Here is a 56,115-nt window from a genome sequence, read left to right as displayed (position 1 = left end):
CTGGGCGTCGCACTGGGAGCGCTGCTGGGTGAAGGCGAGATCAACCGCTTCACCATCGACGGGCGCAGCTACAAGGTGATCGCCCAGGTCGAGCGCGCCTACCGCGACAACCCGGGCTGGCTGAACAATTACTACGTGAAGAGCCAGAGTGGCCAGCTGGTCTCGCTGTCCACCCTGGTGACCTTCCACGAGCGCGCGCGCCCGCGCCAGCTCAACCAGTTCCAGCAGCTCAACTCGGCGATCATCTCCGGCGTGCCGATGGTCAGCATGGGCGAGGCCATCGACACGGTGCGCGGCATCGCCGAGCAGGAATCGCCGCGCGGCTTCTCCTTCGACTACGCCGGCGCCTCGCGGCAGTTCGTTCAGGAAGGCAGTGCGCTGATGATCACCTTCGCCCTGGCGCTGGCGGTGATCTTCCTGGTGCTGGCGGCGCAGTTCGAGAGCTTCCGCGATCCGCTGGTGATCATGGTCACCGTGCCGCTGTCGATCTGCGGCGCGCTGATCCCGCTGTTCCTCGGCCTGTCGAGCCTGAACATCTACACCCAGGTGGGCCTGGTGACGCTGATCGGGCTGATCAGCAAGCACGGCATCCTCATCGTCGAGTTCGCCAACCAGTTGCGCCATGAGCGCGGGCTGTCGGTACGCGAGGCGGTGGAGGAAGCCGCGGCGATCCGCCTGCGCCCCGTGCTGATGACCACCGCCGCGATGGTGCTCGGAGTGATCCCGCTACTGCTCGCCACCGGTGCCGGCGCGGTGAGCCGCTTCGACATCGGTGTGGTGATCGCCACCGGCATGAGTGTCGGCACGTTGTTCACCCTGTTCGTGCTGCCCTGCGTCTATACGCTGCTGGCCAATCCGGACAAGAAGCCCGGCGAAGCCACCGTGCCGGCTCCGGCGCACTGAAGAAAAAGCCCCGCACCTGCGGGGCTTTTTCTTTGAGCAGCTCCGCCACCGGTACATCCGGAGCTGCCTTGCAGGATGGGTGGAGCGCAGCGAGATCGATGGGTATCGCTTCGCTCCACGCCATCCTACGACGTAGTCAGCCGGCTGGATCGGGGCGCGGGCTCGTCAGCGGCGCAGGCATCTGACAGACCACTCATGCGCGCAATTCGACCGCCCACCCCTTTATCTCAGCCTTGATACACAGCCTCTAAATTCCCCATACACGCATCGCGTATCCCTGCGCGGCATTCGCCGGGAATCTCCGGCTCAACGTCGGAACCCGCCATGCCGGCCAATGCCCCAAGCCCAGGCTTCACCCTGGTCGAACTGATGGTCACGCTGGCCGTCCTGGCCATCCTCTCGACCCTGGCCGCGCCGATGTTCGGCGACCTGATCCAGCGCAACAAGGTCGAAGCCGCCAGTGGCGAACTGGCCCACCTGCTGCAATACGCCCGCAGCGAGGCCATCACCCGCGCCAGCACGGTGACGGTCACTGCCGGAAGCGGCAACTGGGTTGGCGCACTGAGTGTCGCCACCAGCAGCGAAACCCTGCGCCAGTACGGCAGCGAGGGCATCAACGGCGGCAGCGCGGTCACTGCGACCGGCAGCGCCAGCAGCCTTACCTTTCGCGCCGCCGGCACGCTCAGTGGCGCCGCGCAGAGCATCCGACTGTGCCCCGGCAACGGCAGCAGCAGCGGCCGTCTGCTGAGCATTTCCAGCAGCGGACAGATCACCAGCAGCACCACGGAGTGCTCTTCATGAGACGCGCCGACCGAGGTTTCAGCCTGCTGGAAGTGCTGATCAGTCTGCTGCTGGTCAGCGTCGGCGCCCTGGGCATGGCGGCACTGCAGGGCAAGAGCCTGCATTACACGCAGGATGCGGTGCAGCGCAACGAGGCGATCATGCTCGCCCAGCAGTTGCTGGAGCAGATGCGCAGCAACCCCAAGGACGCCCTCAGCGCCACCCACCAGTTCAGCAGCAGCTCGGCCTACTACAAGGTCGCCGGCAGCGCCTTCAGCACCACCACTCGCAGCGATTGCGCCACCCGCGAGCGCGGCAACGGCGGCTCCGACGTGGCCAAGGCCGACCTCGCCTGCTGGCTGCAGGCGGTGCAGGCGACGTTGCCGGTGACCAGCGCGATCCTCAGCGCCGACTTCACCATCTGCCCCAGTCAGTCCGATGGCGCGTGCAGCAACGACGCCAGCTCCGCCGTGCTGATCCAGCTGGCCTGGCAGGACCCCAGCGGCCAGTGCGACAACAACCTGTGCACCTACCGCCTGCGCGGCGAACTCTGAGGTCCGGCATGTCTGCAAGAACCTTCCCCACATTGGCACGCCAGGCGGGCCTGTCCCTGGTCGAGCTGATGGTTGCCCTGGCCATCGGCAGCCTGCTGATCCTTGGCGCCACCGAGCTGTACATCAACAACAGGGCGCACTTCCAGTTCCAGCAGGGGCAACTGGGCAACCAGGAAAACGCCCGCTACACGCTCCTGCTGCTCGACCAGCAGCTGGCCCGCACCGGCTACCGCTACCTGCCCCAGGACAGCCTGGAAGTGGCCTTCCCGGCGCTGGCCAGCAGCAGCGGCTGCCCGTCGTTCAAGGCCGGCCAGACCTTCCAGGCCAGCAGCGACGGCAAGGGCCTCTGCCTGCGCTACCAGGGCGCCAGCGACAGCACCACGGAAGTCGCCGGCTCCGGTGGCAACCAGTACGACTGCCTCGGCGCATTCGTCCCGCGCGGTACGCGCGTCCTCACGCGCATCAGCTATGTCGCCGGCAGCACGCCGGGCGACGGCACCCTGACCTGTACGGCCCAGGGCGCCAGCGAGCAGGCGCTGATCAAGGGTGTGGCGGGCTTTGTCCTGTTCACCCTGCCGGGCAGCAGCGATGACAGCCAGGCCGTCAGCTACGCCGCTCTGCTCGCCAGCGGCGCGTCGACCCGCGGCGGCATGAGCAGCGATATCGCCAGCCGCTGGAAAACCCTCAGCGGCGCGACCCTCAGCGAGAACACCGCCTACCTCTACCAGATCGCCCAAGGCAGCGTGATGCTGCGGAACCTGATGCCATGAGCCTGAGACACAACCGGCGTACACAACACGGCGCCACGCTGGTGATCGCCCTGGTGATGCTGCTGCTCGGCACCCTGATCGCCATGAGCAGCATGCGCGGCACCACCACCGAGACCCGCATCATCGGCAACCTCAGCGAGCAGCAGCATTCGCGCGCTGCCGCCGAGTCGGCGCTGCGCGAGGGCGAGCGCCGGCTGGCGGCGCAGACCAGCCTGGATCAGGGTTCGGCCAACTGCACCTCCAGCGTCGCGCAGCACGCCAACCTGTGCATCCTGGTCAGCGACAAGTACTCCTCCAACGCCAAGGCCAGCGCCGACTGGTGGAGCAGCGACGCCACCTCCATCGCCTACCTGGGCATGGACGGCAGCTCCACCTTCGACCCGGTGCCGCGCTGGAACGCCGCCTACATCGCCTTCGACCCGGCCGACTCCAACGGCAACGTGCAGATCACCGACCCCGACGAGCGCTCCCAGGGGCGCGGGCCGCATTACTACCGGGTGAGCGCTGCCGCCCGCGCCGACGGCCAGCGCCTGATGAGCGTGCTGCAGACCGTCACCATCCGCCGTTACTACTGAGGAGCCCGACGTGAGCCGACGTCCCGCCCAGCCAATCCTGCTGTTCCTGTTCGGCGGCCTGCTGCTGGTCACCGCGCTGCCCACCGATGCCGCGACGCTGACCCTGAGCCAGCAGCCGCTGTTCCTCACCGAGGGCGTGGCGCCGAACATCATGGTGACCATCGACAACTCCAACAGCATGCGCTGGAGCTTCGCCCCCGATGGCATGAACCCCACCACCAACAGCACGTACAACGGCTATAGCGCCGACCAGGTGCGTACCAGCCGGCGCGCCAAGTCGTCGACCTTCAACCCGCTGTACTACAACCCCAATGTCACCTACCAGGCGCCCTACAGCGTCAGCTACAGCAACGCCAGCACCACCTACACGCCGCTGACCACCAGCTTCACCGCGGCCTACGTGAACGGCTTCAAGACCGCCAAGGGCAGCTTCGACCTGAGCTCGGCGTACAAGGTCTCGTGGGAATACGACACCGCCCGCGCGACCACCGACAGCACCTATTGGACCTACACCGGCTACACCTCCTACAACAGCCCGGACAAGGTCTACTACCTGGCGGCGAACCCCTCTTCGGACTTCAGTTCGAGCAGCACCACTTCCAGCACCACCAGCAGCGCCAGCGTCAGCGGCTCGACCACCTCCACCGGCAAGTCCGCCTCGCTGACCGGCGGCGGCACCTACACGGTCACCGCCAAGAGCAACAGCTGCACCGCGACCATCACCAACCCGAAGTCCAGCACCGGCTCGACCACCACCAACAGTGACGGCAGCACCTCCAGCACCACCACCGCCGTCAGCTATTCGACCGCCAGTTGCTCCTACGTAACCAGCGGCAAGACCACCACCTATACGGTGACCTCGACCGCCACTACCACCCTGACCACTACCACCACCTACCCGGACCGCACCAAGGCGGCGGTGCCGGCGTACTACTACGTCTACAACACCGCGCTCAGCGGCTGCAGCAGCAACGTCAACGACGACAACTGCTACAAGCTGGTGACCGTTTCCTCCACCTCCGGCACCAACAGCAGTGACGAGCGGCAGAACTTCGCCAACTGGTACAGCTTCTACCGCAACCGCGAGCTGGCGACCCAGTCCGGCGCCAACCTGGCCTTCGTCTCGCTGCCGGAGAACACCCGCCTCAGCTGGCAGGCCCTGGGCACCAGCGATACCTGCATCACCAGCAGCTCCTACCTGTCGAGCTACAACTGCCGCGGCCTGAGCAACACCAGCACCAGCTACTACGACAACCGCCTCGGCACCTTCTCCGGCGCCCACCGCGCCAAGTTCTTCGAGTGGCTCGGCGACATCTACTTCAACCAGGGCACCCCGCTGCTGGACGCCGTCGACCGCGTCGGCTCGCTGCTCAGCGTCACCGGCAAGTACAGTCCCTACGCCTACTCCATCGGCAGCAGCGAAACCCCGCTGTACAGCTGCCGGGCGAGCTACAGCATCACCCTCACCGACGGCATCTGGAACACCGCCGGCAGCCACGGCGACTGGGACAGCACCGGCCGCACCCTGCCCGATGGCCAGACCTACAGCGCACGCGCTCCGTACAAGGACAGCGCCTCCAACACCCTGGCCGACCTGGCGTTCAAGTACTGGGCCACCGACGCCCAGCCGAACATCGCCAACAACGTCAGCACCTACATCGCCGAGAGCAACAGCAACGCCACCACCCAGTACTGGAACCCGAAGAACGATCCGGCGACCTGGCAGCACATGGTCAGCTACTTCGTCGGCCTGGGCCTGACCACCAGCCTGACCAGCCCGGCCTGGGGCGGCGACACCTACTCCGGCGACTACAGCAAGCTGGCCGCCGGCACCCTGAGCTGGCCTGCGGCCTCGTCAGGCAGCGCCAACAACGTCTACGACCTGTGGCACGCGGCCATCGACTCCCGTGGCGAGTTCTTCAGCGTCGACTCGCCCGACGACCTGGTCTCGGCCCTGCAGAACGTGGTCAACCGCATCTCCCAACGCGAGGACTCCGGCGCCGCGCCGGCCCTGGTCAGCTCACCGCTGCTCAACGCCGACAGCAGCACCGCCGACAGTGAGCTGTACAGCTACACCCCGAAGTTCGCCAGCACCGACTGGAGCGGTGACCTGATCAAGTACCTGCAGAACACCAGCAACGGCAGCCAGACCTCGGTCTGGAGCGCCCAGGACCTGATGGACATCACCTACGGCAGCGGCAACAGCGCGTACTCCACGCGCACGGTGAAGATGGCCGGCAGCACCGCCGGCACGCTCAAGGACTTCACCTGGAGCAACCTCAGCAGCGCCCAGCAGACCACCCTCAACAAGACCCTCGCCAGCGTCACCGACAGCAACGGCGAGAAGCGCGTGGCGTACCTGCGCGGCGACCGCAGCAACGAAGGCACACTGTTCCGCAGCCGCAGCACCGTGCTGGGCGACATCATCGACTCCTCGCCGGTGCTGGTCGGTCCGCCCAATCGCCTGGCCTCGCTGATGAACGCCACCATCAGCAGCACCGACACCTCCTACACCACCTTCAAGAGCACCTGGAGCGCGCGCCCCACGCGCCTCTACGTCGGCGCCAACGACGGCATGCTGCATGCGTTCGACGCCGACGGTAAGGAAGTCTTCGCCTACGTGCCCAGCGCGGTGATCAGCAACCTCTACAAGCTGAGCGACAGCGACTACACCAGCGCCACCCACCAGTACTACGTGGACGGCTCGCCGGTCACCGCCGACGTCTACTACGGCAACGCCTGGCACACCGTACTGGTCGGCACCCTGCGCGGCGGCGGCCGCGCGCTGTTCGCCCTGGACATCACCGACCCGACCGACATCAAGCTGCTCTGGGAGAAGAGCTACAGCGACAGCGACTACAGCGAACTGGGCTTCACCTACTCGCGGCCGACCATCAGCCTGCTGCACAACGGCACCTGGGCGGTGATCCTGGGCAACGGCTACAACGGCACCAGCGACAAGGCCGTGCTCTACCTGATGGACGTGAAGGACGGCAGCCTGATCAAGGCCCTCACCGTCAGCGACGGCAAGACCACCGCCAACGGCCTGGCCACCCCGCGCGCCGCCGATATCAACGGCGACCTGATCACCGACTACGTCTACGCCGGCGACCTGCACGGCAACCTCTGGCGCTTCGACCTGACCAGCTCCGGCAGCCTCACTTCCAGCACCACCGCCAGCAGCTTCCGCGTTGGCTTCGGCGGCTCGCCGCTGTACAGCGCGACCACCACTGCCGGGCAGGTGCAGCCCATCACCAGCGCGCCTTACCTGGTCAAGCACAGCTCCGGCACGGGCTATCTGGTGATCTTCGGCACCGGCAAGTACATCGAGTCCGACGACGCCGATCCGAATACCACCCAGGTGATGGGCCTCTACGGTATCTGGGACCGGCAGACCGCGGGCGAGGCCGCCAGCACCACGCCGACGCTCAGCCGCAGCAAGCTGCAGCAGCAGACCATCACCCAGAGCGAAGTGACCACCTCCTTCGACAACAACGGCACCGCGGTGACCCAGACCATCCGCACCGTCAGCGACAACGCCGTCACCTGGTACGACAGCAGCGGCAACGTCTCGCAGTACGGCTGGTACCTGGACCTCCCCGCCACCGGCGAAATGGTGGTCAACAACCCCTATGCCACGTCCGGCGTACTGCTCGCCAGCACCCTGACACCCAACGAAGACCCCTGCGCCGACGGCGTCACCACCTGGCTGATGTCGCTCGACCCGTACACCGGCGGCGCCACCGACTTCGCCACCCTGGACCTGAACAACGACGGCGTGGTGGACGACAACGATCTCTACAACGGCAGCGTCGTCTCCGCCCTGCAGATGTCCGGTCTGAAAGGCGGCTTCACCGTCGGCAGCACCAGCGCCAGCAGCAGCAACGTCAACGCCTGCGGCAGCGACGGCTGCGTCAGCGTGGCAACCAGTGGCGCCAGCTCCGGACGGCAGAACTGGCTGAACATCAAGGAACAGGAATGAACAGGCACTACCGGCAAGACGGCTTCACCCTGATGGAGCTCATGGTGGTGGTGGCGATCGTGGCGATCCTCGCCGCCGTCGCCTACCCCAGCTACCAGGAATACGTGCTGCGCGGCAAACGCGCGGAAGGTCAGGCCCTGCTCAACCAGGCCGCCTCGCAGGAAGAGCGCTGGTATGCGCTCAACTCCGTGTCCGGCTATGTCACCGACCAATCTTCGGTGGCCAACCTGAAACTGGCCGGCACCAGTGGCAGCACCGTCTCCTCCTCCACCGGCCTGTATACCCTGACGGTCGGCGGCGGCAGCAGCGACGGCGGCTACACGCTGACGGCCAACCCGACCTTCACCGACAGCAAGTGCACGCACCTGACCCTGACAGCCCAGGGCCAGAAGGGCAGCAGCGGCACCGGCAGCGTGAGCGATTGCTGGCGTTGAGGCACAACGAGCCTCCTGATAGACCGGAGCGGTGCTGAGTCAATCACGGACAGCTCAGGCTCCTACAGGTAGCCGTCACAGTCCGGGAATGGAAAACGCCACCAGCCGATAGCCCTCGGCGGTGCGGATGAAATCGAAGCTGGCGTGTTTGTCCGGCTCGAACGATCCCAGTTGCCAGTGCTCCATCGCCGATATCCTGTGCGTCTTCCACTGTGCGAACTCACCGCAACCATCAAAGTACTGCGGGTCGCGCTCGGGGTCGAAGGGCCAGCCCATGTCGTCCTGGCGAACGCCGTAGCCCGCGGAGCTTCGCAGGGCCTCCAGCCGCTTGCGCAGCTGCGTGCCGTGCTTTTGCAGCACCTCATCCGGCGTGGTGGCCTGCCAGTCATTGAGCGGCTCACTGCCCTGCCCGCTCCAGACTTGTGGATAACTGTGGGCCTTCAACGAAGCATCATCCAGGTGCGCGAGGAACTCGTCGCGGAACCAGATGGCGAAGTCCTTCTCGATGTCGACGAAGCTGAGATAGCGACCGTCGACGCCCTTGAAGGAAACGCGGCGTGGATCGTCGGAAGGCTGATCGCTCTGCTGTTTCGAGAACCAGTCCAGCGCACCGGCACGGGTAGTGTCGAAGTGCTCCACCAAGGTCTTGCCGTGGCGGTCGAGCAGTAATTCAGTGCCACCGCGCCACCCCTTGTGCTCGCACTGATCCAGGCTCACGCCCGGATCGGCGCAACTGCGCGTGGCCCCCTTCAGCACCACGACCATGCCGTTGCGCATGGCCGTCGCGTCGCTCAGTTCGGCCGGGATCAGCACCCGGCCACTGCCGTCGAGAAGGCCGACCCTGTCGCGCTTGCGGTCACGGAAGCGGATGCTGTTTTCGCTCTCGCAGACCGGCGCGTTATCGAAGAAGTACAGCGAATCCGGCGCCACCTGGCGGCCATCGCGCAGCAGGTAGTAGGTGCGGTAACCGTCGGCGGTTTCCTCGCCGGTAGCGATGATGTGCTCGAAGCGCTGGGCGGGAGTGAACATGAGGCTGAGCTTCGGATCGATACGCACAACACCCTGAGCATCCTTGAAGCCGATGCGGTCGTTCTGCGCGAACACCTCCCAGGGCTCGCCTGCCGCCCAACCCGAGGCTGCCGCAGCCATCGCTGCCAGGGCAAGCCAAAGCCATCCCATTGCGCTGCGCTTCATGCTGAAAATCCCTTTGACCGAAAGTCTGCCTGTGTGCAGCAAGCGCCTCAGTCGGCCGGAAGAGCATGCCCCTCAACAACCAACCCAGTTCTCCACACGGGAAACGAAGCCATCCTTGAACTCGAACAGCAAGCCGGCTTCACGGGCGCCAACGCCTTCGTAGCTGAAGAAAGCACTGCCGTCTTCATCGAGCATCAGATTGTCCTTGAAGCGTTGCTTGAAAGACACCTCCGACGTCTTGCCATTGATCGGCAGGCCGGCGATGACCACGGCATTGCCGGGGTCGGTGAACTCGAGGGAGTCCAGCGCCGCTTCTTGCTGGTTGGCCTCGAAGGTGGCGCCGGGATAGACATAGAGCTTGTCAGCGTCGTCCAGCACACCGCCGCACTCCGCATCGTTGTCCTGCACCTGCGCCGGCTTGCCCAGCGCGGCCACCAGTTCCTGCGGGCTGAGCCCAGCCTGGATCGGTTTGCCCTGCACGACGAAATGCTCGAACAGGCCTTCGTTGGAGATACTCGTTTCCGCCTGGGCGGCGAAAACCAAACCCAGCCCCAGGCTCAGGGCGAATATTGCGCCCAGTTGGCGCTTGTCTTGCGTAAGCATGATTGCCACTACCACCTGATTGATTGCCTCGTTCGCGCTATCACGAGTGTCCTCAAGGAGCAGGCACGCTCCTGACAGCTTCTCGAAATCGCTGCCGATGCACTCCAGGCCGGAAACTCGGCGCCGCTTCGCTTGCGCGGAAGGAATTGCATGGCCACGACAAGGTACAGGCCTCAACCAATGGCGCGAGATGGATGAACAGGATCGGGAAATCTCTTACTGCCTGTTGAGAATTGACCGCAGCGCAAGTAGGCAATGCCAACCACAAAGGTCGGTCCTACGGCGCCACGGGAACTCTCTGACTTAAGCAAGCAGGTGGCAAAACGTACCACTCAGCAGCGGCCTTGCTCGCCCACACAGTCTCAGGCCGGCTGGCGTTGCATCGCGCCGCTGTCGCTCTCGCCTTTCAGGCTCCAGCTCTTCAGGTGCTCGAGGCTCGCGCGGTACGGCTTCAGACCATTGGCAAGCAGCAATGCACCCGCGACCAGGGCCACGACGCTGACAATCAGCAGCGAGTAGCGCAGCGCCATGTCGTCGCCGAACCCGTAGTCGGTCACCAGGGCGATGGCGGTCGGGCCGATGCCCAGGCCGAGCAAGGTCACGACGAACAGGTAGATGGCCGAGGCCTGGCCGCGCATGGAGTTGGGCATGATTTCCTGGATCGCCGCCGGGGCGACGCCGAAGGGCATGCTGAGGAAGAACACGATGGGCGCCATCAGCGCCGCCGCGGCGTTGCCGCTGTCCAGCAGCGGATAGACCAGGCTCAGCGGGATAGCCAGACAGGCGGCCAGCAGGCCCACGCGCATGTTCGCATCGGTGCGCCCGCGCTTGGCCCAGAAGTCCGCCAGGCGGCCACCGCAGACGATGCCCAGGCAACCGAACACAGCGACGATGCTGCCGTAGACCACGCCTACGTGGCCGGCGTCCCAGCCGTAGGTGCGGACGAAGAAGGTCGGCACCCAGGCACCGCTGCCGTAGCTGGCGAAGGAGATGCAGGCGAAGCCGAAGTTGTGACACAGCACGGTCTTGCGGTTGGCGCGCAGGTAGGCGCCCACTTCGCTCATCGGCACCACCACGCCAGCGCCGACGCCACGACGGGTCGGTTCCTTCACCGCGAGCATCAGCAGGGTGAAGAGTACGCCGGCGGCGCCGAGGATCAGGAAGATCAGCTGCCAGGGACGCACTTCGCCGAGGATCGGCAGGTGCACGTCGCCCTGGGCGGAGGCGAACTTGATCACCAGCCCGCCAAGCAGGAAGGCCAGCCCCGAGCCGAGGTAGATGCCCATGGAATAGACGCTGATGGCAGTGGCGCGGCGCTGGGCCGGGAAGCTGTCGGCGATCAGCGAGTAGGCGGCCGGCGACAGGGCTGCCTCGCCCACGCCGACACCGACGCGGAACAGCAGGAAGTGCCAGTACTGGCGGGCCAGCCCGCAGGCGGCGGTCATGGCGCTCCAGATCAGCACGCCGACGGTGATCAGCCCGCGACGGCTGCGACTGTCGGCCATGCGCCCGAGGGGGATGCCGCACAGCGTGTAGAACAGCGCGAAGGACAGGCCCATCAGCAGGCTCATCTGCGTGTCGCTGATTTCCAGATCGCGACGGATGGGGCCGACCAGCAGGTTGAGAATCTGTCGGTCGATGAAGGAAAGCACGTAGGCGACCATGAGGATCGCAACCGTGGACCAGGCCACGGCACTGGAGGGGTAGCCGTTATTGTTGTTGTTCATGCCGGGCTCCTGAAACGCCGCCAATCGCGGCGAAGGCGAAGGGGAGAACCCGCAGAGTAGGCATTGCGAACGCGTCGCGCGCGCACTATCAAATCTCTGAATGCGCGCGTCGGCCGTTGGCTGATGGATGGGTGGTCAGGGATTGGACGCAGGGTTTCGCTGTCGCCCTCTGTAGGAGCGAGCTGGCTCGCGAACAAGCTCACCGGCGACTCCGGCGCTGGACGGGTTCGCGAGCAAGCTCGCTCCTACGAAGAGCTGGTCTCACCTGTAGGGCGCATAAAGCGGAACGCTTTATCCGCCATGGCAGGGTTCAGATCGAGGCGGGGGTCCGCTCGCAAAGCTGCGCCAGCGCACGCGCCCACAGCTCCTGGTCATTCAGGCAAGGCACCAGCACCAGCTCCTCGCCACCCGCCGCACGGAACTGCTCCTGGCCGCGCTGGCCGATTTCTTCCAGGGTCTCGATGCAGTCGGCGACGAAGGCCGGGCACATCACCAGCAGGCGCTTCACGCCCTGCTTGCCGAGCTTGTCCAGTTGCGCCTCGGTATAGGGCTCGATCCACTTGTTGCGGCCCAGGCGCGACTGGAAGGACACCGACCAGCGCCCGTCCTGCAAGCCAGCGCCAGCGGCGAAGTCTTCCGCCGTGCGCAGGCACTGGCTGCGGTAACAGACGGCCATGACGTCCTCGTGCACGCCACGGCTGGAACTGGCGGTGAGGTCGTGGCTCTTGTCCTTCACCAACTTGCGGATGTGCGATTCGGGCAGGCCGTGGAAGCTCAGCAGCAGGTGATCATAGGGTTGCTCCAGGTACGGTCTCACGCTGTCCACCAGCGCCTGGCGGTACTCGGGCTCGGCGTAGAACGGCGGCAGCACCTTCAGCTCCAGCTTGAGGTTGTGCTCGCGCATGACACGACGAGCTTCCTCGATGGCGGTGGTGGTGGTGCTGTCGGCGAACTGCGGGTATAGCGGCGCGAAAGTCACCTGGGTGATGCCCTGCTGGCTCAGGCGCAGCAGCGCCTTCTCGATGGACGGCTCGCCATAGCGCATGCCCAGCTCCACCGGGCCGTGTGGCCAGAACGGCTTCACGGCCTCCTGCAGGCGGCGGCTCAGCACCACCAGCGGCGAGCCCTCGTCCCACCAGATCGAGGCGTAGGCGTGGGCGGATTCCTGCGGGCGCTTGCGCAGCACCAGCGAAACCAGCAACCGGCGGATCGGCCAGGGCAGGTCGATCACGTAGGGGTCCATGAGGAACTGATCGAGGTAGCGGCGCACGTCCTCGACCTGGGTGGAGGCCGGGGATCCCAGGTTGACCAGCAGGAGGGCGTTTTGGGTCATGCAGTGTCCTTAAACCGGTACGGTTGGGTGCGTCGTGCGGGCTGCGCAGTTTACACGCAGCCCGCGCTATCCAGATGTTCCAGGGCTGTTGCCGATGTCGCAGGGGCTCAGCGTTTTTCCTGCAACACGTCGGCCAGCGCTTCCTTGAACTCCGCGAAGCGGAACTCGAAGCCGGCGTCCAGCAGGCGGCGCGGCACGATGCGCTGGCCGCCCAGCAGCAGGGTCGACATCTCGCCCAGCAACAGGCGCAGAGCAAAGCCCGGCACCGGCATCAGCGTCGGCCGGTGCAGCGCCTGGCCCAGTTCCTGGGTGAAGTCGCGGTTGCGCACTGGCAGCGGTGCGCACGCATTATAAGGACCGGTCGCGTCCGCCTTGCGCAAAAGAAAATCGATCAGGGCGATCTGATCTTCGATATGCACCCAGGACATCCACTGCCGACCATCCCCCAGGCGCCCACCGGCGCCCAGGCGGAACGGCGGCAGCAGGCGCTTGAGGAAACCGCCTTCGGGCGCCAGCACCAGCCCGGTGCGCACCAGCACCACGCGAATGCCCAGGGCCTCGGCCTCGCGGGCGATCTGCTCCCAGGCCAGGCACAGCTCGCTGGCGAAGTCCTCGCCGGCCGCCGCGCTGTTCTCTTCCAGCGGGCGCTCGCCGGCGTCGCCGTACCAGCCCACCGCCGAGCCGTTGATCAGTACCGCCGGGCGCTGGCTGCGCCCCTCCAGCCAGCTCACCAGACGCTCGGTCAGACGCACCCGGCTGTCCCAAAGCAGGACCTTGCGCCGGGCGCTCCAGGGCTTGTCGGCGATGGGCTCGCCGGCCAGATTGACCACCGCATCCAGCGGCCCGTCTCCATAGGCCTCGAAGTCGGCGATGCCGCGCACCGTCCCGCCGCACAGCGCGGGGACGTGCTGCGGCTGGCGACTCAGCACGGTGAGCTGGTGCCCTTCGGCACTCCACTGGCGGCAGAGGCGGCGGCCGATCAGGCCGGTGCCGCCGGTCAAGAGAATATGCATGGCGAACTCCTTGTTGGGCTGTTCCACCTTCCATCAGTCTGGACGAGAGGGAGGCGATTGCATTGACACTCCCTCTACGGCGAGGTCTACGCTGTAAGTGCCGGAACCAAAGCCGGGCTCATTCCTGAATGAACCGATGCGGCAGCGAAGGTTCCGATGATCGGACTCCTGTCGTTGACGAGCGCGGACAGCTGAAACGCAATTGTACAGATAGTTTCGTTTGTACAAGAGCATCCCGCTCGTTACGCTGAAAGACACAGACTACGAGGCATGTCATGAGCGCCCCCATTGCCATCATCGGCACCGGTATCGCCGGACTCTCGGCCGCCCACGCCCTGCGCGATGCCGGGCAGGACGTCCAGCTGTTCGACAAGGGCCACGGCAGCGGCGGCCGGATGGCCAGCAAGCGCAGCGAAGCCGGCGCCCTGGACCTCGGTGCGCAGTACTTCACCGCCCGCGACCGGCGCTTTCTCGATGCCATACAGAAGTGGCGCGAGCACGGCTGGGTCGCCGAATGGGACCCGGCCCTGTACCAGTATCGCGACGGCGAACTGAGCCCCTCCCCCGACGAGCAGCCACGCTGGGTCGGCACCCCGCGCATGAGCGCGATCACCCGCGCGCTGCTGCAGGACCAGGTCGTCACCTTCGCCTGCCGCATCACCGAGGTCTACCGCGGCGAAGAGCACTGGCACCTGCAGGACTCCGAAGGCCAGACCCACGGCCCCTTCAGCCGGGTACTGGTCGCCACGCCCGCGCCCCAGGCCGCCGCGCTGCTGGCCAGCGCGCCGAAGCTGGCCGCCGCCGCCGCGAGCATTCCCATGGAGCCGACCTGGGCCGTGGCCCTGGCCTTCCGTGAACCGCTGGATACCCCCGTGCAGGGCTGCTTCGTCCACGAAGGCCCGCTGTCCTGGCTGGCCAGCAACCACTCCAAGCCGGGCCGTGACGAGCAACTCGACACCTGGGTACTGCACGCCGCCAGCGGCTGGAGCAAGCAGCACATCGACCTGCCCAAGGAAAGCGTGATCGAACACCTGCGCGGCGCCTTCGCCGAGTTGATCGGCTGTGCCGTCCACGCCCCCGACTTCGCCCTCGCCCACCGCTGGCTCTACGCCCGCCCCATGGAAGCGCACCAGTTCGGCGCGCTCGCCGATGCCGACCTGGGGATATACGCCTGCGGCGACTGGTGCCTCTCCGGCCGCGTCGAGGGAGCCTGGCTGAGCGGCCTGGAAGCCGCCCGCCGCCTGCTCGAACACCTCTGACCGAGCACGGCCATCTCCCGGCGGAGATGGCCGTCGAATCCCCGCGCTCGCCCCTCTCCTTGTACAAGTCTTTGCACTTGTACAAGCCTGCGCCTATCCTTGCCGATAGTTGTACAAAGAAACCCACCTGTACAAGAAATCGGTTGCCGCCATGTCCACCGCCAAGCCCACCAGCCCCCCGCGTCCCCAGCTCGCCATCAGCGCCTGCCTGCTGGGCGAGCCGGTGCGCTACAACGGCGGACACAAGGCCTCGCGCCTGTGTCTGGACGTCCTCAGCCGCTACTTCGACTTCGTCCCGGTGTGCCCGGAAGTCGCCATCGGCCTCGGCGTGCCACGGCCGACCCTGCGCCTGGTCGGCGACCGCGATGACCCGCGGGCCCTGATCCAGCGCGAAGGCGGCCGCGATGTCAGCGAAGCCCTGCGCGATTTCGGCCGCAAGCAGGCCGGGCTGCTGCAGGAAATCTGCGGCTACATCTTCATGCAGCAATCGCCCTCCTGCGGCCTGCAGCGGGTGAAGCTCTATCGCTTCGACGGTCAGCTGCGTCCGCCAGGTGTGCGCGGGCTCTACGCGGAAACCTTCTGCGCCGCTCGCCCTGAACTGCCGGTGGAAGAAGAAGGCCGCCTCAACGACCCGGTGATCCGCGAGAACTTCCTCACCCGCGTGTTCGCCTACGCCGCCTGGCAGCGACTTTGCGCGGAAGGCCTGTCGCGCCACGCGGTGATCGGCTTCCACTCCCGCTACAAGTACCAGCTGATGGCGCACAACCCACGCCAGTACAGCGTTCTCGGCCAGCGCCTGGCGAAGATCGGCGAGCAGCCGCTGGAAGACTTCGCCCCGGACTACTTCCGCGACTTCATGCAGGCGCTGGGCACCTGCGCCACCCGCGGCACCCACAGCAACGTGCTGCAGCACCTGGCCGGTTATCTCAAGCACGACCTGCCCTCCACCGAGAAGGCCGAGATGCAGCACCTGATCGACCAGTACCGCGAAGGCGTGATCCCGCTGGTGGTGCCGCTGACACTGCTCAAGCACCACTTCCGCCTGCACCCGCACCCCTACATCGACGCCCAGGCCTATCTGCAACCGCACCCCGAAGACCTGAGCCTGCGCAATGCCATCTGAACTCCCGACAGGACGCTCATGAATCCCGACCACCCTCACCAAGAATCGGACGACGACTACCGTCAGGCCCTGGCCGAAGGCTGGCTGCCGATCCGCGAAGTTTCCCGGCGCACCGGCGTCAACCCGGTCACCCTGCGCGCCTGGGAGCGCCGCTACGGCCTGGTCGTGCCGCAACGCACGCCCAAGGGTCACCGCCTTTATTCCGAAGCGCAGGTCGCACGCATCCAGGCCATCCTCACCTGGCTCGGCCGGGGCGTGGCGGTGAGCAAGATCCGCGCACTGCTCGACGAAAACGCGTCGCCACCGCCGGAAACCACCGCCTCGCCCTGGGACGACCTGCGCCAGCAGTGCATCGCCGCCATCGGCCGGATCCACGAGCGCCAGCTGGATGAACTGTTCAACGGCGCGCTGGCGATCTACCCCGCGCAGACACTCTGCGAGCAACTGATGCTGCCGCTGCTGGAGGAGCTGGAACTGCGCTGGCAGGGCCAGTTCGGCGCGCAGCTGGAGCGGGTGTTCTTCCACACCTGGCTGCGCACCAAGTTCGGCACCCGCCTCTACCATCACAACCGCCAGCAGCGTGGCGCCCCGCTGCTGCTGGTAAACCAGTCCGGCCTGCCGCTGGAGCCGGGCCTGTGGCTCACCGCGTGGCTGGCCAGCAGTGCCGGTTGCCCGCTGGAAATCTTCGACTGGCCCTTGCCGCCCGGTGAACTGGCGCTGGCGGTGGAACGCCTGCAACCGCGTGCCGTGCTGCTCTACTCCAGCCGCACGCTGAACCTGCTGCAACTGCCCCGGCTGCTGGCCGGCGTCGACTGCCCGCGCCTGCTGGCCGGCCCTGCCACCGCCATCCACCCCGACGCGCTGCAGGAACTGGCCATCGCCGAACCACCGCTGCACCTGGCCAGCGACCCGGTTGCCGCCTTCGACCTGCTGCGCGAACTGCACCTGCTCAACGGGGAGGCCGCATGAAACGCCAACTCGTCTGGCTGCGCAGCGACCTGCGCCTGAGCGACAACAGCGCCCTGCACGCCGCCGCCGAGCGTGGTCCGGTAATCGCGCTCTACCTGCTCAGTCCCGGTCAGTGGCTGCGCCACGACGACGCGCCGTGCAAGGTCGACTTCTGGCTGCGCAACCTGCGCGAACTGCGTGCCGGCCTCGACAAGCTGCGCATTCCACTGCTGATCCGCACGGCGGACCATTGGCACGAGGCGCCGAAAGTCATTGCCCAGCTCTGCCGCGAACTGGACGTCGAGACGCTGCACGTCAACGAGGAATACGGCATCAACGAAGCCGCCCGTGACGTTGCCGTGGAGAAGGCGTTGGAGCAGGACGGCATCCGCCTGCGCAGCCACCTCGACCAGCTGTTCTTCACGCCGGGCACCATCCTCACCAAGGGTGGCACCTACTTCCAGGTCTACAGCCAGTTCCGCAAGGTCTGCTACGAGCGCCTGAACCTCGGCGTGCCCAGCCTCGTACCGGCGCCTCGTGCGCAGCAGGAGCTGGATATCGCCAGCGACGAGGTGCCCTCGCAGGTCACAGGCTTCGAGCCGCCGCCCGCCGAACTGAGCGAAGAATGGCCCGCCGGCGAGGAAGCCGCCCATGAGCGCGTGGAGCTGTTCACCGACGAAATCCTCAGGACCTACCAGGACACCCGCGACCTCCCCGCCCGCGACGGCACCAGTCGCCTCTCGCCGTACCTCGCGGCCGGCGTGCTGTCGCCCCGCCAGTGCCTGCACGCGGCGCTGGCAAACAACCACGGCGAGTTCGAGACCGGCAACAGCGGCGCGGTCAGCTGGATCAACGAGCTGCTCTGGCGCGAGTTCTACAAGCACATCCTCGTTGGCTTCCCGCGCGTCAGCCGGCACCGGGCCTTCCGCGAGGACACCGAAAAGCTCAAGTGGCGCTACGACCCGAAGGACCTGGAGGACTGGCAGCAGGGCCGCACCGGCTTCCCCCTCATCGACGCCGCCATGCGCCAGCTGCTCGCCACCGGCTGGATGCACAACCGCCTGCGCATGGTGGTGGCGATGTTCCTCACCAAGAACCTGCTGATCGACTGGCGCGAGGGCGAGCGCTGGTTCATGCGCCACCTGATCGACGGCGACCTGGCGGCGAACAACGGCGGCTGGCAGTGGAGCGCCTCCACCGGCACCGACGCGGCGCCTTACTTCCGCATCTTCAACCCGATCTCGCAGTCCGAACGCTTCGACCCGGACGGCCGCTTCATCCGCCGCTGGGTGCCGGAACTGGCCGGGCTGCAGGGCAAGGCCATGCACGACCCGTCTAAACTCGGGCTGTTCGGCGCGCAAGGTTATCCACAGCCGATGTGCGACCTGTCGGCAACGCGGGAACGGGCACTGGAGGCGTTCAAGAACCTGGCAGCTTCGCGCTGACGCTGCCGCCTGTCTGTAGGAGCGAGCTTGCTCGCGAACCCGCGCAGTCGCGGTGCTTTCGCGAGCTCGCTCCTACGAAAAGCCAGCGCGCACAAAAAAGCCGGACCCAGGGCCCGGCTTTCTTTGTCAGCGCTCTGTTACAGCGGATGCGTGTAATAGAGGCTGTAGGATTCGATGCCGTCGTTCGGCTGGCTGATACCGGCGTTGGAGTAATGCATGGCGCGCACTCCGATGGCCTGGCCCTCGCCGAAGCGCAGGCCTGCGCCCAGGCGATCCTCGAAGTTGAAGGCGCCGCCCAGGTTCTGGTCGCCGGCGCGCGAGCCACTGAACACGGCCACGCCGATACCGGCTTCGATGAAGGGTTTGACCTTCTCGCCAGAGAACTCGTAGACGAACACCGGGCTGAAGGACAGCGAATGACGGCCGCTGGCCTCGTCACCACCCTCCCAGTAGGTGTAGCCGGCGTCCCAGTAGCCGGTCAGGCGTCCGGTGGAGCTTTCCCACCAGCTCTTGTCCCAGTCGAAACCCAGGCCCAGGCGGTAGGTCATGGTGTTCTGCCCGGTAAAGCCAACAGCGCCAGTCAGGCCAGCAGCCTGTGCGGAAACCAGATGCCCCAGAGTCAAAGCTGCCACGGCGGCAAGCGAGAGTAGTTTCTTCATCGAAACATCCTTTTATTAGAAAGCTGAATGAAAAATCCCCGCGAATAGCTGGCGATTATAAGGACATTTGTCAGCACTTGCTGACAGACCCCAGTACCCAGCCGCTATTTTTTCATCAGCCAGGGAAGAAATTGACCGGCTCTTCGGTGCCCCATAGCACCGGCAGGACGCGCTCGAGTCCTTCGACTGCCCCACTGGTCCATAGCTCAGTTTTTTTTGCGTCGACCTCGGCCAGCATCCCCCGTGCCTGCAGCAGACGCTCGAGCTGACGGGCGACGGCGGCCCCGGTGTCGACCAGCGAAACGTCCGCCGGTACCAGCTCCCGCAGCAGCGGGCGCAGGAAAGGGTAATGCGTGCAGCCGAGGATCAGCGTGTCACAGCCCTCGGCCAACAATGGCGCAACGTAACCCTGCAGCAGTTCACGGGTCTGCGGGCCACTGAGGTCGCCCAGCTCGATGCGCTCCACCAGCCCCGGGCAGGGCTGGGTGACGACGCGCACGTCGCTGGCGAAGCGATCCAGCAATGCGGCGAAGCGTGCGCTCTTCAGCGTACCGGTGGTGGCGAGTACGCCGACCACCCCGCTGCGGGTCGCTTCGGCCGCCGGCTTCACGGCCGGCTCCATGGCGACGATGGGCAGCAGCGGATACAGCTCGCGCAGGTCCGCAGCGGCAGCAGCGGTGGCCGTGTTGCAGGCCAGCACCAGCGCCTTGGCGCCACGGGTCAGGAGGAATTCGGCGATGGCGCGGCAGCGCGCGCGGATGTATTCGGGGGTCTTTTCGCCGTAGGGCACGTGGCCGCAGTCGGCGAGGTAGATCAGGGATTCCTGGGGAAGCCGCGCCCGGATTTCGTGGAGGACGCTGAGGCCGCCCACTCCGGAGTCGAACACGCCGATCGGCGCGGCATCAGCCATGCGCGGCTCCGCACACGGCACACTGCGGATCGCGCTTGACCCGCAGCTCGCGGAAGCGCGTGCCGAGGGCGTCGATCAGCAGCAGGCGACCCACCAGCGGCTCGCCGAAGCCGGCCAGCAGCTTCAATGCTTCGAGCGCCTGCAGGCTGCCCACCAACCCCACCAGCGGGCCGACCACGCCGGCCTCGCTGCAGGTCAGTTCGGCTTCGCTGCCATGGCCGTAGAGGCAGTGGTAGCACGGGCTTTCCTCGCGACGCGGATCGAACACCGAAAGCTGCCCTTCCAGGCGAATGGCCGCGCCGCTGACCAGCGGCTTCTTCGCGGCGACACAGGCGGCGTTCACGGCTTCGCGGGTGCCGAAGTTGTCGCAGCAATCCAGTACCAGGTCCACACCCGCCACCGCGGCGTCGAGGGAGTCGGCGTCCAGCGCCTGGCGGTGGGCGACCAGTTTCACGTCCGGGTTCAGAGCGGTCAGGCGGGCGATGGCGGAATCCACCTTGCCCACGCCGACGCTGTCGGTGCCGTGGATGATCTGTCGTTGCAGGTTGGTCAGGTCGACCGTGTCGAAGTCAGCCAGGTGCAGCTCGCCGACACCGGCAGCCGCCAGGTACAGCGCCACTGGGGCGCCCAGGCCACCGAGGCCGACGATCAGCACGCGGCTGTCCTTCAGGCGCAGCTGGCCGTCGACGTCGATCTGCGGCAGGAGGATCTGCCGACTGTAACGCAGCAGTTCGTTGTCGCTCAGCATGTCCAGCGCCCCAGGCTGATGCGTTCGTGGCCACCCAGGTCGCGGCGGCTTTCCACCGCGCTGAAGCCGCGGCTGAGCAGCAGGTCGCGCACGGCGTCAGGCTGGTCGAAGCCATGTTCGAGCATCAGCCAGCCACCGTTCTCCAGATGATTCGGTGCCTGCTCGATGATCAGGCGGATGTCGTCCAGCCCGTCCGACCCGGAGACCAGCGCGCTCGACGGCTCGAAGCGCACATCGCCCTGCTTGAGGTGCGGGTCGGTGCTGGGAATGTAAGGCGGGTTGCTGACGATCAGCGAGAAACGCTCTTCATTCACCGCGGAGAACCAGTGACTGGCGCGGAAGGCGACGTTGGCCAGGCGCAGGCGTTCGCGGTTGCGCTCGGCCAGGGCCACGGCCTCGGGAATGCGGTCGACGCCCAGCACCTGCCAGCTCAGGCGCTCGCACGCCAGGGCGAGGGCGATGGCGCCGGTGCCGGTGCCCAGGTCGAGCACGCGTGCTGGCGAGGCCGGCAGCAGCGCCAGCGCGGTCTCCACCAGCAGCTCGGTGTCCGGACGCGGGATCAGGGTGTGCGGCGCGACTTCCAGGTCCAGGCTCCAGAAGCCCTGGCGCCCGAGAATGTAGGCCACCGGCTCGCCAGCCACCCGGCGGGCCAGGTAGCGGTCGTAGAGGTCGTGGGCCTCGCGGCTGACCACGCGTTCGGGCCAGGTCCGCAGGAAGCTGCGCGGTTTGCCCAATGCGGCGGCGAGCAGCAGCTCGGCGTCCAGGCGCGCACTGGGCGAGTCCGGCAGTTGCGCCTCGTTGAGCAGGGTCATGATGGTTGCCATGGTCTGTCGCTCTCTCAGTGGCCCGCGCTCAGTCGCCGAGCGCGGCCAGCTGGTCGGCCTGGAACTCTTGCAGGAGCGGCTCGATGACCTGCTCCACCGCGCCTTCCATGACTTCACCCAGGGAATACAGGGTGAGGTTGATGCGGTGGTCGGTCACCCGGCCCTGGGGGAAATTGTAGGTGCGGATGCGCTCGGAGCGATCACCCGAACCGACCAGCAGCTTGCGCGTGCTGGCGATCGCCTGCTGGGCCGCGGACTGCTGCTGGTCGTTGAGCTTGGCCGCCAGCCAGGCCATGGCCTTGGCGCGGTTCTTGTGCTGCGAGCGTTCTTCCTGGCACTCGACCACGATGCCCGACGGGATGTGCGTGATGCGCACCGCCGAGTCGGTCTTGTTCACGTGCTGGCCGCCGGCGCCGGAGGAGCGGTAGGTGTCCACGCGCAGGTCGGCCGGGTTGATCTCGATGGCCGCCTGTTCGTCCGGCTCGGGCAGTACCGCCACGGTACAGGCCGAGGTATGAATGCGGCCCTGGGACTCGGTGGCCGGCACGCGCTGCACGCGGTGGGCGCCGGATTCGAACTTGAGCTTGGCGTAGACGTTCTCACCCTCGACGCGGGCAATCACTTCTTTATAACCACCGTGTTCGCCTTCGTTCTCGGACATGACTTCGACGCGCCAGCCCTGTTTCTCGGCGTAGCGCGAGTACATGCGGAACAGGTCGCCGGAGAAGATCGCGGCCTCGTCGCCGCCGGTGCCGGCGCGGATCTCCAGGAAAACGTTGCGGCCGTCGTTGGGGTCCTTGGGCAGCAGCATGCGCTGCAGGCGATCCTCCAGGCCGACCAACGCGGACTTGGCCTCGGCGACTTCCTCCTCGGCCATTTCGCGCAGGTCCGGGTCGCTGTCCTTGAGCAGCGCCTGGGCGCCTTCGAGGTCGGACTGCACCTTGCGGAACTCGCGGAAGGCGAGGATGACCGGCTCCACTTCCGCGTATTCACGGGAGTAGGCGCGGAACTTGGTCTGGTCGCTGATGACCTCGGCGTCGCCCAGCAGAGCGGTGAGCTCTTCGTAGCGATCACTGAGGATATCCAGCTTTTTCAGGAGGGACGCTTTCATCGCTTGTCAGTGCCCTCCTCGAGGGCGAACAGTTCCTGCGCGACGGCCAGCGCATCGATGCGGCCCTCGGCGGAGAGTTTCTTCATCTGCACGCTGGGGGCGTGCAGCAATTTGTTGGTCAGGCCACGGCTGAGCTGGGCGATGACGTCCATCGGGTCGGCGCCATTGGCCAGCAGGCGCTGGGCCTTCTGGGTTTCCTCGTCGCGCAGGCGCTCGGCCTGCTGTCGATAGGCGCGCAGCACATCGACCGCGGCCAGCTCGCGCAGGCGCAGCATGAACTCGTGCACGCCATCGCCGACCAGCTCCTCGGCGGCCTGGGCGGCGCCCTGGCGGCTCTTGAGGTTTTCCGCGACCACTTCGTGGAGGTCGTCGACGCTATACAGGTAGACGTCTTCCAGCTCGCCGACTTCCGGCTCGATGTCGCGCGGCACGGCGATGTCGACCATGAACATCGGCTTGTGCCGACGCTGTTTGAGCGCACGCTCCACCGCGCCCTTGCCGAGGATCGGCAGCTGGCTGGCGGTGGAACTGATGACGATGTCGCTGTTGACCAGCTCGTCCGGCATGTCCGCCAGCAGGATCGCGCGGGCGCCGAACTGCTCGGCCAGCAGGCTGGCGCGCTCCAGGGTGCGGTTGGCGACGACGATGCGCTTCACGCCCTGCTCGTGCAGGTGGCGGGCGACCAAGGTGATGGTCTCGCCGGCGCCGATCAGCAGCGCCTGGCTGCGGCTCAGGTCGCTGAAGATCTGCCGGGCCAGGCTGACCGCGGCGAAAGCCACGGACACCGGGTTCTCGCCGATGGCGGTGTCGGTGCGCACGGTCTTGGCGGTACTGAAGGTGGCCTGGAACAGGCGCCCGAGCATCGGCCCGACGGTGCCGGCCTCGCGGGCTACAGCGTAGGCGGACTTCATCTGCCCGAGGATCTGCGGCTCGCCCAGCACCATGGAATCCAGGCCCGCAGCGACGCGCATCATGTGGCGCACGGCGTCCTCGTCCTGGTGGACGTAGGCACAGGCGCGCAGGTCGTCGATCCCCAGGTTGTGGTAGTCGGCCAGCCAGGCCAGCACGTCGCCGGCGTCCGGATGCTCGATCTCCAGGTAGAGTTCGCTGCGGTTGCAGGTGGAGAGGATCGCGGCTTCGCGGCTGGAAGTCAGCCTGCACAGCAGCTGCAGGGCCTCGACCATCTGCTCGGGAGTAAAAGCCACGCGCTCGCGGACGGCCACGGACGCGGTCTTGTGGTTGATGCCGAGGGCAATGAAGGCCATGCAGAATCGCTGAGCTGATCGGAAAGCCCGCAATTGTCCTACTTAGCCTTGTGAAGGACAACCACCCGCGACGGATCGCACACTGCAAATCGTATACAGGCCCGTAACGGGCGCTTGCCCATGGGATTGGCACTTTCCTTATGTCATGATGGTCCCATTTCGCAGGTCAGGCCCTCGTCCTTCCTCTATGAACAAGTCTCTTGCGCTGCTGACTGCTCTGCTGCTGCTCGGCGGCTGCCAGTCTCTTACACAGAAAAACGCCGACAGTGCTTCTGCAGAGAAGGACAAGGCTGCGGCTGCTCAGAAGGACCAGAAGTACGGCTCCTTCAGCGAAGACACGATGTTCTCGCTGCTCACCGCCGAGCTCGCCGGCCAGCGCAACCGCTTCGACATCGCCCTCGCCAACTACGTCGAGCAGGCCAGGGAAACCCGTGATCCGGGCGTCGCCGAACGCGCGTTCCGCATCGCCGAGTACCTGGGCGCCGACCAGGAAGCCCTGGACACCTCGCTGATCTGGGCCAAGGCCGCGCCGGACAACCTCGACGCCCAGCGCGCCGCCGCCATCCAGCTGGCGCGCACCGGCCAGTACGACGAATCCATGATCTACATGGAGAAAGTCCTCAACGGCCAGGGCGACACCCACTTCGACTTCCTCGCGCTGTCCGCCGCCGAGACCGACCCGGATACCCGCGCCGGCCTGCTGCAGAGTTTCGACCGCCTGCTGAAGAAGTACCCCGACAACGGCCAGCTGCTGTTCGGCAAGGCCCTGCTGCTGCAGCAGGACGGCCGCCCGCAGGAAGCCTTGCACCTGCTCGAAGACAACTCCGCCAGCAAGCACGACGTCGCCCCGCTGCTGCTGCGCGCGCGTCTGCTGCAGAGCATGAAGCGCAGCGACGAAGCGCTGCCGCTGCTCAAGGCCGGCATCAAGGAACACCCGGACGACAAGCGCGTCCACCTCGCCTACGCCCGCCTGCTGGTGGAGCAGAACCGCCTGGAAGACGCCAAGGCCGAATTCTCCGCACTGGTCGAGCAGTTCCCCGACGACGACGACCTGCGCTTCTCCCTGGCACTGGTCTGCCTCGAAGCCCAGGCCTGGGACGAGGCCAAGGTCTATCTGCAGGAACTGGTCGAGCGCGACAGCCATGTCGACTCCGCCCACTTCAACCTGGGCCGCCTGGCCGAGGAGCAGAAGGACCCGGAAACCGCACTGAAGGAATATGCCCTGGTCGGCCCGGGCAACGACTTCCTACCGGCCCAGCTGCGTTCCACCGAGATCCTGCTGGACCAGAAGCGCTACGACGACGCCTCGCGCCGCCTCGCCGAAACCCGCGACCGCCAGCCGGACTACGCCATCCAGCTGTACCTGATCGAAGCCGAAGGCCTGTCCAATCGCGACCAGGTGGACCGCGCCTGGAACGTCATCCAGCAGGGCCTCAAGCAGTTCCCGGATGACCTCAACCTGCTCTACACCCGCTCCATGCTTGCCGAGAAGCGCAACGACCTGGCGCAGATGGAGCAGGACCTGCGGCTGATCATCCAGCGCGAGCCGGACAACGCCATGGCGCTCAACGCGCTGGGTTACACCCTGGCCGACCGCACCACCCGCTACAGCGAAGCCCGCGACCTGATCCAGAAGGCCCACTCGCTGAACCCGGACGACCCCGCGATCCTCGACAGCCTGGGCTGGGTGAATTACCGCCTGGGCAACCTCAGCGAAGCGGAAACCTACCTGCGCAAGGCGCTGGAACGCTTCCCCGACCACGAAGTGGCCGCGCACCTGGGCGAAGTGCTCTGGGCCCAGGGCAAGCAGAGCGAAGCCCGCAAGGTCTGGGCCACCGCTCTGCAAAGCCAGCCTGACAGCGCCGTCCTGCGCGACACCATGCTGCGCCTGACCGGCTCCGGAACCCTCTGATTCATGCGTTTACGTCACCTGATCGGCGCCGCCGCGCTTGCCCTGCTCGCCGGCTGCTCCAGCTTCGGCACCCACGAAGCCCTGGAAGGCCAGGGCAACGCCACCGCCTGGAATGCCCACAAGGCGCGCATCGCCACCCTCGACGGCTGGCAGATCGACGGCAAGGTCGGCATCCGTGCACCCAAGGACTCCGGCAGTGGCACACTGTTCTGGCTGCAGCGCCAGGACTATTACGACATCCGCCTCTCCGGCCCCCTGGGGCGCGGCGCTGCACGCCTGACCGGACGGGAAGGCGCGGTGACCCTGGAAGTCGCAGGGCAAGGCCGCTTTGAGGCCGCCTCCCCCGAAGAACTGCTGGAACAGCAACTGGGCTGGCGCCTGCCGGTTTCCCACCTGCTCTGGTGGATTCGCGGTCTGCCAGCACCGGACAGCAAGAGCCGCCTGACCCTGGACGGCGACAGCCGCCTGGCCAAGCTGCAGCAGGACGGCTGGGACGTGGAGTACACCCGCTACAGCGAGCAGAATGGCTACTGGCTGCCCGAGCGCCTGAAGCTGCACGGCCAGGATCTGGACGTCACCCTGGTGGTAAAGACCTGGCAGCCGCGTCAATTGGGCGCAGGCCAGCCGAACCAAGCGGCCCCGCAGTGACATGCACGAACGCCTGACTCTGCCGGCACCGGCCAAGCTCAACCTGTTCCTGCACATCACCGGCCGCCGCGCCGATGGCTACCACGAGCTGCAGACCCTCTTTCAGTTCCTGGATCACGGCGACGAACTGCAATTCGCCGTGCGCCAGGACGGCGAAATCCGCCTGAACACCGAGATCGAAGGCGTTCCCCACGACAGCAACCTGATCGTCAAGGCCGCACGCCGGCTGCAGGAGCAGTCGGGCTGCAAACTGGGCGCCGACATCTGGCTGGACAAGCGCCTGCCCATGGGCGGCGGCATTGGCGGCGGCAGCTCCGACGCCGCGACCACCCTGCTCGCACTCAATCATCTGTGGCAGCTGGACTGGGACGAAGACCGTCTCGCCGCCCTTGGCCTGACACTGGGTGCCGACGTTCCGGTGTTCGTGCGCGGCCACGCGGCATTCGCCGAGGGCGTCGGCGAGCAGCTCACCCCGGTGCAACTCGACGAGCCCTGGTTCCTCGTCGTCGTACCGCAAGTCTTTGTCTCCACAGCAGAAGTTTTCTCCGATCCCGAGTTGACACGGGATACTCCGCCCATTAAAGTTCGCAGCCTTCTCGGGGTGGACGGTCATAACGACTGCCAGCCGGTCGTCGAGAAGCGTTACCCGGATGTACGTAACGCACTGATCCAGCTAGGTAAATTTACCCAGGCTAGATTGACCGGCACCGGAGCTTGTGTGTTTGGGAGCTTCCCAAACAAGGGCGATGCTGATAAAGTTCGCCGCCAACTTCCGGCCACTCTGCCAAGTTTTGTTGCCCAGGGGCGTAACATCTCGATGTTGCACCGAAAGCTGCAAAATCTGGACTGAGAAGAAAGCAATGTAATCGGTTGTACGATACAGGGGCGTCGCCAAGCGGTAAGGCAGCAGGTTTTGATCCTGCCATGCGTTGGTTCGAATCCAGCCGCCCCTGCCATTAACCCACAGGGTTACACGTACAGCGTCAACGAACACATTGCTCCGCAAGTTGTAAGCTACAGGGGCGTCGCCAAGCGGTAAGGCAGCAGGTTTTGATCCTGCCATGCGTTGGTTCGAATCCAGCCGCCCCTGCCATTTTCTTCTGGCTCAACCGGGCCTACCCTCAAGCCGACACAGGTACCGCAGCGTGTCCAAAATGATGGTTTTCACGGGGAACGCCAACCCCGATCTGGCACGCCGTGTCGTACGGCAGCTGCACATCCCCCTCGGTGACGTCTCTGTCGGTAAATTCTCCGACGGCGAGATCAGCGTTGAGATCAACGAAAACGTTCGTGGTAAGGACGTCTTCCTGATTCAACCGACCTGCGCACCGACCAACGACAACCTGATGGAACTGGTGGTGATGGCCGATGCCTTCCGCCGCTCCTCGGCGACTCGTATCACGGCAGTCATCCCCTACTTCGGTTACGCCCGCCAGGATCGCCGTCCGCGTTCCGCTCGCGTGGCCATCAGCGCCAAAGTCGTTGCCGACATGCTGACCGTCGTAGGCGTCAACCGCGTTCTCACCGTTGACCTGCACGCCGACCAGATCCAGGGCTTCTTCGATATCCCCGTCGACAACATCTACGGCTCGCCCGTACTGGTCGACGACATCGAAGACCAGCGCTTCGAGAACCTGATGATCGTCTCCCCGGACATTGGTGGTGTGGTGCGTGCTCGCGCCGTCGCCAAGTCCCTGGGCGTGGACCTGGCCATCATCGACAAGCGTCGTCCGAAGGCCAACCAGTCCGAAGTCATGCACATCATCGGTGATGTCGAAGGCCGTACCTGCGTACTGGTCGACGACATGGTCGATACCGCTGGCACCCTCGGCCACGCCGCCAAGGCTCTGAAAGAGCACGGCGCCGCCAAGGTCATCGCCTACTGCACCCACCCGGTGCTGTCGGGTCGTGCCATCGAGAACATCGAGAATTCCGTACTGGACGAGCTGGTGGTGACCAACACCATCCCGCTGTCCGCTGCTGCACAAGCCTGTGGTCGTATCCGCCAGCTGGACATCGCTCCGGTTGTCGCTGAAGCCATGCGCCGCATCAGCAATGAAGAATCGATCAGCGCCATGTTCCGCTAAGGCGGGACAGCGCTGACGTAAAGCGCCCCGTCACGTCGACGGGGCATTAGCAAAATCGCCCGAACGCTGGTCGCAAGCGTCCGGGCGATCTTGTCATTTTGGAGAGTGTGAAATGGTTGATTTTGTACTGAATGCACAAGAGCGTTCCGACCTGGGGAAAGGTGCGAGCCGCCGCCTGCGTCGTAACGAAGGTCTGATCCCGGCTGTGGTCTACGGTGGCGAGAAAGCCCCGCAATCCCTGACCCTGGAACTGCGTGAAGTTTCCAAGCTGCTGGAAAACGAGGCTGCCTTCAGCCACGTGATCACCCTGAACGTCGGCTCCGCCAAGGAAACCGTACTGATCAAAGCCCTGCAGCGTCACCCGTCCAAGGGTTTCGTCATGCACGCTGACTTCCAGCGCGTCGTTGCCGGCCAGAAACTGACCGCCCACGTACCGCTGCACTTCATCAACGAAGCTACCGCTGTTGGCGTCAAGACTGGCGGCGGCGAGATCTCCCACGTGATCTCCGAAGTTGAAGTGTCGTGCCTGCCGGCCAACCTGCCGGAGTTCATCGAAGTCGACCTGGCCAAAGTAGAACTGGGTCAGATCGTTCACCTGTCCGACCTGAAACTGCCGAAAGGCGTAGAGCTGGTGCAACTGGCCCACGGTAACGACCTGGCCGTCGCCAACATCCACGCTTCCCGCGTAGTGAAAGAAGAAGGTGAAGGCGAAGCTGCTGCCGAGTAATCGCGCGCACCATTGCCTTTAAGGAAGGGGCCCCCGTCGTGACTGCCGTACAACTGATCGTTGGCCTGGGAAATCCAGGCCCCGAATACGACCAGACCCGGCATAACGCGGGGGCCCTTTTCGTTGAGCGACTGGCAGACGCGCAACGCGCGAACCTGTCGCTGGACAAGAAGTACTTCGGCCTGGTCGGCAAGTTCAGCCACAAAGGCCGCGACGTTCGTCTGCTCATCCCCACCACCTACATGAACCGCAGCGGCCAGGCCGTGGCGGCGCTCGCCGGATTCTTCCGCATTCCGGTCGAAGCCATCCTGGTGGCCCACGACGAACTCGACATGCCTCCCGGCGTCGCCAAGCTCAAGAAGGGCGGCGGACACGGCGGGCACAACGGGCTGCGCGACATCATCGCCCAGCTCGGCAACCAGAACGGTTTCCATCGCCTGCGGCTTGGCATCGGCCATCCGGGGCACAGCAGCCTGGTCTCCGGCTTCGTCCTCGGCCGCGCCCCGCGCTCCGAGCAGGAACTGCTCGACACCAGCATCGACTCCGCCCTCGGCGTGCTGCCGGAAATGCTCGACGGGGACTGGACCCGCGCGATGCAGAAGCTGCACAGCCAGAAGGCCTGACTCACCTCTATTTCCGCCACGTGGCGCGAGGAACCTAGCATGGGATTCAACTGCGGCATCGTCGGCCTGCCCAACGTCGGCAAGTCCACCCTGTTCAACGCCCTGACCAAATCCGGCATCGCGGCGGAAAACTTCCCCTTCTGCACCATCGAGCCGAACAGCGGCATCGTACCGATGCCCGACGCGCGCCTCGATGCGCTGGCCGAGATCGTCAAGCCCGAGCGCGTGATCCCGACCACCATGGAGTTCGTCGACATCGCCGGCCTGGTGGCAGGCGCGTCCAAGGGTGAAGGCCTGGGCAACAAGTTCCTCGCCAACATCCGCGAGACCGACGCCATCGCCCACGTGGTGCGCTGCTTCGAAGACGAGAACGTCATCCACGTCTCCAACAGCGTCGACCCCAAGCGCGACATCGAGATCATCGACCTCGAACTGATCTTCGCCGACCTCGACAGCTGCGAGAAGCAACTGCAGAAGGTCGCGCGCAACGCCAAGGGCGGTGACAAGGACGCCCTGGTGCAGAAAGCCCTGCTGGAAAAGCTCATCCCCCACTTCAGCGAAGGCAAACCCGCGCGCTCGCTGATGAAGAACATGGGCGATGACGAGAAGCGTCTCGTCCGCAGCTTCCACCTGCTGACCAGCAAGCCGGTCATGTACATCGCCAACGTTGCCGAAGACGGCTTCGAGAACAACCCGCACCTGGACGTCGTGCGCGCCATCGCCGAAGAAGAAGGCGCCATGGTCGTACCGGTGTGCAACAAGATCGAAGCCGAGATCGCCGAGCTGGATGATGGCGAAGAGAAGGACATGTTCCTCGAGTCCCTCGGCCTCGAAGAACCCGGCCTGAACCGCGTGATCCGCGCCGGCTACGAGCTGCTGCACCTGCAGACCTACTTCACCGCCGGTGTGAAGGAAGTCCGCGCCTGGACCGTCCGCGTCGGCGCCACCGCCCCGCAGGCCGCCGCCGTGATCCACACCGACTTCGAAAAAGGCTTCATCCGCGCCGAAGTCGTCGCCTACGACGACTTCATCCAGTTCAAGGGCGAACAGGGCGCGAAAGAAGCCGGCAAATGGCGCCTGGAAGGCAAGGAATACATCGTCAAGGACGGCGACGTGATGCACTTCCGCTTCAACGTCTAAGCCCGCTCCAGACCCGAAAGAGCCCCGGCCACCCGCCGGGGCTTTTTCATATGCGCGCCCTGCTCCGCCGCTCATCGCGAAAAACCCCCGCGGCTGGCTAAACGATTGATAGATCAGAACAATATTCAAGAAAAGGGGTTGACACCCCCCCTCGATCTGCGGAAAATGCGCGCCACTCGGCTACATAGCTCAGTCGGTTAGAGCGCAGCATTCATAATGCTGATGTCCCAGGTTCAAGTCCCGGTGTAGCCACCATACAAAACAAAGGGTTAGCGAAAGCTAGCCCTTTGTGCTTTCTGGGGTAGTGACTACAAAGTGACTACACCCTGTCTACCCCCTCCTCTCCAACTCTCCCCCCCTTCTGACCTCCCCAAAACCTCCCGTTACTAAGAGGGATGAGATAGCCTTGGCGCGATCTATTGGCTAAACCCAGGGAGCGGGTAACCCATGAGTCCGGCGAAAATCTCTTCAGGCCCCAACATCGCCAAGGGTCTTTGCGCCTTGCTTGTGTTGGGCTCGTTAGCCTTCTGGCTAATGAACCGAATGGAACCGCCAACCTCATATGTGCGCCTGTCGACCCTCGAGGATGAGGCAAATCTGATCGTACCGCTGCAAGGCGACGCGCTAGTCGACAGCAAAAGTGGCCACAAGGCCAGCGATGCCCTCGTGCTGAAAACCTACAAGGCAGTCAGCCAGGACACTCAAATCCGCAGCCATTACAGAGACGAACTGCAGAGAAACGGCTGGCACCAGGTACCCAGTCTGAGCAGCTCCGTTGATGAGTACTGCAAAGGATCACTTGGTGCCTCCCTTCAGCTTTCTTCAGAGGTGCCAACGTACTCGTTTGGTGTCAGTTGGCATCAGCACGGGACGGCCTGCAAAGCTAAAAACTGAATGCCTTCGCCCATCCCTTATCGCCCAAGAAACCCGCTGCTTCCGGGCTTCTGATTGATAAACGCACTCAAGCACAGGAAGTAACAATGGCAACCAGCGATGGAATCGAGGGAGACGACTGGGAAATTCTTGCGGATTTAGCCGGCGCGGTCGCCAGCCAGTCGGGATCAGGATGTGATGCATCTCTTGAGAGGAAACGGCTGCTGCGCGCTTTAGACAAGCTAGAGAAAAAGTACGGTCGCCTTCCATCGATACTCAGCACACGCGCGGACTACGTTGACGACCCCGAGCTCAGCCTCTCGCTGCTGAAAGAAGCCTACGTGACAGCGGACGAGCGCTCTGACGTGAAGAACAAAGCTTTTATCAGCAGCACACTGTCAGAGCTGTATTTAGAAACCTTCCAGCGAAAGGATCTCGCCCGCTTTTGGCTAAAGCTATTCAAGAAGGATCTCGGAAGCTACTCCGAAGATGAATACTTACAAAAGCTCTGCGCAGAGCTATCCGAAAGCCTTTCGGAGGCTTAGGCGCGACAGTGTGAGAGCTTCAGATTAGGTTCAAAGATTGCCAGCCATCGCTCCTCTACCTTGCAGCATGACCAAACAGCAGTTCAGGCTGACCAGGGATTAACCAGGGGGACACCAAAGCTTTCAAAGTGACGGACGTTCCGCGTGGCGATCTGCACTCCGTGAAGCCGGGCAATCGCAGCGATTTGCCCGTCCGCCATATCGGCAATCTTTCCCTTGGCCTCACTGTCTGCCGCCAACTCCGCGTAATGCACTGCGGCGTCCGCATCGAATGGCAGGATTCTCCCGGCAAAGTCCTCTTCGAACATTGCGATGGCCACACCCTGTAACGCTCGCCTGCGCTTACCTTCCGGCATCCTGGCGATGCCATAAAGGATTTCGGCCACCGTGATCGAGCAGATCAGCAGATCCTGGGTAGGTTGAGCGTCGATCCAGGCGACCACAGTCGGATCCGGCTTGGCCCTCATCAGCTCCGACAGGACATTGGTGTCGAGCAGAATCATTCGTCGAAGTCCGCAGCCCGAGCCTTGGCCTTGCGCACCGGCACCTCAATCTCGGCGCCGCCGACTGACGCAAAGCGGGCATGAATCCGGCTTCCCAAGCCACCTTTCTTCTCTTCACGGGAAAGCGCTTGAGCGAGGATCACGCGGACCTCCTCTTCCATCGAGCGGCCATGGTTCGCTGCAACCACTCGGAGCTTGGCCTTGAGGTCTTCGTCTAGGTTTCTAATCGTGATGCTGGCCATAAAATCCTCCGGCGTCATCAATGCAATCATTGATAGCATACGAAAAGTCGAGTGGGCTGTGCGAGCGGAGTCAGATACCCGGTCAGGCTTCTCGCTGCGCCCTTCCCCTCCGACGCCAAATCAGGTCCTATTCGCGATATGCCGGCTAGGCCAAAGACCCAAGGGAGTGGAATGGAATGCAGGACAGCTCGGAAGGTACGCACGTCGAAAGCAGCCTGGCCGGAAGGATCGATGGTTTCCTTTTCACCCTGACGCGCTTCGGCAGGGACCCAAGCAAGTACTCAGCTTCAGCCGAGCTATGCCAACTGCCGGGACGAGACATAGCTGCTGAGTACATCGAACTCATTGAGAGTTCCGACGATCCAGTCCCCATCTCCATCAATGATCTTTCCCTGCAGAGCGGGCGCTTCCGTTTTTTGGAAGACACGCTTTCGTCATTCTTGCGAGAGGCAATGGCTAGGCCAGATGGTGCTGAGCCCAACGAAGATGCCATTGGCCTCGCGACGTGGTACCTCATCGAATACATCTCCAGCATGTCCGATCCTCTGGGCCAGATTTACTCCGCGAAGCTGAGCATTGACGGACGCACGAGCGACTGTATTTTCATCACTTGCAGCGAACAGCTCCTCGTGATTCGTATGCATACGGAGGAAGCATGAAGGAACTATGGAGCTGGGAACCCAATAAAAGCCTAGGGCCTGTAGCTATCGGCTCTGCCATTGAAATCTATATCGATCAGCATGGGTTCGCATATGACGAGGACTCGGACCCGAACGATGAGTGGGTCTCGTATGCGGACAAGAGCGGTGATGTATACATCGACACTGAAGACGGCCTAGTCGTATCAATCACCGCTTATCGCGACTTCTACTACAAGCACCTGAATCTTATAGGCGCCAACATCATCGAGTTAGGTGCACTTCTTGGACAGGTGGCAGATGATACCGAGACGACCGTTGAGTTCGACGATGGCGACGTAAAGAGCTGCTATGACTTTACGGACCTCGGTCTCCAGATATGGGCCAGTCGCGGAATTATTACGTCGGCAACCTGTAGCAACTACAAGGAATGACTTGCCCTAGGTTAAGTCGCCCAATGTGATTTTGGCCTGCGCGATAGGTGATAAGCGCATCGCTGACTCCAGATGCTCCGGCGACAGATGTGCATACCGCATTGTCATTGTGATCGACGAGTGCCCCAGGATCCGCTGCAGCGTGAGAATGTCCCCTCCTCCCATCATGTAATGGCTAGCGAAGGTGTGGCGAAGGATGTGGGTCAGCTGACCCGGCGTCTGGAATCCACAGCGCTCGTAGGCGCAACGAAAGGCGGCGCGGCAGGACATGAACAGGCGGCCGGTTCCGGGCATGCCCACCTTGAACATCAGTTGCTCCAGCTCGGCCGGGATCGGTACTGAGCGACTCTGACGGTTCTTGGTCCGGTGGTAGTGGACCTTTCCCCCATGCACGGCACCTCGGGCGATGCTCTCGGCCTCTTCCCAGCGGGCACCTGTAGCGAGGCACAGGAGAGCGACCGGGTACGTGTGGTTGTTCGTACTGGCCTTGCACTCCTCGAGGAGCTGGACGACCTGATCCAGGGTAAGGAAGGTCAGTTCGACCTGATCAGTCTTGATCTGCCGGACGTTGGCCAGCGGATTTGCCTTGTGCCAAGAGCCGAGGCGATTCAGCTCGGAGAAGATCGCGGACAGGTAGCGTTGCTCATGGTTAACCGTCTCCGGTTTCACCTCAGTCAGACGACGCTGCCGATAGCGCGCCCACGCGAGCGAATCGAATTCGAAGGCCTGCGGATCGCCGAGGCGTTCAGCCAACGCTTGGCAGTGAGCCAGGCGCTGTTTGCCGTCCTTCAGGGTGCAGCCGTGGAGGTCGTACCAGACCGTCACCAGATCAGAGTTCCCTAATACTCAGCCGCATCGATTAATGCAGCCGAGTCATTCCTCGCGTCATTCACCCTCAACGACACCCGGTACCCCGAAAAATCTTCCCGCGCATGGTGAACCAGGTCGCCCAGCGCTTCGCTGCGGGTGGAAGCGGATAACCATTCCTCGAAATTCTCCGGCGCCAGCACCACGGGCATGCGGTGGTGGATGTGCTCGATGCCTGGGGTCGCGGACCTGGTGAGCAGGGCGCAAGAGAGGACGGGGTCACCCTTGGGGTCTATCCACAGAGACCAGAGTCCGGCAATGGCGACAAGGGGATCGGTCTGGCTGTGGATGAAATACGGTTGGTGGACCTGGCGGCCGGCGAGGTTGCGCACGCTCTCCTTCTCGTTCCACTCGTACCATCCCAGCGCGGGCATCACGCAGCGCGTGCTGCGCAGGGCCTGGCGCCAGAGGGGTTTGCCGGCGGCTTCTTCGCTGCGGGCGTTGAAAGAGTAGCGTGGTGGGGTGGCGTTTTTCCACCACGTGGGGATGAGGCCCCAGCGGGCGGGCAGCAGTTCGAGCTGGCCGTTTTCGTCGTGGCGCAGGATGGGGACGGTCATGGTCGGGGCGACGTTGTAGCAGGCCTTCAGCCAGCGCGGCGGGGTACGCGCGCCGATGTGCCAGTAGCGCTCAATGGCGGCCTCATCGGGGCTGACGTAGCGTCCGCACATGCCGGGCACCTTGGGGAGAGTGGTGCCTTGAGCTTAGTTCGCCGGAGTACCCGGCGAACGTCATTGCGGCAAGTGGGACTGGCCGATGTGCTTGGCAGCGGTGTCGATCAGGAACCAGAGCGACAGGGGCGCACCGAGGAACAAGAAGGGAATCATCAGGAACAGGCCGTGGCCAATCCAGGCAGTGATGTCCTCGCCGCCGGCCAGGCAGTCATGCAGATTCTTTGCTCCGCCCTGGCAGTTGGCGTAAGCGTATCCCCTGGAGCCCAATTGCCAGCCGATGGCGGTATAGGCCGCGGGCAGGACAGCGAGGAAGTAGCGCACCGACCAAGCCAATTGCGATGCACGCCAGAACAGGAGAGCCGGAGGCAAGAAGAGCGCCAAGGCCAGTATCAGCAGCTTCATGCCCGTTCGGTTCCGCGATGCGCACCAACGCTGCAGGCAATACACGCCGCGAAATAGCTCAGCAAGGCAATCAGCAGACCCTTTGCCCAGGCAAAGACCGCCATTTTTCTGTCCAACTGGTCATTCAGCCCCTGGCTGCGCGGCTCATCCACCATACTGCGGGTCAACTCATAGACCTTTTCCTGAGCCTCGCAGCGGTATTCCTTGTAGATGCGCTTAATCTCGATCGCATACTTCTGCCCCACCACAGTCGCGGCGAAGTCGTCCCGCATGTGGTCGCGGATAGCGCTGTTTACTCCCGTCAAGAAGGCCGTCATGTAGTAAAGGCCAACGGCAATGAGAAGTTTCCGCCAGGAAGGTTTGAAGAAGCGCAGGATCATCCTTGTCTCCATGCGTTGCGGGATGGTGCACGCTAACACACTGGCCGGCGGCGCTTCACGCTCAGCTGCTCAGTCCAACTGCTGCATAACACCCCGCCCGATCACCCGCGTCGTCTCGCTCCCGAAATCCACACTCCCCTCCTCCCGCAGGAAACCGTCCACCGCCAAATCGATCCGCTCCGCCAGTTCCGGCAGTTGCCAGCAATGCCGCAGCAGCATGCCGGCACTGAGGATGGCGGCGAGCGGGTTGGCGCGGCCTGTGCCGGCGATGTCGGGGGCGCTGCCGTGGACGGGTTCGGCCAGGGCGATGCCGGTGCCGAGGTTGAGCGAGGGCGCCAGGCCCAGGCCGCCGCCCCAGTGGCTGGCGAGGTCGGAGAGTATGTCGCCGAAGAGGTTGGTGGTGACGATCAGGTCGAAGGCTTCCGGGCGCTCGACCAGTTGCAGGGCGGCGACGTCGACCAGGCGTTCATCGAGCACGTCGCTCCAGCCGTCTTCGGCCAGCAGGTCGCGGCAGGTGTCGCGGAACAGGCCGCAGGTGAGCGGCAGGACGTTGGCCTTGTGCACCAGGGTGATGCGCCGGGCGTGGCGCGGGCGGGCGAGTTCGGCAGCGCCTGCGGCGAGGTGCTCGCAGGCGGCGCGGCTGATGACCCGTTCGGCGATGGCGACGCCTTCGGCTTCCCAATGCTCGCGGCCACTGTAGAGGCCTTCGCTGTTTTCCCGCAGGACCAGCAGGTCGATGCCGGCGCGCTGCGAGACCACCGGGCGAGAGCGCACGGGGCGCAGATTGAGGTTCAGCGCCAGCGTCTGGCGCAAACTGAGGATGGCGCTACGGTAGCCCTCGACCTTGTGGCTGGGCGAGGAGACGGCGCCGAACAACCCGGCGCCGCAGGCGCGCAGGCGTTCGTAGGTGGCGTCGGGAACAGAAGTGCCGTGGCGCTGGAAGCAGTCCCAGCCGGCCTCGGCTTCTTCTACCTGCAGGTCCGGTAACAGGCGCTGCAGGACTTCCACGGCGACGGGCACGACCTCGCGGCCGATGCCGTCACCGGGGATGACGCACAGGCGTCGGTTCACACCTGGCCGAGCGGGCGTAGGCGGTATTGCGGCGGCAGTTGGTCGAGGCCGCTGACGGTGACGTTGAGATCCTTCCAGATGCCGTCCTTGATGCCGTAGATGCAGCCGTGCACGGAGATCTTCTGGCCGCGGTGCCAGGCGTTCTGGACGATGCTGGTGTGGCTGACGTTGGCGACCTGCTGGATGACGTTGAGCTCGCAGAGGCGGTCGACGCGCTCTTCTTCCTTCTCGAACTGCGCCAGGTGGTCGCGGTATTCGTAGGCGAGGTCGCGGATGGTGCGCAGCCAGCCGTCGATCAGGCCGAGCTGGCTGTGGTGCAGCGCGGCGCGCACGCCACCGCAGCCATAGTGGCCGGTAACCAGGATGTGCTTGACCTTGAGTACGTCGACGGCGAACTGGATGACCGACAGGCAGTTGAGGTCGGTATGCAGCACGACGTTGGCGACGTTGCGGTGGACGAACAGGTCGCCGGGCAGCAGGCCGACGATCTGGTTGGACGGCACGCGTGCATCGGAGCAGCCGATCCACAGGTAGTCGGGAGTCTGCTGGCGGGCCAGTTTGGCGAAGAAGTCGGGGTCTTCCTGCTTGATGGCTTCGGCCCAGCGGGCGTTGTTGTCGAACAGTTCCTGCAGATCGCTCATGTCCGGCTCCTCATCATTTGGCTGGCGGCACCTTACGCAGCGCGGGCGTGGCTGACAAGCTGGATCAGCGCACGGCGTTGAGCCGCCACCAGCGCGGTGGGCGCGGCGCCTGCTGCAGCGCCAGCTGGTGCCAGGCGTCGTGCCAGGCCTGGCCTTCGGCAGCAAGGCGCGGCCAGTCCAGCGTGCGCCGATCCAGGGCAGCGAGCAACTCGGTTTCCAGCCAGCCGTGGCCGGCGCGCAGGGCGTCGGCGAAGCCGGGATCGGCCAGGGCGCGCTGGTGCACGGTTTCGAAGCGCCACCAGAGTGAATCTTCAACGGCGTCGGTCTCGCGGCTGAGCAGCCCTTCCCCGGCGCGCTCGTCGAAGCCCAACGGCTGGAACATCGACAGGCAGGGGGCGGAGGTAGCAGTGGCGGCCAGCCGCGGCGACGCGCCGTCGAGCCGGGCGATGAGGCTGGCGGTAGTCTGCGAGGGGCGCCAGAAACTGCCGGCATGCAGGCAGATCTGCCGGTTGTCATGCAGGTTGAAGCGGTGCCCGCGGTGGCCATGGCTGCGCAGGGCAACGACCAGCGCCAGCCAGTCGACCTGGGCCGGGCAGTGGGCGAGGAAGTCGTCGTTGAGCTGGCGGCGCTGATGGGCACCAGCCACCCAGGGCAACACGCGGCCATCGAAGGCGCGGGCGAAATGGAAGTCGCCACGGCCATTCCAGCAGCCGAAGCGGCGCGCCTGGGTTTCCAGGTTGGGGCTGGCGAGGTCGTAGTCGTGGCCGAGGCTCAGGGCGTTGGAGATGGCCCAGCGCTCGACCTTCTTCGCCGCCCACAGGCGCCCGGCGGTTTCCAGCACCCAGGCTTCGTCACGGTCGGCGATCAGGTAACTGTTGTCGTAGCGCATGCGCTTGTTGCGGTAGCCGGCCGGGCCGCCCTGGCCGTGGCGTTCCAGCAGTTCGGTGATGACGGCCAGGGCCTCGCGGGCGCTGCCGCCGCGCTCCAGGCCCAGACGCAGCAGGTCCATGCCGAGCAGCGCCTCGCCGTCACGCTGTGTCAGCCGGGTGAACACGGCTTCGTTGCCGATGGCCACGCCCTTGTCGTTGACGCCCATCTCGGCGCCCCACAGCCAGGCCGGCTGGCTGAGGATGACGCCGTGGCGGTTGGCGGTCTGGGGAATCTGCAGGTAGCTGGTGCGCACCGTGGCCGCGCTGTCGCCGTGTACGGCGTCGAGGCGTATCAGGCGTTGCGCTTCGGCGGGTTCGCGGTCGCTGTTCTTGGCGAACCAGGTAGCCCCACCGCTACGCAATACCAAGGTGTCGCACATAATCTTCCTCCCCGTGATCTTCCCGCGCGCCTAGCACTTCCCGCGCCGCGCGCTCCCCGGCCTCCACGGCCCCGTCGAAATAGCCCATCCAGCGCGTCGCCGTTTCGGTGCCGGCGAAGTGCAAACGCCCGTAGGGTTCGCGCAGGCGCGCCGCGCCACTGCTCCACAGTCCCGGCGGGAAAAGGGCGGCATAGCAGCCGCGGGCAAAGGGTTCCTCGGCCCAGGATTTGTCCACGTAATCCACCGGCTGCAGCGCCTGTTCGCCGAAGTAGCGGGCGAAGCAGTCGAGCACCTGGCCACGGCGATCACCGGCGGGGCGGGCGTTCCATTGCCGCGCCTCGTCGCCTTCGATGAAGCCCAGCAGCACGCCGCGCGCGGAGTCCGGGACACTGTTGTCGAAGGTCAGGCGCACCGGGCCGGTTTCGCTGGTGGCCTGCCCGGAGAGGTTGCGCTCGCGCCAGAAGGGCTTGTCGTAGAGCGCCATGCACTTGATCACCGCGCCTTGCGGCAGGCGCTGCAGGAGTTGGTCGCGCCAACTGGGCAGCAGCGGCTCCTGGGTGATGCGCAGCAGTTGCGTTGGCGGGATGGCGAAGATGACGCGGCTGGCCTGGTGCGTGCCGCGGTCGGTCACCAGTTCGACGCGGCTGCCGTCCTGGCGCACGGCGCGCACCGGTTCGCCGGTATGGACGTCGCCGATACGCTCGGCCAGGGCTTCGCTGATTCGCTGTGAACCGCCAAGGATGCGGTCCTGCTGGGCGCCGCCCTCGACGCCGAGCACGGTGTCGAGGTTGGTGCCGCCGTGGATATAAAAGAGGACATGCAGGAACGACAGGTCATGGGGGCTGGCGGCAAACACGGCGCCGCACATCAGCTCGAAGACCTTGCGCCCGGTAGAAGTACGCACGTTGCGCCGCAGCCATTCGGCGAAGGTGAGACTGTCCCACTGCGGCGCCTTGGGGTGCAGGCTCGGGTCACCCAGCGGGATTTCCCGCGCCATGCGGTCCAGGCGCACATGAGCCTGAAGGACATCGAGCAGGACGTGAGGAGGAAACTTCGGGATGGTGCCGCGATACGGCCTGAGCCGGCCACCGAACAGGGTAAGGTTGTCGCCCTGGTTCCATTGCGGAAAGGTCGACAGGCCGAGCTCGGCCAGCAGGGAAAGGATGCGCTCCTGGGTCGGCCCGACCCACTGGCCGCCCACTTCGACCACTTCGCCGCTGGCGAAGCGATGGTTGAGGGTGCGCCCACCGACGCGCTTGTTGGCCTCGATCACTTTCACCCGTTGCCCGGCCTGCGCCAGACGCCAGGCCGCGGTCAGCCCCGAAATACCGGCGCCCACCACGATCACATCACTGCGATTCATGTTTGCGACCTTATGTTCTTGTTGTTATTGGTCTTAAGGGTAAGCCAGGAATCGCCCTCGGAAAAACCCGATCGGCAGGAAATTTCGCAGCTTTTGCAGCGGATTATCGTGCGGAGGCTCTAGCCTGGGAGATCCCGCTGCGGGGTGCGCCGAGCGGCCGGTAGCGCTGAGCGGGTGCGGGTTCGCGAGCAAGCTCGCTCCTACGAAGAGCGCATCGCCGAGCGTGCGATCTGGCCTGGATGAACGGGCACGAACGATGGGTATCGCTACGCTCCACGCCATCCTACGGAGAAGTCAGAGCGCGCCTCGCAGCAAGGCTCAATCGACCAGCGTGCAGGCCATCACCAGCGCGTCTTCACGACCGCCGACAGCCGGGTAGTAGTCGCGGCGGCGGCCGATTTCGTTGAAGCCGTAGCGCTCGTAGAGGCGATAGGCGGGGCCGTTGGAAGCGCGGACTTCGAGGAAGCATTCCACGCCGCCCTTCTCGTGGGCGCGCTTCATCAGGTGTTCCAGCAGCGCCAGCCCAAGGCCACGCCCCTGGCTTTCCGGCTTCACCGTGATGTTGAGCAGGTGCGCTTCATCGAGGATCAGCTGGATCACACCGTGGCCGACCTGCTGGCTGCCTTCGAACATCACCCAGCATTCGTAGCTCTTCAGGCCGTCGGCGAAGGTACCGCGCGTCCAGGGGTGGCTGAAGGCGGCGTATTCGATCTTGAGTACGGCATCGAGGTCCGCCTCGGTCATCGGGCGGAAGGTAACAGCGTCGCTCATGCAGGGGTCTGACTCATCCAGCGTTGCCGCACCCGGCGCATGGCGCGCCAGAGGTCGGCTTTCAAAGTGGGTTCTTCGGCCAGGCGCTCAAGGCCCGGCAGCGCCCAGGCGACGCCCAGGCCTTCGACCTGCAGCTCGCGCAGCAGGGATTCTTCATCGCCTTCGCCGGCGAAGCGCACGGCGGGCATGCCGACCAGCCAAAGGCAGGAGCACGCGGCCCCCTCCTCCAGCCGCGCGGCGACGAAGCCCTGGACGAACTCACGAGCGGCCTGCGGGCCCTGGTCCATGTTGCCGCGGGAGAACAATGGCCAGCGAACGGGCTCGCCCATCAGTTGCGGGCTGTCCGGAAGACCGGCAGCGCGCAGCAGGTCTTTGAGCAGCAGGTAGGCCGGGTCACGGCTGGCCAGCGGCTCGCCGGTGGGCAGCTCGACCAGCAGGATGCATTCGCCGGCACGCAGCAATTGCAGGGCAAAACGCGGCGGAGGGGCAACCGGAGTGCGAACAGCCGATTCGGCTTCCGCTTCGGCGGCTTCTTCGGTTTTGACCGGCGCAGTGGGCTTGGCCGGGGCGCCAACCTTGGGCAGCAGGCGCGCGGCGATCGAGCCGGGCTCGCCGGCCGTGACCGGGGCAGTCGCAGGGGCAGCGACCGGAGCGGCAGCCTCGCGCGCGGCGGCGGCAGGCGCAGCAGGTGTGGGCTCGGCAATGACGGGTGCGGGGGTTTCCAGCAGCTCCGGGCGCGACGGTGCAGCGAACGGCAGCACCACGCGTGGCAGCCAGCTGGCGACCTGCATGGCGCCAAGGTAGGCGCGGCGACGGGCTTCTTCGATCAAGGGGCGTTTACCTGTGAGTGGTGCCTGCACGGGCAGGCCGACACGACGAGGCGGGATTGTCGCGTGAAACGCGCCGGGGGGAAAGGCCGGCGGGCGGAGAGCCTGTACGTTTCGCTTACGGGGTGCCGAAGACGTAGACGTTGCCGGTGAGCTTGACCGCGCCGGTGGCCTGGTAGGTGAGCAGGTTGGTCTGCTGCAGGCCGCTGCCGGAAACCTTGCCCTGGTTGGAGCCGCCCAGGGTGAACTGCAGGTTGCTGGCACTGGCATTGGTCAGGCCGATCTTCATGGCCTGGCGGTTGAACAGCGCGCCGTCGCCGTTGAAGCCGTTGTTGATGGTCACCATGTCGATGGACATGCCGTCGAAGCTGAAGGAGCCCTTGATATTGTCCAGCACGATGTAGCCGGTGCTGTTCATCGGCTGGATCGCCAGCCGCGCGCCGCAGCCGCCGGTGCAGCGCGTATCGGCGGTGTTGGCGGCGAGGTTGAAGTTGACGCTCAGGCTGACGCCGTCTTGGCCACTGACGTCGGCCATTTCGCTGTCGTCCAGGCCGCGCAACTCGCCGTGGGCAGTGGTGGCGGCGAGCAACAACAGCGGGGCCAGGAGTCGGCTCGAAAAGCGTGGGGTTTTCACGGCGAGTCTCCTCATGCGCTAGCGCGGCAGGTTCACGGTGCGGACGTTCAGGTAGTCGATGCGCAGGCCGCGAATGGCTTGGGAGCCGACGTCGGTGCCGCTGATGTTCAGGTTGCCGATGCTGATATTGCTCTTCTGCACGTTCTGGTAGAAGGCCTCGTGGTTGGCCCAGGTGACGCCCGGCGCGCTGAGCATCAGGTCGCCGTTGCTGGCCACCGAGAGCGTCGCCGGCTGGTAGTTGGCATCGCCCAGGTTGAGGTCGAAGTAGACGTTCTTGGCCACCACCTTGTTGCTGTCGGCGCAGTTCTCGCAGCCGGCGATGACCAGCTTGTCGGCGTACATCTGCAGACTCATGGAGGCCTTCAGCCCGGCGGCGTCGCCCCACAGGTTGAGGTAGGAGCCGTTGAGGGTGAAGTTCTCCAGGGCGATGGAGAAGAAGTCGGTGCGAGTCGTGGTGGCACCCGCGCTGCCGTTGCTGTTGTAGGCGGTGCTGGGCAGGGTGAACTTGGTGGCGATGCCGATATCCAGGCCCTGGATGCGCGTGCCGGAGGAGCTCTGCATGGCGTTGGCCACCAGTTGCACCGTGGAGACGTTCTTCTCGGTGCGGGTGATGGTGCCGCTGACGCAGGTGGTGGCGCTGCCACCTTGCGAGCCGCAGAGCTGGACGAACTTGTCGTAGTCGCTGGCGCGCTGGCTCAGGGTGACGCCGTTGCGACTGACCGACCAGGAAGCGCTGAGGTCCTGCTGCGCCTTGGTGAGGTCGGTGGTGCTGCTGGTGTACCGGTCCACCGAGTCGTTGTAGGCCTTTACCCCCGAGTTGCTGCTGCAACCGACGATGCCGCCGCAACTGTACTTCTCGCCGAAGTCCGGCTTGTTGGTACAGGCAATGCCCAGGACGGTGTCGCAGACCCGGGCCGGGGCCACATTGAAGGTGCTCTGCATGGTGCTGTAGTTGTTCTTCTGCACCACCTGCGCGGCATCCACCGTCGCCTTGCGCTGGTTGACCACCACCATGTCGGCGTCGATGCCGCTCTTGAGCGTCACCATGTTGTTCGAATAGGTGGTCAGCAGCGTGTCGCGCTGGGTCTTCAGGGCGCTCAGCTCGGCGTTGATCTTGTTGGTCGCCTGGGCCGGGTTGGTGCAGCCGGCGTCGCCATACAGGCAGCCCTGGTAGTAGGACCAGAGGCCGAACTTGTGGGTGTCGTTGATCGGGTCGGTCCAGGTCGGCGTCATCAGTTGCAGCGCTTCCTGGTTGGCCGGGATGTTCAGCCCCGCCTTGTACTTCACCGGGCCGAGGGTGAAGGGGTGCATGGGCGTGCCGAGGTAGGCCTTGGTGTCGAGGGTGCCGCGCTGGCTGCCGGCGCCCTTGATGTAGGCGCCGGTGATGTCGACCTGCACATCCTGGTTGGCGCTGTTCTTCACCCCGGTGATCTTCGAAGTGGCCGTGGCCTGGTCGTAGCTGAAGCCATCGATGAAGAAGCCCAGGCCGGCGCCGCTGACCTCTTCCAGTTGATCGTCATCCAGCGCCTTCATGGCCAGCGCCGGCAGGCTGACCAGGCAACCGGCGAGGCAGGCGAAAACTGCTGCGCGCCAGCTCATGTCAGCAGCCCGCCGCTTGCGAGCCCATGCAGGTGGACTGCCGGGGCAGGCCGCGCAGGGCGTCGTAGAGGTTGATCAGGATCGGGTACACCGCGTCCGCGCCGCTGCCCACCTTCGGGAAGTTGGCGAAGGCGCCGGACTGGGTGTTGACGAAGTTGCCGGCGTTGGCGAGATCCTGCCAGGGCACGTTCTGGTTCTGCAGGGAGAAGAAGATGCCCTGGGCGCCGGTGTTGATGTCGGTGGAGCCCGGCTTGCCGATGTAGATGGTCTTGTAGTTGGTCAGGTCGAAACAGGTCGTCAGGCCCAGCGCCTGGCAGTTGCTGGTGGTCGACAGAGTCGGGATCAGCGAGGCGATCAGGCCGCCGGCGTCGGAATGCAGCGAGTCGCCCTTGGCGATACCGATCTGCTCGGCGCGGTTGATCGGCTGACCGTTGATGGTGGCCTCGCCGGTGCCGCCCTTGAGCAGCACCACGTCGGCGTACACCGGGGTATCGCCGGCCACGGCCAGCGCCAGGCAGTTGATGATGTTCGGGCAGCCGTTGCGGGTGTAGTAGTCGTAGGCGATGGAGGCCGGGCCGTAGATCTGCCCCTGCAGGTTGCCGGTGATCGACAGGATGTCGCCGGAGAGATCACCCTGCGCCTTGCCGAAGCCGACCCGCGCGCCCACCAGTTGGCGCACACCATTGTTGGTCTGGAAGGCGAACTCGACGTAGGGGTCGCGGATCTGGAAGGGCACCACCTTGGCATCCGGGGAGTTGGCGTTGTCCACCCGGCCCAGGGCGAAGTTGTTGATCAGGATGTCCGCCGGCTGGCCGGAAACGGTAGTCGAGCCGGTGCGGCTGTAGTTGCCCAGGCTCAACTGGTCGATGTTGGTCAGCAGGCTGACATCAGCGCCGAAGTTGAGCCGGGTGTACTGGTAGTTCTGGTAGGTGGAAGCGTCGACGGTAAGCATCGCGCCCTGGCCGGAGATGGCGGACAGCTCTTCATCGTCCATCGACTGCATGCGCGCCTGGGCGGAAAAGGCCAGCAGGCCTCCGCAGAGCAAGGCTAGGGCACGCATGAGCGGACCGGAGGACTGACGCATGGCACTCTCCTTTCCTGGCTCCCTGTTCGCGGGCGCCTGTTGTTATTCGTCGGGCGAATCGGGTCAGGAAACAGGTCGAGACTCGGCGCCGTGATGCCACTATAGGAATTCACCCGCCACGGCGGGCCGACCCATAGTCGAGTAAATCGCTCCGAACGATAGACGAGGAAAGGAAAGTCCGGGTCGGGTTGTTACCCATCGTCACACCCGGGTGACAGCTTCGGGCTACCGCCGGCTCACTGGTGGCGGAACAGACCGATCAGGTGCTCGGCAATCGCCCCCTTGATGGCGTCGAGGTTCAGCCGCGAATGGGCCTGCAGCTTGGCGATGTTAAGGCGGTGCAGGTGCAGCGAGGGCATGCGCGCCTCGTATTCGCGAAGGTCGCCTTTCACCAGTACCGGCAGGAAAATATCCCCACGCATGCGGTAACGGTTGATCAGCAGTTTCAGGCCGTCCTGGAAGGGCAACTCCCGCGAGGCCACCAGCCGATGCTCACCGGGGATCTTCAGGTAAAGGCCGCTGTAGCCCATGGTCTCGCCGGGCAGGATGTGGATGCCGGTGGGCTCCACTGCGTCGCCGGGGATGTCGTGGAAGGTGTCGAACCAGGCCTGCTCGTCCGGGAGGATGGTGATACCGCCCTCCTGGCTCTCCGGGATCACGAAGCTGTAGTTGCTGTAGAGCTTCTCGACATACGACGAGTAGATGCACAAGCGATTCTCGAAGCGCTGCAGGAAAGCGATGGCTTCGTTGCGATCGGTGATCGCATCCAGATCCCAGTCGAGGTCGTTCTGGCGTTCCAGTTCGGCCCAACGGGCTTTGGCGAGTGCGGCGTCGTAGGTCATCGGCGTAAATCAGACTCTGATATCTAGGTCTCTGGTAAGGGCTTTGGCAAAAAACTTGCCAGAAAATTCAGCCAGTTAGCCCCCATTTTCCGTGAGATGCGTCACACGAGCGCTGATGGTGCAGTCGCAAACTGACGCGTTTCGTCACCCTGTCGGCCAGGGGTAGGCCTTTGCAGTACAATCGCTCCCTTTGTTCATTCCGGGCCCAACCAAGCCGATGATCGACCCACGACGCGTACTACGCGCCCTTGCCGAACACTGGGTGCTGCTCGAACCGCTGTGCGAGCGCTTCGACGCCGGCACCCTGAGCCTGGTGGAGCTGCGCATCCAGCTCACCAGCCAGTTGCCCGACAGCACCCCGGTGGACATCACCGCCCTGCTCGACCAGTGGGTCCGCCTGGACATCCTCGTCCCGGTGGCCAAGAGCCCCAACCGCTTCGAGCTGAATGCGCAGATCCACGACTTCCTCGCCTACCTGCGCCAGGAACACCGCCTGGGCCTGTGCCTGGAGATCGAAGCCTACCTGCGCCACCTGGAGCGCCTCGCCGGCTACATCCGCGAAGCTTTCGAGGCGCGCGACGGCAATGACCTGGCCCGTCAGCTGCGCCTGCTCGACATGCGCGTGCGCGATGTGCTGAAGAAGCTGGCCAACGACGAGCAGGCGCTGGTCGCCGTCGCCGAGCGAGCCAAGACCCAGGACCGGCAGATTCCGCTGCGCCAGCGCTACGCGGAAGTCCTGGCGACCTGGGACGAGTACGTCGAGCCGATGATCCAGCTGGTCTCCGCCGACGGCGCCTTCGAACAGGGCGTGCATCGCGTGGAGCAGGTACTGCTGCGCCTGCTCAGCGAACAGGCGCGCCTCGGCCAGCTGGTTGACGATGACCAGCTGCTGCGCACCCACGCGCGCATCCTGGAAATGCAGACCACCGCCCAGCTCACCCTGCGCCGCGCCCGCGAACTGCTACTGCCGCTGCGCGAAGAAGCGCGCCGGCACAATGCGATCACCCGTGGCGCCGCCCTGGCGCTGTCGGTCATCCGTCGCAAGGGCATCGACGCCGTGCCCCAGGCTGCCCTGCCGATGTTCACCCGGCCGCAGAGCAACTTCCTCGGCACCGCCTCGCAGGTCGAGAGCTACGTCTTCGCCCTCGCCAGCTTCCAGCCCAAGCCGGCGCACTTCCCCAAGGCCAGCGGCAATCGCAAGAGCGACGGCCCGCAGCGCTCGCCGCGCACCGCACGGGAAATGCTCGACCGCTGCCAGGCCGCGCTGCCGCTGCCGGACCTCATGCAGTGGCTGCTCGACCAGGAGCCCGAAGGCGCCACCGACGAGCTGCTCTACTGGTTCTCGCGCCTGTCGCGCGACGCCCGCTTCCAGCGCGACCGCCTCGATCGCCGCCAATACGACACTCTCCAGCACAGCGTCAGCCTGTGCTCCTTCGCCCTGATCGCCGGCCCGACCGCTGGCAAGGACAGCAAGAGCGAATCGCATGCAGATTAATCTCACCGAAATGACCCAGCTCGCGCCGATCTTCCGCGAGCTGTTCAAAGGCTTCCACATCAGCCGCCGTGATCCGGAGCTGTACAGCCAGCTGTCCAACCAGCAGGACGCCTACCGCGCGCTGTTCCGCAGCCTGGGCTACGAACTGGTCTGCGATACCCGCGGCTTCTACTACTTCGTGCCCGAGCAGGTCGGCGCCCAGGTGAACAAGACCGCCCAGCGCCTGGCGCTGTTCACCTTCATACTCGTCGAGCACCTCGCCGACCAGGGCCGCGACCCGCTGGCCGTCCTCGACGGTGGCAGCATCGGCCGCGACGAGCTGCCGCCGCTGCTGGAGAAGTACCGTGACCTGTTCCTGCAGGCCGAGGTGACCACCCAGGAAGAACTGGAAGAGAAGGTCATGCGCCGCCTCACCCAGCTCGGCTTCGCCGCCGAGGACAACGGCGTGTACCGCTTCCTGCCGCCGATCCACCGCTTCCTCGACGTCTGCCTGTCGGTCCAGCAGGACCGCGACCTGGCCGCCAACCTGCACGCCAGCGAGATGCAGTTCAGCGCCCCGGTGCTGATGGAAGAAGACGACGAGCCGGTGGTGATCCTCGAGTCCTACGCCGATCAACCGGCAGCCGACAGCGAAGACGCCATCGTGGTGATCGACGAACCAGCCGCCCCTGCGGAGGCTGAAATTGCCGAAGACGAGAGCGAAGAAGACGCCCTCGCCCGCGCCATCGCCGAAGAACAAGCCGACATGGAGGCCCAGGCATGACCCAGGAACGCTACGGCATTCGCCGCTTCGCCCTGCTCAACACCGCCGGCTACAGCCTCGGCATCTTCCCGCTGGAACAACCACTGTCGGTGTACGGCGCGAACAACCTCGGCAAGTCGGCGTCGATCAACGCGCTGCAATTCCCGATCCTCGCGCGCATGTCCGACATGAGCTTCGGCAAGTACAGCCTGGAAGCCTCGCGCAAGTTCTATTTCGCCACCGACACCAGCTACATCCTCGTCGAACTGGACCTGCCCAACGGCCGCCATGTGATCGGCGTCGGCGGCCGCGGTCCGGGCGGCGGCTTCGGTCACCAGTTCTTCGCCTACCAGGGCGAACTGGACCTGGAGCACTACCAGAAGAACGGTACCTGCCTGCGCCTGCGCGAGCTGTACGCCAACCTTGAGCGGGAAGGCATCAAGTCCTACGAGCTCAAGCCCGACGAGCTGCGTCGCCTGCTGGTCGGCGGCCACACCTCGATCCCGCTGGATCTCACCCTGATCCCGCTGCGCTCCACCAGTGAACAGAGCCTGAAGACCTTCCGCTCGCTGTTCATCAACCTGCTGCACATGCGCGAGATCACCGCTGCCAAGCTCAAGCAGCTGTTCCTCGACGCCTTCGAGCACAGTCTGCGCTCGGGCAGCGTCGACTACATCGCCGCCTGCGAGGAAGCCTTCCGCGACGTGCGCCGCATGGAGGGCGACTACCAGGCCCTGGTCGCCGCCGGCCCGCTGGTCGAGGCACTGGCCAACGGCGTATCGCAGCGTGAAATTCTGCGCGGCAAGATGCACCGTCTCTCGCCGCTGCTGGATAACCTGCTGGGCACCTGGGAAGACTATTCCGGCGCACGCAAGGAAGAGCTGGTCATCCAGTCCGAGCACTACCGCCGCGAGCAGGACGGCCTGCAGAACGAACAGCGCGGCAGCACCGCCGAACTGATGCGCCTGGAGCGCGAGATCAGCGAAATCCAGCGCTGGATGGGCGAGCTGGCCGTGCTGAAGAACCGCTTCGCGCTGGTCGACGACGTCAAGGTGCTGGAGCAGCAGCTGCTCGCCGCCAAGGACGCCCACGACGAGCTGGCCGGCGCCCTGGCGCATTCCCGGCAGTTCTCCAGCGAAGACCTCGAAGAGCGCATGCGCGACCTGGAGAAGCGCCTGAAAGGCGTTCGCCAGCAACTCGAACACGCCGACAACAACAGCTACGCCCGCCTGCGCGAAGAGTTCTCCCAGCAGGACGTCGAGCGCCTGATGCGCCTGTTCAACGGCGCACTGTTCAGCCTGCCGCTGGGCGACAAGGGCGTGGACCTGGACGAGGCCGGCCAGTGGGTCGGCAGCGTCGAGAAGATCCTCGATGCCTTCAAGGGCGAGCGCTTCGAAGTACCGGGCCTGACCATCGACCTCTCCACCATCGAGCCGCCGGCCCTGCAGGCCCTGGCCGACCGCGCCGCCCTGCGTGACCAGAAGGAACGCCTGGAGAAGGAGCTCAAGCAGCTCAAGACCCAGCAGGCCGTGGCCGCCGACCGCAACGCCAGCAAGGCGCAGGCGGACAGGTTCTACCAGGACGTACTCGACGCGCAGAAGGCGCTGGAAGACTTCCGCCGCAGCCAGACCCTGAACGCCGAGGAGCCGGGCAAGCTGGAACAGCTCGCGCAGCTGGAAGCCACCCAGGATGAACTCAAGCGCTCCGCCGACGCCTTCACCGAGCGCGTCCAGCAGCTCTCCGCCAAATTGCAGCTGATCGGCCGCCAACTGGCCGACATGGAAGCCAAGCAGCGCACCCTCGACGACGCCCTGCGCCGCCGTCAGTTGCTGCCGACCAACCTGCCCTTCGGCATCCCGTTCATGGACCCGGTCGACGACTCCATGGACAACCTGCTGCCGCTGCTCAACGACTACCAGGACACCTGGCAGTCGCTGCAGCGCGTGGACGGCCAGATCGAGGCGCTGTACGCCCAGGTGCGCCTGAAGGGCGTGGCCAAGTTCGACAGCGAGGATGATCCTGAGCGGCGCCTGCAACTGCTGATCAACGCCTACGCGCACCGCACTGACGAAGCCATGACGCTGGCCAAGGCACGCCGTGCGGCGGTCACCGACATCGCCCGGACCCTGCGCAACATCCGCAGCGACTACGACAACCTGGAACACCAGCTGGCGCTGTTCAACCGCGAGATCAACAAGCGCCAGGTGTCGAACCTGCAGAGTTTCCGCATCGTGCTGGCGCCGAACAAGGACGCGCTCAAGCACATCGACCAGATCATCCACAGCGCCGGCCAGTACGAAGAGGGCGAGAACCTTTCCGTCTTCGACCTGACCCAGAGCGCCGAGCAGGATGCGAAGAACGAGGAAGCCAAGGACTACCTGTCGCGCCTGGTGGCAGCGAACAACAACCAGCTGGGCCTCAAGGACCTGTTCGAGCTGGCGTTCGAGATCACCAAGATGGGCGGCCAGCCGATCATGCACACCGACATCGACGGTGCGGCATCCAACGGCACCACCATGACCATCAAGGCGCTGACCAACATGTACCTGTTGCTGCACCTGATGGACCGCGAGCAGGCCGGTCGCATCCGCCTGCCCTACTACCTCGACGAGGCAGCAGACATCGACGAACGCAACCAGTCGGCGCTGCTGGAGACCAGCCTGCAGCTGGGCTTCGTGCCGATCCTGGCGAGCGTGAAGCCGCAGGTCTCGGCCCAGGTGGCCATCGACCTGGAAGGCGGCAGCGGCCCCAACGGCATCTACATCGACGAGGCGGACTGGAAGTACATCCGCCGTCGCGATACAGAGAAAGCCGCGCACAACGACGTGGAGGCCAGCGCCGAGCCGGCGTGATGCTTCTGCAGCGTTGACGAAAAAGCCCCGCCTTGCGGGGCTTTTTCTTGCTTTTCGTAAGAGCGGGCCTGCTCGCGAACGGATTTGCCCTGGCTGCAGTGCTACGCGGTTCGCGAGCAAGCTCGCTCCTACAAGGGGGGATCGGCTCGGGTGCAGGAAATGAAAAAGGGCCGCAATCGCGGCCCTCTTCCTGTTCGGCGTTAACTCACTGCGCCTTGCCCAGCGGAATCTTCGGCGCCCAGTCCAGCCACTCGTCGTTGGCCTCGTCGAACAACGCGAAGGTCTGCCCCGGCTTGGCCGCCGAGCCCATCTCGGCATTGTTCGGCGTAGCGAAGGCCACGCCGCCAGCGAGGAGGGTCTCCATCGACTCGGTGCGCACCTTGACCCCTTTGAACAAGCCCGCATCCACACCAAATCCGCTGGTGTTCCAGAAACGGCTGCCAGTGCGCACCAGCGGTGCGTACCGCGGCTCGATGAGGATATGAATCAGCACACGGTCGGCCGTCTCGCCCAGCTCGAAGGACGTCACCTTGCCCACCTGGACTTCACGATAGGTGACCGGCACGCCCACCTTCAGCGAGCCACGACGGGGCGCACTGAGGGTCAGGCGCAGGCCGTCGGCATCGAGCAGGCGGTTGGGCTCGCCATCCAGCAGGCTGAAACTGGTCTGTGCCTGCCCGACCGAGGCCGCCGGCAGGACCTCGATATACTGGCCGCTGACGATGGTGCCCAGGTTGGTGACACCGGACAGCCCGACCTGCGGCCCGACCACCCAGAAGCGGGTGCCCTGGCGCGCGATGCGATCGGCGCTGCGGGTCAGCCGGGCTTTGAGCTGCACGCTCTGCAAGTCCTTGCTCAGCTCCACCTGCTCCACGCGCCCCACTTCCAGCCCCTTGTAACGCAGGACGGTGCCCTCCTTCAGTCCGTCGGCGGTATCGGCGCGCAACTCGATCAGCTGGCCTTTCAGGTGCGCGTCATCCTCGCTGTCGAACAGGGCGAAGCGCCGCACCTTGGTGATCGGTGCCGCTTTGGGGTCGGGGGTGTCGAAGGCGATGCCGCCGGCCAGCAGCGTCTGCAGCGACTCGCTCTTGAGCTTGATCCCATCCAGGCCACCGCTGATGGTCACGCCGCTGATATTCCAGAAGCGCGACGAGGTATTCACCAGCTTGGCGTACTCCGGCTCGATGTGGACGCCGATGACCAGACGCGAGGGATCACGACGGGAGAGCTGGTAGCTCTGCACGCTGCCGACCTTCATCTGGCGGTAGAGGATCGGCGTACCGACCTCCAGCGAACCCAGTTGGTCGGTGGTCAGTACCAGATGCAGGCCCGGCGAGTCGAGGTTCAACGGCGGCGCCTTGGGCCGGATGACGAAATCGCGGGTCGGCTCGCCGCCGCTGGCAAAGCGCACGTTGAGGTAGTTGCCCTTCACCAGCGCCTCGAGGCCGGTGATACCGGCCAGCGAGATGCTCGGCTTGACCATCCAGAACTCGGTCTTGCTGTTGAGGAATTCCTCGGTGCGCGGGTCCATGGACAAGGTGGCGGTAGCGCCGTTGAAGTCCTTGTCCATGTCGATGCTCTTCACCGTGCCGACTTCCACCCCGTTGTACATCACCGGCGTGCTACCCGGCGTGAGGCCACTGACGTCGCTGACCTTCACCTTGACGGCGAGCCCGGACTGGGCGGCGTCGTAGTCCTCATAGAGTCGGAAGGGCTTGGTCGGGTCGGTGGGCGGGCTGTCCGCGTAGTTGTCCGGGGTGGAGAAGGCAATACCGCCGGCGGCGATGCTCGCCAGCGACTCGGTGCGCAGCTTCAGGCCGCTGAGGCTGCCGGACAGGGTGATGCCACTGGCATTCCAGAATCGCGTGTGCTTGCGCACCAGGTTCGCATAGGCCGGCTCGATGTGGATCTTCACCTCGATGGTCTTCTGGTCTTCGGCCAACTGGTAGCTCTTCACCTGGCCGACCTGGATCTGCCGGTAATAGATCGGGCTGCCCTGTTCGAGGGAACCCAGTCGCTCGGCCTTCAGCGTCAGGTGCAGACCGGGCAGGCTGTCGGACAGCGGCGGCGGCTCCTTCAGGGCAGTGAACTCATGTTGCTGTTCGCCCTTCACCGGATCGACCGCAATGTAGTTGCCCGATACCAGGGTCTCCAACCCGGTCACCCCAGCGATAGAAACACGCGGCTTGACCAGCCAGAAGCGGGTGCTGCTGCTCAGGTACTCAGCCGCCTCCTTGCGCATCTCGACCACAGCGGTCACACCCATGTTGGGCTTGTTCACATGCAGGTCGACAACCTTGCCGACGCCGATCCCCTTGAACACCACTTCGGTCTTGTTGGCCTGGATACCCTCGCCACTCTCGAACTGGATCTGGATCATGATCCCCGCCTGGTCATAAGCACGCCAGGCCAGCCAGGCACCGATGGCCAGTGCGATCAGCGGCAGGATCCAGATAGCCGACCAATTCGTGGTCTTGCGCATCTTGGGTGTTGGGAGGTCACTCATCGTTATCTTCCGTGTCCGTGTTATCCCAGATCAGCCGGGGATCGAAAGTCACAGCGGCCAGCATGGTGAGCACTACCACGCTGGCAAAGGCGGCCGCGCCGAGATTCGCCTCGATGCTGGCCAGGTTGCCGAAGTTCACCAGCGTCACCAGGATCGCGATGACGAAGATGTCGAGCATCGACCAGCGGCCGATCCACTCGATGAAGCGGTACATCACGTTCCGTTGCAGGGCGGACAGCGGCTGCCGCCGCTGCACCGAATACAGCAGTAGCGCGATGCCGATGAGCTTGAAGGTGGGCACCAGGATACTGGCGATGAACACCACGGCAGCGATGGGAATCATGTCCGCGTTGATCAACTCGACCACGCCTTCCATGATCGTCGCCGGCATGCCGTTGCCGAGGAAGTTCACCGTCATGATCGGCAGCAGGTTGGCCGGGATGTAGAGGATGGCGGCAGTGATCAGCAACGCCCAGGTGCGGATGATGCTGTTGGGCCGGCGCTCGTGTACCACTGCGCCGCAGCGGCTGCAGTGAGTCTCGTCATCTTCTTCGCGGCGATTGAGCTGGTGGCATTCACCGCAGACCACGATCCCCGCATCAATGGCCCGCATCGTGGAACTCCCCGGAAAGCTCGCCCCAGACCTGATGGTGCGACATGGTGACCTCCAGCCAGATCTGGGTGAACAGCAGTGCCACGAAGCAGGCCAGGCCGACGCTCACATGCAACTCGGCCATGCCGATCAGTTTGACGATGGAGACGAGGATGCCCATCAGGTACACCTCGAGCATCCCCCATTCGCGCAAGTGCTGGTAGCCGCGCAGCAGCAGCATGCCGTGCTCGCGCAATGCCGTGAAGCGGATCGACAGCAGCACGAACAACTGGCACAGCAGCTTGGCCAGCGGGATCACCATGCTGCAGAGGAACACCAGGAAGGCGACACCGGCCATGTTCGAATGGTAAAGGCCGACGACACCACTCCAGACGGTATCCATGCTGGTCTGGCCCAGGATGGTGATGTGCATGATCGGCAGGAAGTTGGCCGGGATATACAGGATCAGCGCGGTCAGGACCAAGGCCAGGGCACGGCGGACCATGTGCGGGCGATGGATTTCCAGCTCGTACCCGCAGCGCGGGCAGACGGAGCGATGCCCGAGAGGAACGGGCTCGCGGCGCATCAGCAGGTCGCACTCGTGGCAAGCCATCAGCTCTTCCAGAGGCAGGTCCCGCAAGGCATGTCCTTCGATGTCGGGCATGTAGGAACTCAGGGAAAATTTGAAGCTATTGTAGACGACGCAACCACCCATCCGGTGCCCAAAGACTGCCTCAAATTATCTGGAGAAACCTGCCAGCCACACAGCTCTCCGCCGCCCATCCTGCTTGCCAGGGCATCCCTGCAGCCTGCGTAGCGGTTGCTGTTTTTCTCGCGCGCAAAAGCAAAACCCCCGGCCAGCGATGCTGACCAGGGGTCTTGGGATAGGAGCTTGACGATGACCTACTCTCACATGGAGAAACTCCACACTACCA

Annotated in this window: 54 protein-coding genes, 3 tRNA genes and 1 pseudogene (1 of these 58 only partly in view); 28 read left to right on the top strand and 30 right to left on the bottom strand. The window is 64.9% G+C overall.

Annotated features, from left to right (window positions below):
• From J2T47_RS20900 to J2T47_RS20870, 7 genes are all read left to right on the top strand, one after another.
• On the top strand, positions 1-903 hold the 3' portion of the coding sequence (locus J2T47_RS20900; protein WP_253451171.1) for a multidrug efflux RND transporter permease subunit. Its footprint begins 2,154 nt before the window's first position; 903 of the gene's 3,057 nt are visible here — the last part of the coding sequence; its start codon lies off the left edge, out of view; its stop codon occupies positions 901-903.
• Positions 904-1,227: 324 nt separating this feature from the next.
• Positions 1,228-1,704, top strand: a complete 477-nt coding sequence (locus J2T47_RS20895) for a GspH/FimT family pseudopilin (RefSeq protein WP_253451169.1) — start codon at positions 1,228-1,230, stop codon at positions 1,702-1,704.
• Positions 1,701-2,237 carry a type IV pilus modification protein PilV gene (gene pilV / locus J2T47_RS20890; protein ID WP_253451166.1) on the top strand — a complete coding sequence of 179 codons (537 nt, stop codon included), beginning with the start codon at positions 1,701-1,703 and terminating at the stop codon, positions 2,235-2,237. Before J2T47_RS20895 ends, pilV begins: the two co-directional genes overlap by 4 nt.
• Positions 2,238-2,245: 8 nt before the next feature.
• Positions 2,246-3,007: a PilW family protein gene (locus J2T47_RS20885; RefSeq protein WP_253451163.1), complete on the top strand. Its 762-nt coding sequence runs from the start codon at positions 2,246-2,248 to the stop codon at positions 3,005-3,007.
• Complete coding sequence (locus J2T47_RS20880; RefSeq protein ID WP_253451159.1) at positions 3,004-3,582, top strand: pilus assembly PilX family protein; 579 nt, start codon at positions 3,004-3,006, stop codon at positions 3,580-3,582. Before J2T47_RS20885 ends, J2T47_RS20880 begins: the two co-directional genes overlap by 4 nt.
• A gap of 10 nt (positions 3,583-3,592) precedes the next feature.
• Positions 3,593-7,564, top strand: a complete 3,972-nt coding sequence (locus tag J2T47_RS29355) for a pilus assembly protein (protein WP_253451156.1) — start codon at positions 3,593-3,595, stop codon at positions 7,562-7,564.
• Positions 7,561-7,998: a type IV pilin protein gene (locus J2T47_RS20870; protein WP_253451153.1), complete on the top strand. Its 438-nt coding sequence runs from the start codon at positions 7,561-7,563 to the stop codon at positions 7,996-7,998. Before J2T47_RS29355 ends, J2T47_RS20870 begins: the two co-directional genes overlap by 4 nt.
• 75 nt (positions 7,999-8,073) lie before the next feature.
• Here the strand turns inward: J2T47_RS20870 and J2T47_RS20865 are convergent, their stop codons facing one another.
• The 5 genes from J2T47_RS20865 to J2T47_RS20845 form a co-directional block, all read right to left on the bottom strand.
• Positions 8,074-9,192: a hypothetical protein gene (locus J2T47_RS20865; protein WP_253451150.1), complete on the bottom strand. Its 1,119-nt coding sequence runs from the start codon at positions 9,190-9,192 to the stop codon at positions 8,074-8,076.
• Between the two features lie 72 nt (positions 9,193-9,264).
• Positions 9,265-9,795 (bottom strand): hypothetical protein, encoded by a 531-nt coding sequence (locus J2T47_RS20860; RefSeq protein WP_253451147.1) that lies wholly within the window; start codon positions 9,793-9,795, stop codon positions 9,265-9,267.
• A gap of 362 nt (positions 9,796-10,157) precedes the next feature.
• On the bottom strand, positions 10,158-11,522 hold the full coding sequence (locus tag J2T47_RS20855; protein ID WP_253451144.1) for a spinster family MFS transporter: 1,365 nt from the start codon (positions 11,520-11,522) through the stop codon (positions 10,158-10,160).
• A gap of 310 nt (positions 11,523-11,832) precedes the next feature.
• A complete protein-coding gene (gene hemH / locus J2T47_RS20850; RefSeq protein WP_253451141.1) occupies positions 11,833-12,855 on the bottom strand; it encodes a ferrochelatase in 1,023 nt (340 codons plus the stop codon).
• Between the two features lie 107 nt (positions 12,856-12,962).
• Positions 12,963-13,868 (bottom strand): TIGR01777 family oxidoreductase, encoded by a 906-nt coding sequence (locus J2T47_RS20845; protein WP_253451138.1) that lies wholly within the window; start codon positions 13,866-13,868, stop codon positions 12,963-12,965.
• Positions 13,869-14,143: 275 nt separating this feature from the next.
• Here J2T47_RS20845 and J2T47_RS20840 point away from each other — a divergent pair, with 275 nt between their 5' ends.
• The 4 genes from J2T47_RS20840 to phrB all read left to right on the top strand — a co-directional run bounded on the left by J2T47_RS20840 (position 14,144) and on the right by phrB (position 18,643).
• Positions 14,144-15,127, top strand: coding sequence for an NAD(P)/FAD-dependent oxidoreductase (locus J2T47_RS20840; RefSeq protein ID WP_253451135.1), 984 nt, complete (start codon positions 14,144-14,146; stop codon positions 15,125-15,127).
• A gap of 151 nt (positions 15,128-15,278) precedes the next feature.
• Positions 15,279-16,250, top strand: coding sequence for a YbgA family protein (locus J2T47_RS20835; RefSeq protein WP_253451132.1), 972 nt, complete (start codon positions 15,279-15,281; stop codon positions 16,248-16,250).
• An 18-nt stretch (positions 16,251-16,268) separates the two neighbouring features.
• Positions 16,269-17,219, top strand: coding sequence for a MerR family transcriptional regulator (locus J2T47_RS20830; protein ID WP_253451129.1), 951 nt, complete (start codon positions 16,269-16,271; stop codon positions 17,217-17,219).
• Entirely contained in the window at positions 17,216-18,643 is a 1,428-nt protein-coding gene (gene phrB / locus J2T47_RS20825) for a deoxyribodipyrimidine photo-lyase (protein ID WP_253451126.1), read from the top strand. The genes J2T47_RS20830 and phrB overlap by 4 nt, the downstream gene beginning before the upstream one ends.
• Before the next feature lie 137 nt (positions 18,644-18,780).
• On the opposite strand, the gene J2T47_RS20820 is transcribed toward phrB, so the two are convergent.
• From J2T47_RS20820 to hemA, 6 genes are all read right to left on the bottom strand, one after another.
• Positions 18,781-19,302, bottom strand: a complete 522-nt coding sequence (locus J2T47_RS20820) for an acyloxyacyl hydrolase (RefSeq protein ID WP_253451123.1) — start codon at positions 19,300-19,302, stop codon at positions 18,781-18,783.
• A 115-nt stretch (positions 19,303-19,417) separates the two neighbouring features.
• A complete protein-coding gene (gene murI / locus J2T47_RS20815) occupies positions 19,418-20,212 on the bottom strand; it encodes a glutamate racemase (RefSeq protein ID WP_253451120.1) in 795 nt (264 codons plus the stop codon).
• Positions 20,205-20,960 carry a molybdopterin-synthase adenylyltransferase MoeB gene (locus tag J2T47_RS20810; RefSeq protein WP_253451117.1) on the bottom strand — a complete coding sequence of 252 codons (756 nt, stop codon included), beginning with the start codon at positions 20,958-20,960 and terminating at the stop codon, positions 20,205-20,207. The genes murI and J2T47_RS20810 overlap by 8 nt, the downstream gene beginning before the upstream one ends.
• Positions 20,954-21,784, bottom strand: coding sequence for a peptide chain release factor N(5)-glutamine methyltransferase (gene prmC / locus J2T47_RS20805; RefSeq protein WP_253451114.1), 831 nt, complete (start codon positions 21,782-21,784; stop codon positions 20,954-20,956). Before prmC ends, J2T47_RS20810 begins: the two co-directional genes overlap by 7 nt.
• A gap of 28 nt (positions 21,785-21,812) precedes the next feature.
• Positions 21,813-22,895, bottom strand: a complete 1,083-nt coding sequence (gene prfA, locus J2T47_RS20800) for a peptide chain release factor 1 (RefSeq protein WP_253451111.1) — start codon at positions 22,893-22,895, stop codon at positions 21,813-21,815.
• Positions 22,892-24,160 (bottom strand): glutamyl-tRNA reductase, encoded by a 1,269-nt coding sequence (hemA, locus tag J2T47_RS20795; RefSeq protein ID WP_253451108.1) that lies wholly within the window; start codon positions 24,158-24,160, stop codon positions 22,892-22,894. Before hemA ends, prfA begins: the two co-directional genes overlap by 4 nt.
• Before the next feature lie 145 nt (positions 24,161-24,305).
• Between hemA and J2T47_RS20790 the strand changes: the two genes are divergently transcribed.
• The 12 genes from J2T47_RS20790 (at position 24,306) to J2T47_RS20735 (ending at position 32,715) form a co-directional block, all read left to right on the top strand.
• Positions 24,306-26,072: a tetratricopeptide repeat protein gene (locus tag J2T47_RS20790; protein WP_253451105.1), complete on the top strand. Its 1,767-nt coding sequence runs from the start codon at positions 24,306-24,308 to the stop codon at positions 26,070-26,072.
• Positions 26,073-26,075: 3 nt separating this feature from the next.
• Positions 26,076-26,720, top strand: coding sequence for a lipoprotein insertase outer membrane protein LolB (lolB, locus tag J2T47_RS20785; RefSeq protein WP_253451102.1), 645 nt, complete (start codon positions 26,076-26,078; stop codon positions 26,718-26,720).
• Position 26,721: 1 nt separating this feature from the next.
• Positions 26,722-27,570: a 4-(cytidine 5'-diphospho)-2-C-methyl-D-erythritol kinase gene (gene ispE, locus J2T47_RS20780; RefSeq protein WP_253451099.1), complete on the top strand. Its 849-nt coding sequence runs from the start codon at positions 26,722-26,724 to the stop codon at positions 27,568-27,570.
• A 31-nt stretch (positions 27,571-27,601) separates the two neighbouring features.
• Positions 27,602-27,676 (top strand) — tRNA-Gln (locus J2T47_RS20775).
• Between the two features lie 62 nt (positions 27,677-27,738).
• Positions 27,739-27,813, top strand: a tRNA-Gln gene (locus J2T47_RS20770).
• A gap of 52 nt (positions 27,814-27,865) precedes the next feature.
• Positions 27,866-28,807, top strand: a complete 942-nt coding sequence (locus J2T47_RS20765; protein ID WP_015478849.1) for a ribose-phosphate pyrophosphokinase — start codon at positions 27,866-27,868, stop codon at positions 28,805-28,807.
• A 112-nt stretch (positions 28,808-28,919) separates the two neighbouring features.
• Positions 28,920-29,534: a 50S ribosomal protein L25/general stress protein Ctc gene (locus J2T47_RS20760; protein WP_253451096.1), complete on the top strand. Its 615-nt coding sequence runs from the start codon at positions 28,920-28,922 to the stop codon at positions 29,532-29,534.
• A gap of 38 nt (positions 29,535-29,572) precedes the next feature.
• On the top strand, positions 29,573-30,157 hold the full coding sequence (pth, locus tag J2T47_RS20755; RefSeq protein WP_081516404.1) for an aminoacyl-tRNA hydrolase: 585 nt from the start codon (positions 29,573-29,575) through the stop codon (positions 30,155-30,157).
• Between the two features lie 39 nt (positions 30,158-30,196).
• Positions 30,197-31,297, top strand: a complete 1,101-nt coding sequence (ychF, locus tag J2T47_RS20750) for a redox-regulated ATPase YchF (protein ID WP_192223855.1) — start codon at positions 30,197-30,199, stop codon at positions 31,295-31,297.
• 178 nt (positions 31,298-31,475) lie between these two features.
• Positions 31,476-31,552: transfer RNA gene (locus tag J2T47_RS20745), tRNA-Met, on the top strand.
• A gap of 192 nt (positions 31,553-31,744) precedes the next feature.
• A complete protein-coding gene (locus tag J2T47_RS20740) occupies positions 31,745-32,191 on the top strand; it encodes a hypothetical protein (RefSeq protein WP_253451093.1) in 447 nt (148 codons plus the stop codon).
• Between the two features lie 86 nt (positions 32,192-32,277).
• The gene (locus J2T47_RS20735; RefSeq protein WP_253451090.1) at positions 32,278-32,715 is read left to right on the top strand and encodes a hypothetical protein; all 438 of its coding nucleotides are present in this window, start codon (positions 32,278-32,280) and stop codon (positions 32,713-32,715) included.
• 83 nt (positions 32,716-32,798) lie between these two features.
• Here the strand turns inward: J2T47_RS20735 and J2T47_RS20730 are convergent, their stop codons facing one another.
• Both J2T47_RS20730 and J2T47_RS20725 read right to left on the bottom strand, forming a co-directional pair.
• A complete protein-coding gene (locus J2T47_RS20730) occupies positions 32,799-33,218 on the bottom strand; it encodes a type II toxin-antitoxin system VapC family toxin (RefSeq protein ID WP_253451087.1) in 420 nt (139 codons plus the stop codon).
• The gene (locus J2T47_RS20725) at positions 33,215-33,460 is read right to left on the bottom strand and encodes a FitA-like ribbon-helix-helix domain-containing protein (RefSeq protein ID WP_253451085.1); all 246 of its coding nucleotides are present in this window, start codon (positions 33,458-33,460) and stop codon (positions 33,215-33,217) included. The genes J2T47_RS20730 and J2T47_RS20725 overlap by 4 nt, the downstream gene beginning before the upstream one ends.
• 176 nt (positions 33,461-33,636) lie before the next feature.
• Here J2T47_RS20725 and J2T47_RS20720 point away from each other — a divergent pair, with 176 nt between their 5' ends.
• A complete protein-coding gene (locus J2T47_RS20720; protein ID WP_253451082.1) occupies positions 33,637-34,119 on the top strand; it encodes a hypothetical protein in 483 nt (160 codons plus the stop codon).
• Positions 34,116-34,532: a hypothetical protein gene (locus J2T47_RS20715; protein WP_253451079.1), complete on the top strand. Its 417-nt coding sequence runs from the start codon at positions 34,116-34,118 to the stop codon at positions 34,530-34,532. Before J2T47_RS20720 ends, J2T47_RS20715 begins: the two co-directional genes overlap by 4 nt.
• Positions 34,533-34,538: 6 nt before the next feature.
• On the opposite strand, the pseudogene J2T47_RS20710 reads toward J2T47_RS20715, so the two are convergent.
• The 14 genes and pseudogenes from J2T47_RS20710 to J2T47_RS20645 form a co-directional block, all read right to left on the bottom strand.
• Positions 34,539-35,366: pseudogene (locus J2T47_RS20710) on the bottom strand (phage integrase); the annotation flags it as partial.
• Positions 35,367-35,371: 5 nt separating this feature from the next.
• Positions 35,372-36,067, bottom strand: a complete 696-nt coding sequence (locus J2T47_RS20705) for an SOS response-associated peptidase (RefSeq protein WP_253451077.1) — start codon at positions 36,065-36,067, stop codon at positions 35,372-35,374.
• A 60-nt stretch (positions 36,068-36,127) separates the two neighbouring features.
• The gene (locus J2T47_RS20700) at positions 36,128-36,472 is read right to left on the bottom strand and encodes a hypothetical protein (RefSeq protein WP_253451074.1); all 345 of its coding nucleotides are present in this window, start codon (positions 36,470-36,472) and stop codon (positions 36,128-36,130) included.
• Positions 36,469-36,852, bottom strand: coding sequence for a hypothetical protein (locus J2T47_RS20695; protein WP_253451072.1), 384 nt, complete (start codon positions 36,850-36,852; stop codon positions 36,469-36,471). Before J2T47_RS20695 ends, J2T47_RS20700 begins: the two co-directional genes overlap by 4 nt.
• 69 nt (positions 36,853-36,921) lie before the next feature.
• Positions 36,922-37,923: an isocitrate/isopropylmalate dehydrogenase family protein gene (locus J2T47_RS20690; RefSeq protein ID WP_253451069.1), complete on the bottom strand. Its 1,002-nt coding sequence runs from the start codon at positions 37,921-37,923 to the stop codon at positions 36,922-36,924.
• The gene (can, locus tag J2T47_RS20685; RefSeq protein WP_253451066.1) at positions 37,920-38,564 is read right to left on the bottom strand and encodes a carbonate dehydratase; all 645 of its coding nucleotides are present in this window, start codon (positions 38,562-38,564) and stop codon (positions 37,920-37,922) included. The genes J2T47_RS20690 and can overlap by 4 nt, the downstream gene beginning before the upstream one ends.
• Before the next feature lie 64 nt (positions 38,565-38,628).
• The gene (locus J2T47_RS20680) at positions 38,629-39,873 is read right to left on the bottom strand and encodes a C69 family dipeptidase (protein ID WP_253451063.1); all 1,245 of its coding nucleotides are present in this window, start codon (positions 39,871-39,873) and stop codon (positions 38,629-38,631) included.
• Positions 39,848-41,236, bottom strand: a complete 1,389-nt coding sequence (locus J2T47_RS20675) for a flavin monoamine oxidase family protein (RefSeq protein WP_253451060.1) — start codon at positions 41,234-41,236, stop codon at positions 39,848-39,850. Before J2T47_RS20675 ends, J2T47_RS20680 begins: the two co-directional genes overlap by 26 nt.
• A 318-nt stretch (positions 41,237-41,554) precedes the next feature.
• The gene (gene rimI, locus J2T47_RS20670) at positions 41,555-42,007 is read right to left on the bottom strand and encodes a ribosomal protein S18-alanine N-acetyltransferase (protein ID WP_253451057.1); all 453 of its coding nucleotides are present in this window, start codon (positions 42,005-42,007) and stop codon (positions 41,555-41,557) included.
• On the bottom strand, positions 42,004-42,837 hold the full coding sequence (locus J2T47_RS20665; protein ID WP_253451054.1) for an energy transducer TonB: 834 nt from the start codon (positions 42,835-42,837) through the stop codon (positions 42,004-42,006). Before J2T47_RS20665 ends, rimI begins: the two co-directional genes overlap by 4 nt.
• Positions 42,838-42,952: 115 nt before the next feature.
• The gene (locus J2T47_RS20660; RefSeq protein ID WP_253451051.1) at positions 42,953-43,468 is read right to left on the bottom strand and encodes a DUF6160 family protein; all 516 of its coding nucleotides are present in this window, start codon (positions 43,466-43,468) and stop codon (positions 42,953-42,955) included.
• An 18-nt stretch (positions 43,469-43,486) separates the two neighbouring features.
• Positions 43,487-45,067: a hypothetical protein gene (locus J2T47_RS20655; RefSeq protein WP_253451048.1), complete on the bottom strand. Its 1,581-nt coding sequence runs from the start codon at positions 45,065-45,067 to the stop codon at positions 43,487-43,489.
• 1 nt (position 45,068) lies between these two features.
• Positions 45,069-46,151, bottom strand: a complete 1,083-nt coding sequence (locus tag J2T47_RS20650; protein ID WP_151188342.1) for a hypothetical protein — start codon at positions 46,149-46,151, stop codon at positions 45,069-45,071.
• Between the two features lie 236 nt (positions 46,152-46,387).
• Positions 46,388-46,993, bottom strand: a complete 606-nt coding sequence (locus J2T47_RS20645) for a hypothetical protein (RefSeq protein WP_192292447.1) — start codon at positions 46,991-46,993, stop codon at positions 46,388-46,390.
• A gap of 217 nt (positions 46,994-47,210) precedes the next feature.
• Here J2T47_RS20645 and mksB point away from each other — a divergent pair, with 217 nt between their 5' ends.
• From mksB to mksF, 3 genes are read left to right on the top strand one after another with little or no spacing between them, the layout of a single operon-like run.
• Positions 47,211-48,488: an Mks condensin complex protein MksB gene (mksB, locus tag J2T47_RS20640; RefSeq protein WP_253451045.1), complete on the top strand. Its 1,278-nt coding sequence runs from the start codon at positions 47,211-47,213 to the stop codon at positions 48,486-48,488.
• Positions 48,478-49,251: an Mks condensin complex protein MksE gene (gene mksE / locus J2T47_RS20635; protein ID WP_253451042.1), complete on the top strand. Its 774-nt coding sequence runs from the start codon at positions 48,478-48,480 to the stop codon at positions 49,249-49,251. The genes mksB and mksE overlap by 11 nt, the downstream gene beginning before the upstream one ends.
• Positions 49,248-52,082, top strand: coding sequence for an Mks condensin complex protein MksF (mksF, locus tag J2T47_RS20630; protein ID WP_253451039.1), 2,835 nt, complete (start codon positions 49,248-49,250; stop codon positions 52,080-52,082). The genes mksE and mksF overlap by 4 nt, the downstream gene beginning before the upstream one ends.
• A 205-nt stretch (positions 52,083-52,287) precedes the next feature.
• Here the strand turns inward: mksF and J2T47_RS20625 are convergent, their stop codons facing one another.
• Genes J2T47_RS20625 through J2T47_RS20615 form a run of 3 tightly spaced genes read right to left on the bottom strand, consistent with a single transcriptional unit; the run spans position 52,288 to position 55,844 of the window.
• Positions 52,288-54,588: a PqiB family protein gene (locus J2T47_RS20625; RefSeq protein ID WP_253451036.1), complete on the bottom strand. Its 2,301-nt coding sequence runs from the start codon at positions 54,586-54,588 to the stop codon at positions 52,288-52,290.
• Positions 54,581-55,201, bottom strand: coding sequence for a paraquat-inducible protein A (locus J2T47_RS20620; protein ID WP_253451032.1), 621 nt, complete (start codon positions 55,199-55,201; stop codon positions 54,581-54,583). Before J2T47_RS20620 ends, J2T47_RS20625 begins: the two co-directional genes overlap by 8 nt.
• Positions 55,188-55,844, bottom strand: coding sequence for a paraquat-inducible protein A (locus tag J2T47_RS20615; RefSeq protein WP_253451029.1), 657 nt, complete (start codon positions 55,842-55,844; stop codon positions 55,188-55,190). Before J2T47_RS20615 ends, J2T47_RS20620 begins: the two co-directional genes overlap by 14 nt.
• Positions 55,845-56,115: the final 271 nt, after the last annotated feature.

This window comes from Pseudomonas nitroreducens (assembly GCF_024170165.1).
GTDB classification, from domain to species: domain Bacteria; phylum Pseudomonadota; class Gammaproteobacteria; order Pseudomonadales; family Pseudomonadaceae; genus Pseudomonas; species Pseudomonas nitroreducens_C.
This window is presented reverse-complemented; position numbering and strand designations above follow the sequence as displayed.

Coding starts and splice junctions, on each gene's coding strand:
- J2T47_RS20895 (WP_253451169.1), top strand. CDS start 1,228: ATGCCGGCCAATGCCCCAAGCCCAGGCTTCACCCTGGTCGAACTGATG.
- pilV (WP_253451166.1), top strand. CDS start 1,701: ATGAGACGCGCCGACCGAGGTTTCAGCCTGCTGGAAGTGCTGATCAGT.
- J2T47_RS20885 (WP_253451163.1), top strand. CDS start 2,246: ATGTCTGCAAGAACCTTCCCCACATTGGCACGCCAGGCGGGCCTGTCC.
- J2T47_RS20880 (WP_253451159.1), top strand. CDS start 3,004: ATGAGCCTGAGACACAACCGGCGTACACAACACGGCGCCACGCTGGTG.
- J2T47_RS20870 (WP_253451153.1), top strand. CDS start 7,561: ATGAACAGGCACTACCGGCAAGACGGCTTCACCCTGATGGAGCTCATG.
- J2T47_RS20865 (WP_253451150.1), bottom strand. CDS start 9,192: ATGAAGCGCAGCGCAATGGGATGGCTTTGGCTTGCCCTGGCAGCGATG.
- J2T47_RS20860 (WP_253451147.1), bottom strand. CDS start 9,795: ATGCTTACGCAAGACAAGCGCCAACTGGGCGCAATATTCGCCCTGAGC.
- J2T47_RS20855 (WP_253451144.1), bottom strand. CDS start 11,522: ATGAACAACAACAATAACGGCTACCCCTCCAGTGCCGTGGCCTGGTCC.
- hemH (WP_253451141.1), bottom strand. CDS start 12,855: ATGACCCAAAACGCCCTCCTGCTGGTCAACCTGGGATCCCCGGCCTCC.
- J2T47_RS20845 (WP_253451138.1), bottom strand. CDS start 13,868: ATGCATATTCTCTTGACCGGCGGCACCGGCCTGATCGGCCGCCGCCTC.
- J2T47_RS20840 (WP_253451135.1), top strand. CDS start 14,144: ATGAGCGCCCCCATTGCCATCATCGGCACCGGTATCGCCGGACTCTCG.
- J2T47_RS20835 (WP_253451132.1), top strand. CDS start 15,279: ATGTCCACCGCCAAGCCCACCAGCCCCCCGCGTCCCCAGCTCGCCATC.
- J2T47_RS20830 (WP_253451129.1), top strand. CDS start 16,269: ATGAATCCCGACCACCCTCACCAAGAATCGGACGACGACTACCGTCAG.
- phrB (WP_253451126.1), top strand. CDS start 17,216: ATGAAACGCCAACTCGTCTGGCTGCGCAGCGACCTGCGCCTGAGCGAC.
- J2T47_RS20820 (WP_253451123.1), bottom strand. CDS start 19,302: ATGAAGAAACTACTCTCGCTTGCCGCCGTGGCAGCTTTGACTCTGGGG.
- murI (WP_253451120.1), bottom strand. CDS start 20,212: ATGGCTGATGCCGCGCCGATCGGCGTGTTCGACTCCGGAGTGGGCGGC.
- J2T47_RS20810 (WP_253451117.1), bottom strand. CDS start 20,960: ATGCTGAGCGACAACGAACTGCTGCGTTACAGTCGGCAGATCCTCCTG.
- prmC (WP_253451114.1), bottom strand. CDS start 21,784: ATGGCAACCATCATGACCCTGCTCAACGAGGCGCAACTGCCGGACTCG.
- prfA (WP_253451111.1), bottom strand. CDS start 22,895: ATGAAAGCGTCCCTCCTGAAAAAGCTGGATATCCTCAGTGATCGCTAC.
- hemA (WP_253451108.1), bottom strand. CDS start 24,160: ATGGCCTTCATTGCCCTCGGCATCAACCACAAGACCGCGTCCGTGGCC.
- J2T47_RS20790 (WP_253451105.1), top strand. CDS start 24,306: ATGATGGTCCCATTTCGCAGGTCAGGCCCTCGTCCTTCCTCTATGAAC.
- lolB (WP_253451102.1), top strand. CDS start 26,076: ATGCGTTTACGTCACCTGATCGGCGCCGCCGCGCTTGCCCTGCTCGCC.
- ispE (WP_253451099.1), top strand. CDS start 26,722: ATGCACGAACGCCTGACTCTGCCGGCACCGGCCAAGCTCAACCTGTTC.
- J2T47_RS20760 (WP_253451096.1), top strand. CDS start 28,920: ATGGTTGATTTTGTACTGAATGCACAAGAGCGTTCCGACCTGGGGAAA.
- ychF (WP_192223855.1), top strand. CDS start 30,197: ATGGGATTCAACTGCGGCATCGTCGGCCTGCCCAACGTCGGCAAGTCC.
- J2T47_RS20740 (WP_253451093.1), top strand. CDS start 31,745: ATGAGTCCGGCGAAAATCTCTTCAGGCCCCAACATCGCCAAGGGTCTT.
- J2T47_RS20735 (WP_253451090.1), top strand. CDS start 32,278: ATGGCAACCAGCGATGGAATCGAGGGAGACGACTGGGAAATTCTTGCG.
- J2T47_RS20730 (WP_253451087.1), bottom strand. CDS start 33,218: ATGATTCTGCTCGACACCAATGTCCTGTCGGAGCTGATGAGGGCCAAG.
- J2T47_RS20725 (WP_253451085.1), bottom strand. CDS start 33,460: ATGGCCAGCATCACGATTAGAAACCTAGACGAAGACCTCAAGGCCAAG.
- J2T47_RS20720 (WP_253451082.1), top strand. CDS start 33,637: ATGCAGGACAGCTCGGAAGGTACGCACGTCGAAAGCAGCCTGGCCGGA.
- J2T47_RS20715 (WP_253451079.1), top strand. CDS start 34,116: ATGAAGGAACTATGGAGCTGGGAACCCAATAAAAGCCTAGGGCCTGTA.
- J2T47_RS20705 (WP_253451077.1), bottom strand. CDS start 36,067: ATGTGCGGACGCTACGTCAGCCCCGATGAGGCCGCCATTGAGCGCTAC.
- J2T47_RS20700 (WP_253451074.1), bottom strand. CDS start 36,472: ATGAAGCTGCTGATACTGGCCTTGGCGCTCTTCTTGCCTCCGGCTCTC.
- J2T47_RS20695 (WP_253451072.1), bottom strand. CDS start 36,852: ATGATCCTGCGCTTCTTCAAACCTTCCTGGCGGAAACTTCTCATTGCC.
- can (WP_253451066.1), bottom strand. CDS start 38,564: ATGAGCGATCTGCAGGAACTGTTCGACAACAACGCCCGCTGGGCCGAA.
- J2T47_RS20680 (WP_253451063.1), bottom strand. CDS start 39,873: ATGTGCGACACCTTGGTATTGCGTAGCGGTGGGGCTACCTGGTTCGCC.
- J2T47_RS20675 (WP_253451060.1), bottom strand. CDS start 41,236: ATGAATCGCAGTGATGTGATCGTGGTGGGCGCCGGTATTTCGGGGCTG.
- rimI (WP_253451057.1), bottom strand. CDS start 42,007: ATGAGCGACGCTGTTACCTTCCGCCCGATGACCGAGGCGGACCTCGAT.
- J2T47_RS20655 (WP_253451048.1), bottom strand. CDS start 45,067: ATGAGCTGGCGCGCAGCAGTTTTCGCCTGCCTCGCCGGTTGCCTGGTC.
- J2T47_RS20650 (WP_151188342.1), bottom strand. CDS start 46,151: ATGCGTCAGTCCTCCGGTCCGCTCATGCGTGCCCTAGCCTTGCTCTGC.
- J2T47_RS20645 (WP_192292447.1), bottom strand. CDS start 46,993: ATGACCTACGACGCCGCACTCGCCAAAGCCCGTTGGGCCGAACTGGAA.
- mksB (WP_253451045.1), top strand. CDS start 47,211: ATGATCGACCCACGACGCGTACTACGCGCCCTTGCCGAACACTGGGTG.
- mksE (WP_253451042.1), top strand. CDS start 48,478: ATGCAGATTAATCTCACCGAAATGACCCAGCTCGCGCCGATCTTCCGC.
- mksF (WP_253451039.1), top strand. CDS start 49,248: ATGACCCAGGAACGCTACGGCATTCGCCGCTTCGCCCTGCTCAACACC.
- J2T47_RS20625 (WP_253451036.1), bottom strand. CDS start 54,588: ATGAGTGACCTCCCAACACCCAAGATGCGCAAGACCACGAATTGGTCG.
- J2T47_RS20620 (WP_253451032.1), bottom strand. CDS start 55,201: ATGCGGGCCATTGATGCGGGGATCGTGGTCTGCGGTGAATGCCACCAG.
- J2T47_RS20615 (WP_253451029.1), bottom strand. CDS start 55,844: ATGCCCGACATCGAAGGACATGCCTTGCGGGACCTGCCTCTGGAAGAG.